Origin of the sequence: Microbulbifer sp. THAF38, from assembly GCF_009363535.1 — a bacterium.
Taxonomy (GTDB): Bacteria; Pseudomonadota; Gammaproteobacteria; order Pseudomonadales; family Cellvibrionaceae; genus Microbulbifer.
The window spans coordinates 2,873,490-2,930,904 of sequence record NZ_CP045369.1; the positions used below are offsets into that span (position 1 = coordinate 2,873,490).

Genomic DNA, 57,415 nt, shown 5'->3' on the forward strand with positions numbered 1-57,415 from the left:
TTGGTAGGCCATATCAATAAATGGTGTGAAGCCCTGTTTCTGCGCCATTTCTGCCAGCAGTTTCCACTGCTCACGAGACAGGTCTGCGCCGCATGGGTTGTGACAACAGGCGTGGAACAGGACCACATCGCCCTCGCCCACGTTTTTCAGAGTTTCGACCATTTTGTCGAACTGCAGACTGCTGGTGGCGCGGTCGTAATAAGGGTAACTCTTGATGTTCAGGCCGGCATTGCCGAGAAGGGGCACATGGTTTGCCCAAGTAGGATCGCTCACCCAAACGGTAGCGCCGGCTTTGGCGCGATTGATCAGTTCGGCCAGCACGCGCAGGGCGCCGCAGCCACCAGGAGTTTGCGCTGAGCGCACACGGCCGCCAACCAGTGCCGGATGACCTGCACCCAGTACCAGCTCCTGCATCACCGAATTAAAACCCGGGGTACCCGCGGGGCCGATATAGGCCTTGGTTTCCTCACTTTGCAGCAGGCGTGTTTCGGCTTCTTTAACTGCCTGCAAAACCGCCGTGTGGCCGGCTTCATCCTTGTAAACCCCTACCCCTAGGTCGATTTTGCTGGGGTTTTCATCCGCACGGTAGCTGGCCAGCAGGCCGAGAATTGGGTCTGGCGGTAAGCTGCTTAAATGCTCAAACATCTGAAAACTCCTTTATTTATCCTATTTATTGGTCAATCAAGCCGCGCTCGGACCACTCCTTAGCGCGAACCATCAGTTTTTCGATAATGCCATCCAGTTGCTCCCTCTCCTCCAGGGTGAGCGAAGCGATCAGGTCACTTTCATATTGATGCGCAAGCGGCACTATGCGGGCATACACCTCACGCCCCAGCTCAGACAGGTTCAAAACCTGGCGGCGACGGTCCGCGGGGTCTTCACTGCGGGTGATGTAATCGTTCTTCAGTAGGGAGGAAACCGCACGGCTAATGGCCACCTTGTCCATGGCCGTCTGCTCTACCAGCTCTGCCGCAGATAGGTCGGGAAAACGCCCGAGTATAGCCATTACCCGCCAAGCGGGAATGGTGAGATGAAAGCGCGCACCATACGCTTGTGAAATGGCGTTACTCACACGGTTAGAGAGTACCGACAGGCGATATGGTAAGAACTTCTCCAGGCGCAGTTCATCCTGCTTCACCGCCGTCTCCGGCGCATTGTGGTCATTGGTCATGGCTGCTCTCACAACTGCCTATCTTCGAACCCCGGTTGTACCAGATGCCCAATTTAACTAACATTAGTTTCAATTGTAACCACCGTGCATGCAAATGTTGCACGGAAAGGCCCAGGAAAACCGGACAAAATTGGTCGCACAGTATAGGGTTTTCAGCGCCATTTTTGTTAATACTATGCCGCTTAAACGCAAAAAACATGCGTAGCAGCACTACCGCCAAATTGATCAATCCTCCACCAGCCGCCCTGCCAGCATGAAGCGAGGCCGCCCATGAATAAGTGGATCCGCTTTCCCCGCGTTGAAGGTAAGACCAGCCGCCAGGCCCATGCAGATTTCCCGGCTAACACCTTTGAACGGGAGATGGGCAAAGAGGGCTTTTTTGGTCCCTGCACCCACTTCTACCATAGCCACCCGCCCACTGGCTGGAGCCAATTTACCGGCCCACTGCGCCCACACGCTTTCGATGGCACCAAGATCCTCCATACAGGTAACAGCCCTTGGGACCAAAAGCTCCTTTTACGCAATGAAAATAGCCAGGTAGGCCTGTGGATCTGCCGGGAACCCATGGATCATTTAGTGCGCAATGCCGATGGCGACCAACTACTGTTCGTTCACAACGGCAGTGGTGAGTTGTTCTGCGATTTTGGCCGGATGAGTATCCGCGATGGAGACTACATCCTCCTACCCAGAGGTACCATGTGGCGACTCTCTCCCACAGAGAATGAGCCGCTGGAATTGCTACTGATTGAAGCTAGCGGCGGCCACTTCCAGCTTCCAGAGAAAGGCATCCTAGGTCCCAACGCCATCTTTGATGAGGCAATCCTGGATGTACCGAAGATCGACGAACCCTTTCTTGCCCAACAGGGGGACTCCCAGTGGCAAGTGGTGGTCAAGGCCCGCCAGCAACTCTCCAAGATCATCTACCCCTTCAACCCACTAGATGCTATCGGCTGGACCGGCGACAACCTGGCAGTGCGAATCAACTGGAGAGATATTCGCCCGATCATGAGCCATCGCTATCACCTGCCCCCCTCAGCCCACACCACCTTTGTGGGTCCGGGATTTGTGGTGGCTACTTTTGTGCCGCGACCTATCGAGAGTGATCCAGGCGCTCTTAAAGTGCCGTTTTTTCACAGCAATGACGACTACGATGAACTGATCTTTTATCACCGCGGCAATTTTTTCAGCCGAGACAATATTCATCCCGGCATGCTCACACTGCACCCCATGGGGTTCACCCATGGACCCCACCCAAAGGCATTTGCCATCGGTGCAAAGCATGCCCGTGAGGCAACCGACGAAGTGGCGGTTATGATCGATAGCCGCACCCCGTGGGATATACTCCCCGATGCCCATGCAATAGAGTTTGAGGGTTATGTCAATTCCTGGAAAACGCCATCATAACCGGGGAAAAGAACTAATAAATTAATCGGCGGCTTTCCCTGCCGCCACCAAAGCGATTGATAAAAAAGGAAAGAGAATGGACCTTTACGGATATTTCCGCTCCTCCGCAAGTTACCGGGTGCGCATAGGGCTTAACTTAAAAGGCCTGAGCTATAACTATCTTCCAGTCAACTTGCTGAAAGGCGATCAACACGGCGAGCGCTATCGCAGCCTAAACCCTCAGGGGCTATTGCCAACGCTCAACGATGGGGATACCAGCCTGACCCAGTCCATGGCTATTTTGGAGTGGCTGGAAGAAACACACCCAGAACCTGCGCTGCTGCCCAAAGGTGCCGACGCTCGCGCCCATATTCGCGCCCTTGCACAAAGCATTGCCAGCGATATTCAGCCGCTGCAAAACCTTCGCGTGCTCAAATATCTAGTCTCTGAATTCAAAATTACGGAAGAACAGAAGATCCAATGGATTCAGCAGTGGATTCACTTAGGCTTTTCCGCTCTGGAGCAACAACTAAAACCCGCGCCTTTTGCGGCTGGTGACACCCCGGGACTTTTTGAATGCTGCCTACTGCCGCAGGTATATAATGCCGAACGCTTTGGTATGGATATGAATCAATACCCCAAAATACAAAAAATTGCTGAGGCCTGTAACGAACTGCCGGCCTTTATTGATGCCCACCCGGAAAGACAGCCGGACAGCACTGTATAACCTTTATATTCGGAGTTCGGGAGCCCTGGCAATCCGGGCTCCCAATAAGTTTGAATTGGTAGTCATGGATAGCACCACTGCCCTACCCCGCTAAAATCACTCCAGACCAACGGGATTATTAACGTCCTCTCTTTACAAAACTCAACTTTTTCCACCCCTTTTATCCTTGCCTGCCAGGGTTGGCTGTGGTTAATATCCCCAGTATAAACAACAAGATAAGATTACTTCGCTATCTACTCGGCACCAAATAGCCTGACTTCACCGAGATCTACATGATGCAGCCTGAGCAGCAAACTTCAGTAAAAGAGAAAGAAGCCATTGAGCATGTAAGAAGACTCAAGGGTTTCTATCAACACCTGATCACCTACCTGGTAATTATTGCTGGCCTTTTTATCGCTAATCTAATCCTCTCCCCCGACTACCTTTGGTCCCTGTGGGCTGCCCTGGGCTGGGGTATTGGAATCGCCTCCCACGCTATGCGAACCTTTAAGCCTTTTACATTTTTTGGACCTGAGTGGGAGAAAAAACAGGTAGAGAAACGGCTGAAAAAGAAACCTTAATTTCAGGTTGTCCCTGGCAAACATCCCTGAAATTACCCCACCCTAAAAGTACTTGTTCATTCAGGAAATCCCAACTTGCCAAGGTGAAACTGAAAGCTTCAATAGAAATTTATTGTCCACTAAGAAAAATAATAAAGTTTGCAGTTTAAGCCTGCAATCATAAAATCAACATTGATAATTACATTCATCAAAGTGCCATTAAAGATTTAGCCATTCACTAAAAAAAACCATGAATTGGCAAGTGTCATATCATTTTCATACAACCGTACTAGTATCCCTCCCCTTTCATTCATGGCAGCCTCTATCATTAAAACCCTAGATGGACACTCTTATGCCAAATAAAATCATTTTTTCGTGTTTATTCTCGTTAATATTATTTTTCTCTGCAAACACACATGCGAGCACATCCCCTAGCCTCCAAATAATCGCAGACGCCCCACAGGAACAGCATCGCATCGACCAACTCTACTACCTCCAACCTCACAACAGCTACGAGCGCCTGGAAGCCGGTGAAACGCTCACAGACTGGTTGGATAAAGGCTTTCGTTCACTGGAGCTGGATGTTGTCGACCACGGTCCATGGCAGGGCAGCTCATATGGTCCCTATGTCGCCCATGGCCAGAGCGATATTGGCAATCATATGTGTAGCAGCAATGGTAGTGATGACCGGCTAATTCACTGCCTGAACGACATCAAGGCCTGGCTTGCGAATAATGAACTCAATGCACCGCTAATGCTTTATATCGACATGAAGCCCGATAGCAACTGGTTTGCTGCCTGGTATGCCGATGAGATCTACTTGTTAGATCAATATATCAAACAACAGCTGGGTGAATTGCAATTCAGCTATCAGGACCTACTTGCGCACTTAGAGGCCAGCTCACCCTCCTCAGACTATCGCAGCACCCTGAAGAATATTGGCTGGCCTACCCTGGGCGAGCTTCTACCAAGGGGTAAAAAAGTCTTGGTTATGTTTACCGGTGGTCAAAGCGGAAACGTCAATAACCGCATGGAATCAGCACTAGACAACTACAATCTGCATGCATTCCTTTGTCCCGATATTGATACAGCAGATCCCGAAGAATTTTCTGGAAATATTGATTCGATAGATTCCAATAGCTCTAAGCGGATATTTTGCGGCAATGTGAAAGCTGGTGACCACTATCAAGTCACAGCCAATGAGGCCGCCAACACCAAACAGCTAATGCATCTATGGAATAGCTCGGGAGATTTCAGCAATACCGACTTCGGCTATGCCTATCTCGCCGTTGCCCACGGAGCTACCGCAATTGGCATGGACCCCAGCACTGCTGCTAATACGCCTAGCTATACAAGCCAAGCAATCCCTTTTGTTGGGGTACGAAGAAGTCTGCCAGGATATATGCGCCTTCGCTCAGCCTCAAATAGTAATCTTTGTATGACGGTATCCCAGGGATACAGCAATGGCTCAAACCTGACGCTATCCAACTGCAATACCAGCAACGAGCAGCAATTTGTCTATACCGCCGAAGGTCAGCTTCGCCCTAAGGGTAATAATAAATACTGCGTAGACTACAATACTGGCTCCGCAGACAATGGCGATAAGATGCACTTATGGGATTGTGATGGAGGCAATTCAGAAAAGTGGCAAATTCAACAGGATGGCACTATCCAAAACCGCGATAAGGATTGGAGCTACTGTATTGACACACCAGGCAGTTCCGCAGAAGAAGGCGAGCGCCTACAAATTTATAAATGCAGTAACAACGATATAAACCAGCAGTTTTTACTGGAAGTTGTTGCCGACTGGAAGCAAAACAGTTTTTAATTGCATAAAGGAAATGAATTGAAAGTGTAGGATTCAAATCTGAAGAAAATATAAATAAGTATTAAAAGCTGGCACTACCCTTCTCGCCACAACCTCGAAAGACTCACACACTTTTTTCTGAAAAAAGGGCATCTAACAGATGCCCTTTTAATACAACTTTCAAGCTACTCTGAAGTCGTAGAGGAAGTATGCTCAATTAATTGAACATACCTTTACTTTTAATTTAACTCTCCCGCCTCACAATATCTCCAGCCTTCGCTGAACATACCATCATCTACTGCCACCCAGGTTTCATAAGTAAAGGTCAACTCTGGGATCTCTTTTATATTGAAGGAGAAATGGAAACCTTCAGCCTTATCATCATTTCGGATACAGGGCACGGCTGGCACCCAGGTCTTAAAGTCTAGAGACTCACCAGCATTGATAACCTGCCCTTCAACAATACCTTCGAACCTTGGTGTAAGGCTGGTCAAACCACCATTGATATGCTTCACCTGCACATTCTCAATGGTGTAATCGGCATCAACTGCAGTCAGAGACCACTGCAGATATTCCTCTTCAGTAGGCGATGTATCCCACCGCAGATCTGATGGCGTACCGTAGCTTGGAATATTTTCGTACGGCATGGGCAGCCACAAACTCTCATTCCAAGAGTTGATGTTGCGTAAGCGCACACCCTTAGCAGCACTTAGCGGCTCAACTTTAACAACAAAATCGTATTCAGGTGCATCATCAATCAAATCGGTGGCGTAGTAGCGGAATACGTAGGTGCCCGCTTTCGAAAATACGGTACCAGTTGTATTTTCACAATCTTCACTATCGGGATAGCTGGTGAATTCACCACCTTCCGGAGCGCTGATCAACTCTTCATAAGTGAATACTTCGTCACCATCGGCATCAACCACCACAGGGCGATGCAATAGAGACATACAAGGCAGGATTTGGTAATGATCTTCGCCAGTGGACAATCTACCCCAGTTACGCGCCCAAACTACAGAGCGAATTTCTGGTGAGGTGTTGGAAATTTTTGCAAGACCATCATCTTCAGAGTAGGTCTTAGCATATAGGCCACGGTCATCACTTACGATCAAGCGAGCAGTGTAAGAGCCCGGTACATCGGTAACAACCTGAGCGCGGCGAAGCTCCCCACTCTCCGGCTCGGTGACCGGCTCAATTACCGCATTACTCCCATCAGGCTTATCAACCAGCTCCCAGTGGAAGGTCATTTCATCATTATTAGGGTCGCTGCTAGAGGCATCAAATACCAAAGCATCACCAACGAGCACAGACTTGGACTGAGCTTCGACACTACGGGTAGAAGGATAACCATTTACCTTGCCAATCTTGGCTTCCAGGGTTGCTTCCAGGTCTATCTGGTTGGTTCCGTCAGAAACGGTCATGCTTACGCGATAGGTACCAACCACATCCAACTCTTGGATTTTCTTACCCAGCGGTTTCCAAGAGCCAATATCAACCAGCTCGGCAATACTGCCTTCAGGTTTTTCAATCAGCTCCGCATCAATAATTTGTAGAGCATCACCCTCGGGGTCATAGCCAATAAAATTAAATTCAGCGCGAAGACCCAGTTCTTGCTCACCAATACTATAGGATGGGTAGTAACCGGTTGCTTCTATCTCACCAATTGGAGCTTCATTGACTTCCGCTTCGGAATCGGCTTCAACTACGATGGTAACTTCACGCTCCTCACTCTTTCTGGCACCATCAAAAACAAACAAAATCAAGTTGTAAGTATCTGCTGCAATAGGAGTAAATTTAACGGTAGAGGTTGTCTCTCCTTCCAACTCGGGAACCGGAACACCGTCAGTTTCAACTGGGGTATAAGCCCACTTCCACCGGTATTGAAGAGAGTTACCTTCCGGGTCATAACTTTCGCTTGCGTCCAGAACAACTTCCTCACCGAGAGTAATAGTCTGGTCTTCTGTTACTGCAACAGGAGGTGCATCACCGGCGGAAACGGTTACCAGCACTTCCGAAGGCTCACTATCAACTCCGTTGTAAGTAACAACTAATTCAAGCTTGTAATCACCTTCCACATCAAGATGTAAAGTTGCCTGACTCATGACGGCATTGGTTAGGTAAGCCGCACTTTCCATTGGCTTATCGACAATATTCCACTGAAATTCCAGACTGCCACTCTCTCCTGTCGGAACTGTACTCAGGCTGCCATCCAAGCCGAGGCTGTCGGTACCAAGGATTACGCTATGCACGGGTTCAGTAATTGCAACCGGGTAGGGGCTGGTTGCGGTAAAAGTCACTCGGGACGCCTCACTGCTAGCAGTGCCATCATCCACAATCAGACTTACCACGTAGTCACCAGGTAACTCGGCAGTAAATTCGGTATAAGCATCTTCAGTGCCATTAAGCTCTGCCAAGCTGAGCTTCGGCCACTCGATCAGTTCCCAACGATAGGTGAGGCTGGCATCCCTCGGACTACTACTATCGGTGCCATTGAGCTGGACTGTAACGGGACCATCTTTCAGTGAAAAAGTGCTATCGGCTGGGAATAACAAACCGATACTGGCAGTGGGCTTTTCCACCTCACTGCTTTCAGATCCCCCACTGCTACATGCGGCGAATAAGAGAGACATACACAGCGTGGCCCACAAGGCCATTGCTCTTTTCATCTGTGGAACTCCAAATGCTTAATCTTAATATTGATAAGTGAGACTGAGTCTTACCGTACGTCCCGGTGCAGGCACCAAACCGAGACTCAAGGCATCGACATAATATTTATCAGCTACGTTGTCGACGGTGAAATCCACCGAAAAACTATCGTTAAATTGAAAACTGGTATAAACATCTAACAGTTCGTAGCTCTGCCACAGCACCGGCTCAGTAAACCCAGGTTGATCGCCGTAATAAGGGACAGGGTTTCGCTCTCCCATAAAAGTACCGCGCAGTCCAAATTCCAGTTTTTCCTGAAATAAACGGAAGCCAATATGCGCGCTGGCATGCCAGTTAGGTGGGACCATATTGTTGATATAACTATTTTCTATACCCCAATCCGTGCAGTAGGTACGCACGTAGCTGGCAACATCACAGACTTCAATGTGGCTATATTTAGTACCACTCAGTTCAACTAACCACCAGTGGGCATCATATCCAAGGTTCAACTCAAAACCTTGAAGGTCGAGGCTATCGATATTACGTATACGGAATAAATCGGAGATACCGCTACCTTGCTTGTCTTCATAGGCGTTGACCCCGGTGCGAGTCAAATACTCGTCAACATGGTTTTCGAAATAGGCAACTTTCGCTCGAAGTTGATGATGAGCCTCAAATAGTTGGCCGTTAAGATAATTAATCCCAACCTCATTATTTTTTGCATGCTCAGGCTCTAGGGAAATATCCAGTGCGGGGCTCGATGAGAATCCAGTGGTACCTTCAAACAGGCTCGGCATACGCAAAGCCTGCGCATGGCGGGCATAGAATTGCAAACCCTTGATCGGCTCCCAAGTCAAAACCACAATTGGTGCAGTACCAGAGTGACTATTGCTGTAGTAAACATCCTCACAGCCACCTTCACCATCATCTACACAAGAATCAGAATCGATGCTCAATGGAAGGGGATTATTGTCTTTCGAAGAGAAGTGGGTATAACGAACCCCAGACTCAAGAGTCCACTCCGGCCACGGTTGCCATTCAATACCGGTGAACAAGCTGTACTCATCGCGCCCACCACTGCGGGAACCCGCATAAATACCTTCAACTGTCTGGGTATCGCTATCCAAGTCTTCCCACTGTGCAGAAACACCATAATCCCAGCGCAATTCACCCATGGGGTAGAAGCGCATACTGTTGGTGATATCAAGGCCAAAGCGCTGATAATCGTCATTTCGCGCAATATTATCCTCCAGCTCGATAGAGAATATATTCGGTGTGTTCAGATCAGTGACCGCATCGGTGTGCCAAAAATTGACACGCAAGTCGGCCCAATCATATTCCACCGGCTGCCAACGATAGCGTGCAGTGTAGGTTTGGTTGTGCACTTCACTATCGAGCCACTCGCGCGCCTGACCAAAAGTTGAAAGAACTTGCGAGGGCATCATCTCACCAAAGATGCTGTTATAGCGGATATAGCCCAGCTCAAGGCTTTGGTCTTTTGGCAAGTGGAGACTGCTTTTTAACAACCAGGAGTCGCTAGAAAAACTAGTATTCGGAATCCGCTCCCCAGCGCGGTAAGGGATACTCTTTCCCAGTTCACTCTCCAGCTCAACCTTAGTCTCGGTATACCAAGCCATTTCTTGAGGCTCACCAATAACCACTTCCGGCGCGGGGCCATCAGTACCCGCATAGTAATTTCCCTGTTCGCGCTGAGCGTGAGCCAATACCAGATCACCCCACTCAAAACGCTGGGCGCCCGCAAAGCTCGCCGCGTAACCCTCAAAATCCAACAGGCTGGGCCTGTCCATTCCATGGTCCGGCGCAAAGCTGTCCGGCATTGTATAGTCAGCTGTGCAATCACTTGCAAAACGACAATCGGAGCGATAAACAGGGCGCGGCAAGTGGTAACCAGCGTAGGTGCCCGGCTCTGGAGCCTCGCTATTGTTTCCAATACCACTGACACGAACACGGAAACCCGACAATTCGCCGGGTTTTACGACATCTTCCGCTCGTAGGGTATTTACACTGACAACGCCACCGGTAGCGCCAGTGCCCTCGACACCCATTACTGGGCCTTTATCAATACGCAAGGACCCAATCAGGTCTGGGTCAATATAACTGCGACTGGAAACCCCGGCATAACCGCGATAAATCGTTGTTTCCTGGCGACTGCCATCGATTAAGACAGGAACCCTGCCCTGCCCTTGCATACCGCGAATATTGACATCCAGACCACCGGAATTGCGGTTTTCACTGATAAGTACACCGGGGGTGCCCTGAAAAATATCGCCAACACTGGTACCGCGAAAGCGCTCAATATTTTCCTGGGTGAGAATATTTACTGAACCGGACTCGCGAAATGCCTGGTCTTTTTCACCGCCATCACGAGTCTCAACCTGAATGCTGTCCAGCACCATCAGATCCTGCTCGCCAGCGGACTGGATCAGCCAGGCACCACTACCAACGGGAACCGCTTGCAGGTTGGTACCGCGCAACAAGCTCAACAGAGCTTCTTCTGCACGATAGCTACCAAATAGTGCTGGAACAGAAATAGTTTCCACCAGGTTCTCGTCGAAAGAGAGCGTTACCCCGGCCTGACGCGAGTAGAGGTTGAGCACATCTCCCAGATTGCCCGCAGGCAAACTGAATTCGATCAACGCTGTATTGCCCTGCTGGGCTTGCGCAAAACTCGATACGGGAACTACGGCCAACAACAGTGCCAACAAGGTGGGCAAAATATGTTTTGGGGCGCGGGACTGCATTTAAGCGGCTTCCTATTCTCAGGTGTATAACTAGGAAGCCGAACGAAAATCAAAAACCCGTAATCTAAATGAGAATTATTTTGTTTTTTTGCTTTAGCCCAAACCCAATCACCCACAATGGCGCCAAAAGAAAAATTTCAAGGGCATTTTTACCGGCAAACAGAGGGACTAACGCTACTCACTTCCAAAAAATCCATCGACTGGGAGCAAGTTGAAGGGATCGAAAAGAGTCGATCCCCTATCATCTCGGCAGTTGGATGGTTGCCCACCAACGGGTGACATAACGCAGCTCAGCACCTGCTGAGCGCGCCAGGGTTTTAAGGATCATATCGGTATCGTGCAATTGAAACACACCTGACACCAAGTAATTATCCAGCTTGGGATCGCAACGCAAAAAGCCGGTGCGATAGCGGGACAACTCCTCAAGTAACCCCGCCAATGGCATACGGCGGGCGGATAGCACTCCATCTATCCATCCACTGTAATCAAACACTTTGCTATCCAGGGCGAGGGGCTCTCCTCCAGAAAGGCGATAGGCTTCACCCACTTTTGCGGCGAAAGGCTTACTGCCAGTTTTGGGAAGCACTTGCACCCCACCATCTACAACCTGCAGGATTGTATGGTTGCCGCCATTGCGCAGAAAAAAGCGTGCGCCACTGGAAACTATTCGACCTTGCGGTACGGATACCTGCATTGGCCGAGGATCAGCAGCGCTGGTCATCTGCATCTCTCCCCGGGTCAACATCAGGGAACGGCTTTCAACCCCCGATTCCCACTCAACTGCGCTGTCAGTGTTTAGCCAAACTTGGCTGCTGTCGTCCAGGGTGTAATGGGATGGCTCACCGCCAGAGGAGAAGTCTGCAGAAAGGCGCTCCATCAGCCCCTTGTCATACCCCACTAAGCCAACAGCAAAAAGGCCCAGGGCACCACCACCCATGGTTTTGAGGGCAGACCTGCGGTTCAGGCGGCGAATTTCTGCATCAGTTTGCCTCAAGGCCGAGTGGGCCAAATGTGGCGCCTGACGGGCCGCTTTATCCAGGGGGGACTCCATCTGTTCGAAGCGCTGCCAAGCCAATCCGTGCAAAGGGCTCTCGGAGAGCCATTGTTGGCATGCATCCCGATCGGAGTCCACCGCCTCACCAGATCCCAGGCGCACACGCCAGCTAACTGCCTGGAGCAAAACTTCTTCAGGAATCTTTTGCTTGGTTTTATCCGTGGAATTATTCATCAGCCGGCAAGTTCCATGTGCTCAGGAAGTTATTCATTTTCGTAAACAGCGGCGTAGCACTTGAGCATAGCCTTGGCGATATATTTTTCCACCGATGAAAGGCTCAACCCCTGTTGCTCAGCAATCTCGCGATAAGTCAGGCCATCCAGCCTCGCCATTAAAAATACGGTTTTTTCTATGGGGCGCAACCCAGCGAGCAACTGGTCAATCTGTTCCAGCAACCCTAGCAACTCCCACTTGTCTTCGGGAGATGGGCACTCTGGCTCCGGCAAGTTTTCCAGCAGTGCCAGATAATTTTTTTCTAGTACCTGTCGACGGGCCTGGTCAATCAACAGATTGCCTGCGACTTTAGTCAGCCAGGCCCTTGGGCTTCGAATACCCGCCGGCAGGCTCGGCCTATCCAACAATCGAATAAAAGTGTCTTGAGCCAGGTCCTGAGCGTTATCAAAACCCGAGGTACGGCGCGCTATCCAACGGACAAGCCACTCGTGGTGCTCCTGGTAAAACTGATCAAATCCTGGTGTTGAAGTGGGTTCAGGGGCCAAAACTCAGACCTTGCGCTACATTTTTTGAGGGCGGGCACTGTAAATGATATCCATTCTCATTTAAAGTAGAGCGGCCAGCGAATGTTATACCAATTTGGAATAACCGGATGAATTTTCCAAAAAAATTGGGTAGCGGATGGGTTAATTTGAATTTGGTCCGTCACCCAATACAAAGCCACCGGATTAACCGGACGGTTATTGTTTTATTTGTTTTGGAAAAAACCTGTGACCAATCCCGCTGAATGCCAAACCGTTGAACCGACAGAGCCCACCTTTTCCGCTTGGCTGAAGGAAGGCACAAATACGACCCACGAGAGTCTAGATAAACGCATTATGTCCCTGTCACCATTTTCCAATCGCGAGCGGTATGCACTGTTTGTTCGCACGCAGTCGCGACTGCATCAAGCCGTGTCTGATTGGTTTCAGAGTGACGAATTAAATAATTTTTTGCCCGGCCTGAAAGAGAGAGACCGCTCCGCAGCAGTCCTCCAGGACTGTGCTGATTTCGAAATGCCCGAGAGCGATTTGAAAGCTGATCAGCAAGCCGCAGCAGAAGTCACAATTAGTGATTTCCACTCTGCACTGGGCTGGCTCTACGTGGTTGAAGGCTCTAACTTAGGGGCGGCATTTCTACTCAAATACGCGCGCAAACATCTGGATTTATCGGAAACTTTTGGAGCGCGACACTTAGCGGGACACGAAGATGGTCGCGGGTTACACTGGCGCCAATTCAAAACTGCGTTAGATGCTCTTGAACTCAACGAAGAGCAAAAAGAAGTAGCCCTCGAAGGGGCCAAACAGGCCTTTGCTTTTGCACGACAAAATGTCGAACAATTATTAGCGCCCGCTACACCCTAATTTATTTTTCACCTGAAGTCAGGAGTCGGTAATGAGAATCTGGACTGTAATTATATTGTGTTTGCTAGGCAGCACACTCGGCCCATTACCGGCTCTAGCGCAGGAAAATAATTCCAACTCGGGCGAGCTCAGCAATTCAGAAATGGCTCTCGAGGAAAGTGCGGTGACCGCCGTCGGGCTGCAAGAAAATCAAGGCAACTCTTCCCCGCCTACAACCTCCAACATCGGAGATACCGCTTTTAGCGCACACGATTTATCTCCGATGGGCATGTATCACGCAGCGGATATCGTTGTTAAAAGCGTAATGATCGGCCTGCTGTTGGCCTCTGTTTTAACCTGGGCGATCTGGCTTTTTAAAACCGTGCAGCTGGTATTGACCCGCCGCAAGGCCAAACAATTATTGGCAACCCTGATCCAAAGCAAGACGTTCGCCAATGCCGAATCGAAGCTTTCAGGCCAAACCGGCGGTGCCCTGCTATTGGTAGAAGCGAGTCGCCACGAACTCGAGTTATCCTCTGGTGGCCCAGTGTCAGATGACGGCCTAAAAGAGCGTGTTCTGGCTCGCCTGGAACGAGTCCAGGCTTCTCTCGCTACCGACATGAATCGCGGCACCGGGATTCTGGCAACCATCGGTTCCGTCGCCCCCTTTGTCGGTCTATTCGGTACGGTATGGGGCATCATGAACAGCTTTATCGGCATCGCAAAAACCCAAACCACAAACCTGGCCGTGGTGGCTCCAGGTATTGCAGAAGCCCTGCTGGCAACTGCGATCGGCCTGGTTGCTGCAATTCCGGCGGTAGTGATCTACAACTACTTTTCCCGGGCTATCGGCAATTATCGCGCGGTATTGGCCGATAACGTCACCGCCTTAATGGTACTGATTAGTCGCGATCTGGATCGCCACCACCCGAATGCACGCCCCCTTGCCGAACTGGTTAGCGAGAGTAAAAAACGCCCGGTGTCTCTGGCCCAGGGGGCCAGCTAATGGCATTCAATCTCAACGGCGGCAGTAGCGAAGAGCTGCCAGAACAGCACGATATCAATGTCACACCTTTTATCGATGTGATGCTGGTATTGCTGATTATTTTTATGGTTGCGGCTCCGCTGGCCACCGTAAGTGTGCCCGTTAACCTACCCTCGGCGACAGCTCCACAACAACCCCAGGCAGAAGATCCGAAATATCTCACGCTGCAAAAGGACCTCACCCTGACTCTGAGTGAGGACAAGGTTATTGCGCGAGGGGACTTGGCTGCTGAACTCCAGGCAAATGAAATTGGCACAGAGCAACAGATCCTACTGCGCGCCGATAGCAAAGTGGAATATGGGGATTTGATGGACCTGATGAACCGCCTTGCCAGTGCCGGATACCAGAAAATTGCTCTGGTAGGTCTGGATAAGCCGGCGACCGAAAACCAATGAGTCTCTTGGCCGGCCCGAAGGTAGTATCTGCAAGGCGTCCGCGATTTTTTCTATCGCTCTGCGCCTTTTGCTGCGCCCTAGCCCTTCACGGACTTATTGCCGCCTATTTTTTATGGCAGCCCAAATCCGAACTGGCGCTACCCCCTGCTGCGGCACCTCAGGTATTTGAAGTCAGTATGGTCGCCGCTCCTGTGGCACCAGCCACATCGCTACCAGTGGGTCCTCAGCAGCAGGAATCCTCCCCAGCAAACCAGCAGCGCAGCGAGCCACAGAAAACCACTGCACAGCCAGAGCCCGTTATTCTGCCGGAGGCCCCTTCGGATATTGCTATCGAGAAGCCTGAAGAGGAGCCCCCCACAGAGGATAAGGAAGATAGTCCAGAGCTAGTTGAAGAGAGGGAAGTTGCACATCAACAGGACTCCAGTGGAGAGGCTACTGGAGAGACCGTTATTGAAGAGACCTCCGCCCCTCTCGCGGCGGAAGTCCCGGAGGCGGAGCAAGCTGCCGCACCGGAAGTGGGCACGCTTAACCAGAGAGAATCCCAAGCCAGGTTAACTTGGCAAAACCAGTTACAGGCACACCTCGAACGCAGGAAGCGCTACCCTCGCAGTGCGCAAATACGCCGTCAACAGGGTATACCCTGGGTGCGTTTCACAATAGACAGGCAAGGCAAGGTTCTCAATGTAGAACTACATAAACCCAGTGGTTTTGCCACTCTGGATCGCGAAGTGGTTGCGCTGGTTCGCCGTGCAGAACCCCTGCCCAAACCACCGCAAGATATACCCGGTGCCACGCTAACAATGGCTGTCCCGATTGAGTTTTTTATACGCTAATGGGTGCGTACCTTTCAATTAAATTTACTTCCATCAATTGCAGAAAAGCACCACACATGGCTAGTAAATTCTTGAATAACCGAGTTCAATGGGCAAAATCATCCACATATTCTGCTCACCTTTAATAGCAACAAAGCGCTTTCGAAATACTCAATTACCCCAGGAGGCGGGTTCTTATAAAACAGCTTGTAAGGAAGCCAATCAAATGGCCTTGCATTCATATTTTGTGATTTTGGAAATAAAAACTAGAGGTGCTGATGAAAGATTCCACTGAAGACAGCCTTTTAACCTACACACCACCACTGGCAAAAGGCTGGATTCGCTTACTGTGGGGTATCGCTGCTTGTTTTTTTATTGCGCTAGGCATTATTGGAGCTATTCTTCCAGGACTCCCCTCAGCCGTATTCATCGTCCTAGGGGCTTGGGCCGCCTCACATAGCTCTCAGCGCCTCCATCAATGGATAGAAAATCACCACTTGTTTGGAAATTTGCTTAGAACTTGGCGCAGCGGTTACGTGAGTCGCCGCACTAAATGGTTGGCAAGTCTAACTATGGCAATATCTCTGGCTTTTGCCTTATTTAATATGAATAATCTCTATTTACTATGCTTTACCGTCTTTGGTATAAGCTGCGGCGCCTACTGGGTCTGGTCACGTCCAGAGCCCAAGGAGTAAAGTTCATTCACTTCACTCCTTATGTAATAGCAGACACTTGGCAATTTTAGCGCTATAGTTCCCTGACAAGGATTTGTCTGGGGAACAGGATGTACAACGTAGTACTTTTTTTTCACTTACTGGGTGCGACAGTTTGGACTGGTGGGCACCTAATACTGGCCTGTACAATTCTCCCCAGAGTTTTGCGGGAAAAAGACATCGCCTTTCTCTCCCAGTTTGAGAGCAGCTATGAAAAAATTGGCATCCCTGCTCTGATAATCCAGATCTTATCTGGGCTATATCTCGCTTCCACTTTATTGCCGAACCTATCCCAATGGTTCAATTTCTCCGATCCTGTCTCACGCCTGATATCATTCAAACTTATTTTGCTTGTCTGTACATTTTTATTAGCTATAGATGCAAGACTAAGAATAATCCCCAACCTTTCGAAGGCAAACCTTAAGTCACTCGCTTATCATATCATTCCAGTTACTATTTTATCGATACTCTTTATTTTTGTAGGATTCTCATTTAAGAGTGGGTGGCTTTATTAAGTGAATCTTAACTATTTCGAGCCCCCAAACTAAAATCAAGATACTTACAAATCAAAAAAAATCCACCCGACACAAACTTCATTTTTTACAGGGGAACTATATTACTGATACGATCTAAAATAAGCATCCAACACAACTTCAAATATATGAAAATTTACTCATAACCCTTCAAGATAACTCATATAAAAATCATTTTAGAAACCCAACAATGATTAGACCTGCCGATAACAATGATGCCCAAGCAATAGCTGCGATATACAACTACTACATATTGAACAGCTCAGTAACTTTCGAAGAAAAAATTATTAGTGATACTGAAGTAAGTCGACGTATAAACAGTATCCAGGATGCTGGCTTTCCCTGGCTGGTAAAAGAGCTAAGCGGAGAGGCTATTGGTTACGCTTATGCCACACCGTGGAAGGAAAGAAGTGCTTATCGATTCTCTGTGGAAACAAGTGTATATATTGCCAACGACATGAAATCGAAGGGCATGGGTACAGCGCTATACCTGGCTCTATTTGCCGAGCTTAAAAAGAAGAATATTCGCACTGCTATTGGTGGAATAACTTTACCTAACTCTGCAAGCGTCACCCTACATGAAAAACTAGGCATGAAGAAAGTTGCACACTTTGAAAAGGTAGGATTCAAATTCGGCCAATGGCGCGATGTTGGGTATTGGCAGGCTCAGCTAGAGTCCTTCAATCATCCGGTATAACATGTTTTTGGTTTCAAACCCATGAAGCCCCATAAGATAACTTAAAGCTAATATACTCCAGGTGAATAATGCGGCGCCGCCCTGCGGTGAGCACCTTATCGGATGAGTGCAAAATATGAGGACGCATAATCAGTATATCCCCAGCTTTAGCCTCACAGTGAACAACCCTGCCCCTAGCAACATAGCGTTTAATCGCTTCAGCTCCCAAAATACCCTCACATCGACTGTAAGGTAGAACTTTCAAGCAGCCATTATCAGCACCAGTATCGTCAAGGTGCACACGCAATGTGACCATCTCCTTTAATACCTTTAGTGGAGGCTGCACGTGGTGGACTCCATCTTTGATACTCCAAGGGCCCCAACCATGCCTCTCAAACCGAGAGGAAACAACCACGGTCTTATCCTGGTGCCAAGCTACAGACCAATTATTGTCAATTTTTTTGTCAAAAAAAATGGCTCTCACCAACCGGACAGGTTTTATCAAGTAAGTCTCTACTAACTTTAAAATCTCTTCTGATTTTGCCAGAGAATCCACGGAAGGGAATCTTTTATTGGCATTGCGTACACCCCCTCTACCATTGGTAAGTGATATGGTTGCCAAATCGGTTTGAAGCGTCTTTATTTGATGTCCTGATAAAACATTACGAATCAAAGCGTGGCCACATTCCAGATCATTCACCTTCATAAGCCTCAAAAAATTAACCTTGGAAGGTTGAATAAAATAATCACAAGCATTCATCTAGCAAGTAAATTTTAAGCCGCTTCAGTACCTTAAGATACATTAAATTTTCGGAAAGCACTTTAGTGGGCAAAAACTTTCTGCCAGTCAGCATCATAAGCTACGCGTTTCTTCTTAGCCGCAATTATTTCGCAATCACCAGTAGCCTCATGCAAAAAACATAACTTTCTGCAAGTCTAAGTCGATAGAACAGAAACGGAACAATAGTGGTACTTAAAAGAAAAGAGTGCTCTTGATCACACTTTTTACGTGCAATCCGTGCTAACTTTAACTTATTCAAGTCGAGGTCAGCTTGATTAATGGCCAAGCCGTTTAGTGGTGGCAGGCACGCTGTAAGAAGGTACACACCAACTCATCGATTATGAGCTCTATTGGACTCAATACCCATCAGCAGGCAATTTAGCAGTATGTCCTCCTTATTTGAAAGTGAATATTTACTTACGCTATTTACACTGAGCTGAGCATAATGATGTTGAAAACTATCGTAAAGATAGCTTGATACTCTATTCAGGACTCAGATGATTTTTTCTCCAGCTTAGCAAAATGGGGAAACCTAGATGAGTAAATTCACAAGAGAATGTTTCAGAAGCGCTCGGCCAGTAAGATGGCTCATATAAAAGTGCTCAATTTTATCAGACAACTCATACCAGCCATCGCAAGGAAACTGTCAATGGCCAGAATGTTGGTGTTTTTTTAAGCTTAAAATATCACTTTTTGCACCAATACACTTTCAACTATGGGTATGAGAGCAAGAGATCTTATAGCTGACTTTTACCACAAAGAAGAGATTTATTTCGATGAGCACTGACAAAAGCAATGATTCCACACCATTTCTAGCGGGCATGAGCGCTGGTGAACAGCAATCATCTCTCTCGAATTCAGGCGCCAAATCAGTGCTGGGCCAAGGAATCAATTTCCGTGGCGAGCTGATTGGTACCGAGGACCTTCACGTAGAAGGCACTGTCGATGGCACTGTGATTATGGTTGGACACAATCTTTCAGTGGGTACTGGCGGCGCAGTTACAGCAAATATTCACGCAAAAAATATTGTTGTAGAAGGCACCCTGGACGGCGATGCACTTGCCGATGAACTCATCGAAATTCGCAATACGGCACAAGTGAATGGGAACCTGATCGCGCCCAGAATCAAGCTGGACGACGGTGGTAAATTCCGCGGCTCCATGGACATGGTAGATACCGACTCTGAAATGAAGGAACGTCACAAGGAGTTCTCTGATCGCCTGGTACACCCTGATCTGCCTGCGACAGAGGATAAGCCTGCAAATCGTGCACAGAGCAATTCTTCATACTCCTCCAGTAACGCCACTGTGAATAGCTCTTCTAGTATATCCGATAGTAGTGATTACTTATTCGGCACCAAGGAGATCGAAGAGGAGGCCGAGGAAAGCTGAGCTGAAAACTTCTAGTAATCCTCATTACCAGCCCCGGCTATTGCCGGGGCTTTAGCTTTTGGTATGGAAATATGTTGCAGCATCAATCTTTTGGCATTGCTGCCCTGGTCGAAGAAGTCATTCAACCAGGTGCAAAAGTGTTGGATTTGGGATGCCTCTCCTTCGGCACTACACAAACTTTCTTAGAACTTTCCTGCCAGACATTTATTGAAGATTTACGTAGCTTATTGCTTGAAATCAATGCGCTGGATGCACAAACCCGTGCTTCAAGGCTATCTGAACATCTGACCAAAAAACCACAGAGAATAAAAATTGATGTTGTTCTCTGCTGGGATTTATTTAACTTTATGGAGCCCGAGCTCATCACTCGGCTCATTGAGGAGATCCAACCTCATTTAAAGTCTGGTACTATTTTTCATACCATGCTCTATACCGGCACAATGCCCACAGCACCCGCCGACTTTAAGCGCCTATCCGGCTTCACCTTTAACTCTGAGCAGCTTGCTTTACAGGAACCGCTGTCCACCTATCGTTATTCATCCCTTAACTTGATGAAAACTATGGGGAACGTTTCTCTGCGCGCCTCTCTCCTACACAGAAAGGGCATGCGTAAGGACCTTATCGAAATGATGTTCGAGTATGGCAATGTAAAGTCACAAAATGCTTTACAGGCTGCGGGTACGTCGGGCGCAATTTCTGCATTTAGGCAAATAAGTCTAACGGAGCTGCCCTTAACCGCTTTCAACGCAGCAATGTCACATGTTAGCCGCTCCCCCATCAGTAAAGTACTCGATGTCGGGAAGAAAGTCGGCAGAAATATGCAATTTCTTCAGCGCGAAGCCGGTGAGCTTTTTATATCTGATCTCTACTCCGCAATACTTTGGCAGTGCAGCCGCAAGGAATCATTTAAAGGGGCCGTGCATGCCGCCTTGAAACAGGCAAGCCTGCCAGAAAATCTGGATTGCATCTTACTTTGGGATCTACTCAACTTCTTTTCCGTTGAAGAAATTCAAATAATCACCAGTGCTTTATATCAGTCTCTAAGCGATGCAGGAGTGATGCATTTTCTACTGTTCAAACAAGAGCGTCTTCCAGTCAACTGTGGTGTGTTCGAGATACAGCAGTCGGGCCTAGTAGGGACCTTTCTCCAGCCAGCTGGCAATAAGCCGGTCAAGTTTCGCACTATTACTGACGTAGTGAAGTCTCTGCCACAAATGAAAGTACTTAGTCAGGGCACTGGACGGATACCCAGCGGGCCCTCTTATCATGAAATAACAATGCAGAAAGTTGTAAAGGATCAATAATGACCCAGTTTTTCTATCACTGGTTGACTAAATTATCCGCCGAGCAAGTAACCGACACCTTTCTTATCGTTATGCTTGCCCTTGGTGCTATCGCTTTGGTCGTTTACCCCTTTGGTAAGTTTTCACGTTTTGTAAAAGAGGTGCCATCCCTTCTGACTGCTCTTGGCATCCTGGGAACGTTTATTGGCATAATTCTCGGTATCTATGGTTTTGACTTGGCTGATATCGATACTTCAATTTCAGAGCTGATGCAGGGCCTGGAAACGGCCTTTATGACGAGTATCCTGGGCTTGTTCCTGTCACTGGTTCTTCGCACTATCTTTCAATTGTTCAGTAAAGAGCAGCCAGCCAAAGCCACCTCAGATGACATCTTGATGGCAATTAATGGTCAGCGGCAGGATCTTGCCAAATTCCAGCAGAGTATAAGTGAAGAAGTTCTTCAATCGCTCACCGCTGTTGTTGAAAAATTTAATCAGGGTTTAAATTCACAAATGGGTGACAACCTGCAGCAGTTTATTCAACAGCTACAAGCAGTATCCCCCGTCCTACAAGCTTTAATCGACCAGCATGAGCAACATGCCGAGTTGGCTGCCATCTACCGTGAACAAACCACGTCCCTGCTGGTTGAAATTAATGGTGCCCAGGAAAATCTTCTACAACTACATCAACGTATTACTGAACTACCAGAAGTCTTTAATGCGATCCCTTCATTGGTGGAGCAGCAACGCGTTCACTCCGAACAAATTTCTGTAATGCTGAATGAACAGCAGGCATCCATTGAAATACTACAAAAATCGATCCCAGATATAGCGCCCAAATTCGAGTCTTTGACCAAAGGAATTGACAACGCCAACCAGCAACTGGGCACCCAAGTTAAACAATTGATATCCCTGAATGAAACCCAGACCAAAGTCTTTGAACAAAGAACCAACAGAGTTGTAGCTCTGGCCGATGTTCTCACCAACATCGACCCGAATCATTTCTCGAATATTATCCAAGAGACTGCCAACAATCATCGTGAGTCAATGGTTGAGCTCGCCCAGCTTATTGCCAAGACCCATCAGCAAATGATCACTGAATTATCCCAAGTGATCACTCGCGATTTATCCAATGCTGACGTGAGCATCAAAAGACAGTATGAATTGCTGGATCAACGCTTACATAGCGAAGTAGAGAGCGTAATGACAGCAATGGGCGAGGCACTGGGAACCTTGAGCGGTGAGTTCTCACGAGATTTTCGTCAGTTAATCCAACAAATGAAGAGAATCGACAACCAAGTGAAACAGGTCTCTGGAGAGGAGCATGTTTGAGGGCGCTCACTCCAGCAGCGAATCCAATGAAAGCCAATGGATCAGCCTATCTGACATGATGGCCGGCCTAATGATGGTCTTTCTCTGTATTGCCGTCTTCGTTATGCGCTCCCTAATAGACGAACGCGCCAAGATTCGAGAGCTTGCGGAGTCTTATCGAGATACACAGTTGGCTATCTATCAAACTTTACAGCAGGAGTTCTCTCAAGACTTGAATCGCTGGGGAGCCTCGCTGGATAAGCAAACCCTCGCTATCTCCTTTAATAATAGCGATGCGCTGTTCAAGACCGGGGATTTTGCCTTAAGTGACAATGCCCGTGAAATTATGTCCTCATTTGTACCCCGGTATATTGCGGCACTGACCCCCTATATGGACTCTATCGCAGCAATCCAAATTGAAGGGCACACAAGTTCTGAGTGGGGTGAGCAGTCGGCTCCTGAAGAGGGATACTTTCATAACTTGCGTCTATCCCAACAAAGATCAAGGGCGGTGATGCAGTATGCACACTCGCTGCTGCCATCAGATCAAGCAGTACTGGTGCGCGCAAAAGTTGCAGCCGTAGGCTACTCCTCTGCCCGCCCTGTACTCAATGACAATGGTATGGAGGATCCGGATCGCTCTCGTCGGGTTGCTTTCCGAGTTGTGCGGGATTCCGAAAGCCATATCCTGCAAATTCTTGAGGAGGCTTTGTGAAGCTAACCAATCTTCAGCCTATTCACAACCGCAAAACTCAAGAGCTGTCGTGTATCCTCAAACCCATCCCTCAGCCATCAAATACCAGTAGACCATGTCGAAACAGCTTGGCCAATGCTATTCGATCGGGGATTCAGCTGGACGCTTCAGACCTAGACAGGCTTACCTGTGGTTGGCGTTACCGAGGTATCCCGGTGTTTGCATTTGGCCTTGAGCCCACCCCTATCACACAGGTTGATTCTTTTGGGCTAATTCACGTTTCTCCCAAATGCCCCACAGTCAGCAACTATCAGGGACCTCTTTGGGTGAGTAGCGACTTCTCTGCTGCGCAAAAGGCCTTTCCGCAAGATGAACTAAAGCCCTGCCCTCACTGCTTGCGACACCTTTATAGCCTGGACATCGCAGACTTACTGCATAAAGACCGCTTCGGAAATGTTACCGATATCGACTGGTTAATTTATGCACGATACTTTGCCGGCCATTTTTTTGACACTCAGCCATTATTCTGGCGAAACGGTGAACGTCCGCAGAGGGTAGACTCACTGTTTAGCGCTGATATCCCAAAGTACGCTTGTTCAATATGCCAATGTCAGATAAAGGCTAGTAACTGGGCGCTGAATCCAGAATTAGCCGTACGGAGTGAACTTCCAAGAGAGATTTGCCTGCCCTGCGCTGAAAGGCGCGCCCGTGCCATAATAATGGCATCTCCACAAGAAGCGTTACGTGCAGCAACATTGCGCTATGAGTCCCTTATTAAACAGCTGGGTAGTGAACCCCAAGCATCCTGGGCAATCGCCGAGCAAGTAGTCCCCGCCGCTTGGCTGCCTCTGATCCAGAAACTGAAAACTCTGATGGGCCCACCCAAGGTATTTCAACTAATCGCCCCTCAGGTGCTTGCCGTTTTGTGCTGGCCCAGCATGAAACGCGCCATCATTGCTGATACCCCCAAAGAAGCAATGCTCCCCTCAAACTATTCGGTATGGAGGAAAATCCAAATTGAGCAAGAGCTTGGCCTCAGCTAACTAAAAAGCGTACCGTGCTGGGTATAGGCATATAGCTCGCGCCCCCCTGGGATTTATCTTTTTAGAAATCATTCATGCAGTGAACCTTAAGGGGGCTGGCTACGGACGGTAAGGAGGCAAGAAGTATTCTTAGAGCGGATGGGCCTAGCAAGCAAAAAATAAACACGGAACCTTATCACCCAAACGAACAAGCTCTGTTAAATATTTATTTTTAATACAAAAAATCAGGAAAACTTAAATTTCATACCTGCCAGTTATAAGCCAGCATAAAATCTCTAAAGAAATCCAAGCCGCATAGGACAGGCAAGTGCACAAGCAAACGGAACGATAGCCACCTTAATCACCCCTCTATTAAGTACACTCAATAGATCCCATTCGTACCCTATTGTTTCTAGAAAGACCAACCTCTAAAGCCCCCAGAAGATAAAGATCACGCCATTAGGTTTGGAGCAAAATTTACAAAAGGATTTTGACTTCACATTTTCAAACTGAGATATTAAGCAACATCACTTAAGAAACATCTTAAGTAACTGAATGACGCGCAATGAGCCTGACAAGCGCCCTTCAGCGGTTAAAAATATCGGTAACTTTTAGAAGCCCAGGGGCAAACTCCCTAAAAATAAACACTCATTATCGATAGAAATATTCTTACGGAAATGCCACTGCCGTGTGGCTTCATAAAACCCCCAACTCACCAAAATTACTTATGACAAGCGTCACACCACTGAATAGAGGTCAAGGATGAAGCTGGGAGTTTTACTTTTTGAAGAATTTGAACTGCTTGACGTGTTTGGCCCCTTAGAAATGCTGGGTCAAGTAGATAACCTTAGCATTGAGCTTATATCTAAAAATGCGGGGCCAGTATATTCAGCTCAAGGGCCCGCAACCATCACACAAAAAGATTTTCGTGACAGTACTGAATACCAAATCATTTTGATTCCTGGGGGCATTGGCACAAGAAAGGAAGTGCATAATTTTATTATGATTGACTGGATCGCAAGAAAGGCCAAAAGCGCCAACTATATTACTTCTGTTTGTACTGGTAGCGCCTTACTGGCCAAGGCAGGCATACTGAATGGCAAAAAGGCCACTACAAATAAATTAGCATTTTCTTGGGCGTGCTCACAAAGTGAACAAACGGACTGGGTTGCAAAAGCACGCTGGGTTCAAGATGCTAATATTTTTACATCATCTGGGGTATCCGCAGGCATTGATATGGCTCTAGCTCTCATCAAAGAAATTTGGGGCGAAATGAAAGCGAACGAAATAGCAGATAGAGCAGAATATAAATGGAACCAAAATCCTGACATTGATCCATTTGCAATTAAGTATGGGCTAACTTAGCGAGGTATCACGTTTACGCTAGCATCCATAGAAAGCAAATCGAAACCTAAGCCAAACATGCAAAATAGATCTACAGAGAAATATAAAGCTAGAAACTTCATAGGAACAACCAAACCCTTAAAAAGGCAAATAAAAAAGATAAATGGAATTTCTCTTAACCCAGCCATCATAACCCACCAGCAACTGCATGGATCTATCATGAAAAATCAAGAAATAAAAAAAATTGAAACTCTCCTGGAAGACTGGGTCGAGTCTACACGACACGATCGAAAGGACAACATTTTAAGCAATCACTTACCAGATGCAATTATCTTCGATGTGCTTGCACCGCTACAATATCAAGGTGCGAAAGCTTATAGAGAAAGCTTTGATGAATGGCAGCCTCCCTTTAAAATCCCCTCGCTATTTGAGTTGAGTGAATTAAAAATTACCGCAGGGGATAAAACAGGATTTGCTCACTGCCTTATTAACTGTGGCGGCACTCTTCCTGATGGCAAGGAAGTTCGTGATACTGTTCGAGCAACCTTCTGTTTTATTAAGACTGAGGATTCCTGGCAAGTTGCGCATCATCATATTTCTACGCCAGCCAAGCTTGAATAGTTAAGTTCACAACATAGGATTACTAAAAAACATCGAACCACTGACATGCTTTTATACTGAGTGCATTTTATACAGTATCATGCTATGGGAGTGATCTTTTTTCCACTTTGCTGCTCTCCCCCTGTGACCAAGGTTAGCAGCACTAAATCCCAGTACACCATATTACTAGCTAAAATAGACACTTCCATTTAGCTTTGTGGAAACAATAGTTTCTTTATATGAGCGGAGCTCAAAATTTAAAAACATATGAAATAGATATCAAGCATAACTTAAGCAGCGAGATTGATTAATCAATCTCGCTATAAAAAATTCAATTTCAACAGCTCGAGATTCTGCTCTCCTACCAATCAAAACTCAGTTACAGTCTCAACTAGATATAATTACAAAGCACGCTAAATTTCAGCCTTAAATACCCCAAAAGGCTATCTGCCATTCTCTTACTTTTCAGTCATATCGATTACACCGAACATATTACTAATATTTGCCACTCTATTAGCTGGCGACAAAGTCACATAGATTACCCTAGATTCTCACAATAACCGACACACTTGGCGATAGCGAAGGAGGCCAGCTGGTTGTAGGCTAGTAAGCTTCCACACAAACAAGCCAGGAACCTCATGGGAACCCGTACCAACCAGCTGACCTTGAAAGAACGATACCAGATTGAGGTCCTTAATGGGCAGAACTATTCAGCCCGAGCCATTGGACTACGCCTCAATAGATCCAATAAGACCATCTCTCGTGAGCTTGGTCGTTACAGCCCTTACTGTGCCGAGAGTGCCCACCGTCAGGCACTGCAACGACGGCACGGAGCTATTAAACATACCAAGCTCGACTTTGCCATGCAGGTACAAATCGACCACCAGCTGAAAAATGCAAGTCCTGAACAAATCGCTGGGCGAATGCAGCTTGAGAGGTGTGCGAAAACGGTTAGTTGTTCAACAATTTACCGCTGGGTCAGTCGACTTAACTGGAGGTCACGTCTGCCAAGGAAAGCCAAACCTTATCAGAAACGGGCAGGTTCCGAGGCAGGCGTAAAGCTTATTCCAGAGCGCATAGATATTGATCAAAGACCTGCGATTGTCGATGAAAACACTGAGATCGGTCACTGGGAAGGCGATACAGTTTATGGTCAAGATGGCTATCTGGTGACACTGGTTGAACGAGTTTCCAAATTATTGCTCACTCGCAGAGTCCCAAATAAGAGCAAGAAAACAGTGAGCCGGGCGATCAAGCAGATGTTGAAGCCATATCAGGCCATCTGTAAAACCATCACCTTCGATAATGGAGGAGAATTTGCAGGTCATCAATCGATTGCGCAGAAGCTAGGATGCAGAATATATTTTGCGAAACCTTACCACTCTTGGGAACGCGGGCTGAACGAAAACACTAATGGCCTTTTGAGGCGCTTCTTCCCAAAAGGAGTGGAAATTGGCAAGATACCAAAAAGCCGTATTGATGACGCAGTGTTTCGAATCAATACTCGACCTAGGAAAGTACTAAATTACTTGAGCCCGCTGGAATTTTTGGCGGGTAAACGTGTGTCACTTATGTTGGCAATCTAGGTACATTCGATCAATAAATTTATTCAGCAATACTATCAAACTAAGTAGGCTGTAAGACATCCAATAAAATTTATAAGCATGCAGACAGCCCTCACCCCTGGCTCATAAGCTCCTTGTAAAGCATAATTTATATATTAATGTTTAATCTTGCAGGCAAGAGCAACAGGGTTGCGTGGGAATTTCTGATGAACCTAAATCAAGTAACACTTCCAGTATCAAACATGGATGAGGCTACACATTTTTACCGTGAAATGGGCTTTGTTCAAATAGTCGATACACCTCATTATGCTAGATTCGAGTGCCCCGATGGAGATGCTACTTTCTCACTAACCCTTTCGAGCAATTCTACAGAGAATTCGGCTGTAGTTTATTTTGAACATGAGAAATTGGACTCCTGGGTCAGGGAGCTAAAGAGAAAAGGCTTCATCTTTTCTGAAGACCCAAAAGATCAACCTTATTTATGGCGTGAGGCGGTCCTTTTTGACCCAAGTGGCAATAAGCTGAAGCTGTATTGGGCTGGTGCAAACCGTAAGAATCCACCTTGGAGAGTAGAGCGCCGTCTATAGTCTTGGTGCTCTCAAACCAATGATGACAGTCGGTAAAGAATAGAAATAATGAAAAGGGACAGCGGGCTAAACGTTGATTGGCCCACCCCTAGTACACTGCTAGAGGCGGGCAAGAATTGGATTCTTTTTTGAGTATCGAAGTAATCAGCGGCGGGCAGCGAAAATACCACCGGCCATCACCGCCAATGAGGAGAGCATCCCCACGCCGACCAAACTATAAAGACTAATTGACTGACGAGCGGCTTCACTGAGCACCTCGCCGAATGGAAACTGCCAGGCAACGATGCCCGAGGCCGCCAGTACGGCGATATACTGAAACCGGCTGGCGCGACGCTCATTATGCTTGGTGGGAGCGGGCAGCTTGGCCATGACGCTTTCACAAAAACCGTCATCGTCCAGGTAGGGTTCATCGAACTGCAGCTGCTCTGCCAGCCATGCATCGAACTGTGGGTCTTTGCCCTCTATAGCTAAATCGCCCAAGGCATTACCTTTCGTATTGCGCTGCTCAAAGTTAACCATTGACCACCTCCTCGCGCCACGGCTGTAACAAGCTCTGAAGCTTTGCCCGCGCGCGGTTGACATGGGATTTTACCGTACCAAGCGGCAACTTCATAATACTCGCCGCTTCCTCATGGGAGAAGCCCCGCTGCATGCACAGATGTATCGCCTGGCGCTGGGCATCGCTAAGGGAGTCCATTGCGGAGTTCAGATCTCTAGCCATGCCCAAACGTTGGGACTCTTCCACTGTCTCTTCCGCCTGAGCCCTATCGACCGCTTCCTGGTCCACCTCTGGGGCGTTCTTGCGTTTGTGGCTCATGACGAGATTGTAGGCGATACGGTACAACCAGGTGCTAAACCGGGCATCTCCCCGAAATGCCGGCAGCGCCTTGTAGGCCTTAATAAAGGCTTCTTGCGCCATATCGTCTGCCAGGCCCTGGTCGCCATCACACAGCTGACGGAGCGAGAATCGCAGCTGAGATTGATAGCGACGAACCAGCTGGGCATAAGCCCGCTGGTCCCCGTCTTCGACGGTGCGCCTGATCAAATCCTCATCATTGAGGTCCATATTCCGGTCCTTACGCCTGCTTGTTATCGAGCTTCCAGTTGATAAAGCGGGCCAGGCCGATAAATAACGGAATCAAACCCAGGCTACCTACCCCTACCCCAGCCATCGCAGAAAGCCAGATAAACACCGCAGCTCCTACCGCAATCAGAGTAAAACCTTTATCTGCGGAATTGTTGGGAGTGTTGCCTTCCAGCATATCCAGCATTTCCGATGGCACATCGCGACCTTCTGCCACCATGCGATTGATGTTTTCCATCACCAGCTGCTTTTTGCGGTAGCTGTTGCGGGTTACCAGCCACACAATCAGTACCGGCATACCGAACACACACAGCAGAGCCAGTACTGGCAAAGTCACCACTTGGTGGAAACCAGAATCTGAGTGAGACTCCTCCCAGCTCTTATGAGAAGCGTCATATTTCTTGGATAAACCGATCTCTACATTGTCTGGCACACGGTCTAGGGCCTCTTCGGCCACCCGCCCACGCTCATCGAGAATGCCCTTGCGTTCGAGCTTCTCAATAATGCGTTGACTCAAGGGGCCACCAAACTCAGCCCCTAGGTCCACCTGAACCTCGCTGCGCTCACCGTCCTCTCCTTCAGTTTTGATCGTGAGCACCCCCTTTTCATCACGCATAATGCGTACACGTGAATCTGGTTTGGGTACCTCACTTTCCATAGCTGGCGGCTTCGGCGGCTCGGGGATAGTGTTGCTATCATCCTGTGCCCAGCTGCCCATAGCGGTAAAAGTTACTGCCAGCGCTGCCAGCCAGCAGGTAACTGCCCGCAAGGATTGTGAATTTCTCGCTCTCATTAGTTACTCTCTAATCGTTGTCTTTTTGTACTGTTAAACCGTCGGCTCGGGGAAACCGTGTAATGCTACATAACCGTAATGCGGCCTCGGCTATAGGGCCCAGGGGTAGCACCTTGGGGAGCTCTCTCCTCAGCAATTCGCACCGGATAGGGGAGTCCGCCACCCTCAACCTCACTGCGAACCTTGCACTCATTGAGCTTTTGCAAAAAGTGCTGGTCCGTCTTCTCGGTGAGCTGTCTATGGATATCATCCACAGAGAATCCCAGCTCGGCCGCCCTGGCCTGGCCGGCCTGCATGCCACCAAGCGCCAATATCAGTACGGCGCAAAATTGTACCTTCTTAAATGATCCCGCAGTAAACATTGTGACCTCCAGATCGCTTTTCCTTGTACACCTCTATGACGGGGCCAGAAACGATTTTGGATGCAAGCGCAAAAATATTTTTTTGACTCCTCCTTTAGAGAGTTCTCGTCCTTACTCAGCTGGACCATCAAGTACAAATGTCGTAATAATCGGCCCATCATCGCTGAGGAGCCCATTGATGCCTGATATCAAGGAAATACTGACCTTCTGGTTTGGTGATCCCTCTCTGGATCACCGCCCCACTGAGGAACTGCAAAAGCGCTGGTTTTCGGCTGATCAGAAGCTGGACCGGCAAATGGCAGAAGACTTCGCTGAGATCACCAATTTGGCCATAGAGGGTAAGTTGGATCATTGGCGCCAGAGCCTTATGGGTAAGCTGGCCCTTTTGCTGCTGTGCGATCAGTTCGCCCGCAATATTCACCGCGGCACCTACCTTGCCTTCAAAGGAGATACCCTGGCTCTCGAAATCAGTGAGACGATTCTGCAGCGGGGAGACGAGCAAAAGCTCGGGTTGTTTCAGCAGGTTTTTGTCGGCATGCCCCTGGAGCACAGCGAAAAACACTCAATCCAGCAGCGCTCCGTGGCATACTTCGCACAATTGCAGAAGCAGTACGGGGGTGATGAGGCCATCGCTCCTTATCTCGCCACCCACTACCGATATGCCCTGGCCCACCAGGAGATTATCGAGCAGTTTGGTCGCTTTCCGCATCGCAATGCGGCCTTAGGCCGCGATTCCACAGAAGATGAGAAGTATTGGCTGGCACAAGGGGGCGGCTTTAAATAATGGATTTACTCGGATGGTTATCACTTGCGGGCATCTGCGCCCTCGGCGCCATGTCCCCAGGCCCTAGCTTATTAATCGTAATGCGTTGCTCGGCCTCCGGCCTGCAACAGGGCCTCGCCAGTGCCATAGCCCACGGTGCTGGGGTTGCCGTTTACGCTGCTCTGACAGCCTTCGGGCTCGCGGTTCTGATCACCAGCTCCCCCCTACTGTTCAGCATCCTGCAATGGGGCGGCGCGGCTATGTTGGTATACCTGGGCTGGAAGGCCTTCAGGGCTCCGGCTCCCGGCTCGGGAACCACACAGCTGGAAGCCCCCCACCTAAGTGTTCGCCGCTCAATCCTTCAGGGTTTTGGGGTCGCCTTCTTTAACCCCAAGATTGCAGTATTCTTTACCGCCCTATTCAGCCAGTTCGTCTCAGAACAGCAGGCCCTCACCACCAAACTGGGGATGGCTGCCATGGTGTCTGGGGTAGACACTCTCTGGTATTGCATCGTTGCCCTGGCAGTCCATGCCAGCCGCAAACGCCAGTTGGTTAGCAAGCATCTCGGCCACCGTATCCAGCAACTGTTTGGCTTACTCCTGATCGGCCTAGCCGCGCGCCTGGTACTCACTATTTAATGGCTGGGCGCTGCGCGCCCATTCACCTCTCTTTCCGAGCCCACCAGGCTCGTCTCTTACTACTCGCAAGCAACGATCAACAGCGCCCGAGAAAAAAGCAGGCCCGAAAACGGGCCTGTATAGTGCGGAGTTTGCAGCCGGGATGCCTGGGGGGTTACATCCGGCTGCAGGTGTGCATTATGACAGTTGTGACATGTCCCTGCGGGCAAACCATCGCAATGGTGACTCTCTTGAACGCAATTAAATAGACGCCACTTCGATCTCGGTCACCATTGACACTGAATATTTATACAGTTACCGTATGGCCATACAAACAAACTGGAATGTCTGAAGGGCAATTGGGAGGCATATCATGGCCGTAGTAGCTGTTTGGAAATGCGATCGAGACGGAGCAATGTTCGACAACAAAAAAGATGCTGAAGAACACGATAAGATGCTGGAGCTTGCTGCCAACATTACCACGCTAATTGAGCGCAGTATTGAAGGCATTGACGAGCAGGTGAGCGAGGAAATTGGCCTGCTGCTGGCCAAGCGTCGCGATTCACTGGCCAAAGCTTGCAAAGGCAAACCAGAAGTTCTGCTGGAAGAAGAGGTTAACAGCGAAGAGTCCTCAGACGAAACTGTTACCCCCTTTGCCGCGAACCAGTGAAAACTACCTGAAGAATTTTCCGGTAGAAGTTTAAAGTTTCATCCCTGTACTCTGCCCGGTTAACCGGGCTTTTTTGTTAGGCTTCAGAAGCTTTCTGAAGCCTCTTATCAAATAATAATCATCAGTCGCCAGAGATATTCACCTGGAATTCTCACTAATGGCACTGCTGCTTTTACAGGGACTTTACCGATATCACGATATTGATCACCGCAAGGGCAAGTATCACCAGCCAACTGATCAATGTACCCAAAAAGCGCCCAGTATGGGTGCCGCCCTTGCCTGCAGTCAGGCCATACGCATGAAAAATTCGGGATAGCAAAAATGCTATTCCAAAAACATGCAGCCACAAACCGGGCAACCCTCCCAGCTCCGCAAGTAGCAGAAGCAGCAGTGCAATGGGGGTATATTCCACCGCATTCCCATGCACACGCACACGAATCTCATTAAAACGATCATCGCCAGTACCGATACCCACCCGCTTGGCACGACGAAACTGAACCACGCGGCCCGCCAGGTAGATAATCAGGATTGCACAGAGACTCGCATACAGCGCTGTAATATTCACCATGGCCCTTTCCTTTTTCTTATTAATACAGGAAGTAAATATATATCTAATTCCCTTCAACTCACCAAACCAATGCTAAGCAGGCGACTGGACCTTTTTGTTCATTTTTCATCAAGCAAAAAAAGAGCGGGCCTTGCCCGCTCTTTAATTTAATAGTCAGCCATTTGTAGCAAGCTAGTTGCGATAACCAAAGCCGTGGCCCTTGGCAGGCTTCAGGTGACGATCGCGCAAACGGGTAGAACGGGTAACCAAAGATTGTGGTTCACCCTCGATCAATACCTGCTCAGGGTAACTGGTCACTTCCAGTGGATCGCCGTTCCAAACCACGATATCAGCAGTGGCGCCTTTCTCCAGGGTACCACCGCTAAGACGGAAGATATCTGCCACATTAGTGCTGATAGACTTCAGCGCCTCCTCGTAGGGCAACCCGTGGGCAACAGCATTGCCAGCAGATTGACGTGAGAGGTACACGTTATGGGTAGAGGCATAGTCGGGGCCACTAATAGCCACTTTCACACCGGCCCTAGTTAACAAAGCGGCGTTATCCAGGCGCGCACCAAGGCTGGAGAAGGAAATGGGCAGGTTGTTGATTGCATCAATCACTACAGGCACCTGAGCCTGGGCCAGCTGGTCGGCTACCATCCAGCCCTCAGCCGCCCCGAGCAACACGAGCTTCACATCGAAGGCCTTGGCTAGTTCGATAACCGCAAGAATATCGCTGGCGCGATCAGCAGTGATCAGTAGAGGTTCAGTACCATTAATCACCGGCTGCAAGGCTTCCAGATCCGCGAGACTGTAATTCAACTCACGCCACTCTCCCCGGCGAATAGCCGCGCGGTTGTCCCGATACTCTTTAGCTTCGCTCAACGCATTTTCAACTTTAGCGTAGGCATTCGCACGGCTGCCACCTGCTAGCTGAGCTCCGGTCTCACCCAAATAGGCCTTTTGGGCAACGTCTTTGGCTTCGACGCTATTGAACTCGCCATTGAGCTTGATGGCAAAGCCACGCCCGGCGAATACTCTCTGGGCCGCTACCGCTGTTTCATCCCAAGTGCTGATAGCTGGAAAGACCACCGCACTGGTAACACCACCGGCCCGGTTGAAAGGAATCAGGGTAGATTTGGGGTTGTATGCGGGCACAGGATTAAACGCACTGCCGATACTTTCCCCAGTTACCGCATTGTCGTTAGTGCCACTGGCTGCACTGATCTCCACCAATCCCAGCTCGGAAATAGGTGCGATGACGCCAGGCGTTACCACCTTACCTTTTGCATCAATAACTCTATCAGCCGAAACATTGAGGACAGGAGCCACCTGCTCCACTTTACCATCGACAACCAGTACATCAGCAGATTCCAGGGAACCCATATCTGCCAGAGTATGCACCTTGCCACCCTTAATCAGGATGCTCTCCGCATAGGCACCAGCGGTCAACACCCCCAGGGCCAGCGCACAGAATACAGCTAATTTTTTCACAGTCGCTCTCCCTCTGCATCGAGAATACCCAATTCGAAATCACTACGTGGTTGACGCTTTTTATCGGAGCGGTCGTACATCAGCTCACCGTCGATAAAAACTTGATCCACATGGGTATAAACACTGAAAGGGTTACCGGACCAAACCACAACATCAGCCATTTTGCCCTTCTCAAGGCTGCCAGTCTGCGCGTCAATGCCCAACGCCTTAGCGGGGTTAGAGGTCATCCAGGCAACCGCATCTTTTGGCTGGATATCAAAACCAGCGCGCTGACCTGCGGTCATCGCTTTTGCGACTTCCTCATTCAAGTGCTGTACGCCAACACCGGAATCGGAGTGGATCATGGCACAGGCCTTGGCCTGATCGACGATAGCAATATTCGCCTCCGTCATATCGAAGGCTTCGTGCTTAAAGCCCCACCAATCGGCCCACATCGCCGCACAAACATTGTTCTCTGCTAACAGATCGGCCACTTTATAGGCCTCAACCGCGTGGTGGAAAGTGGAGATCTGGAAGTCAAATTCCTTGGCAATATCCATCATCACGGCCATTTCCTCACCGCGATAACAGTGATTGTGTACCAGGATATCGCCATTCAGAACGCCTGCCAGGGTCTCGAGGCCGAGATCACGCTCCGGCTCATCGCCTCCCTTCTTTGCATACTCTTCCCACTTTTTCTTGTAATTGCTGGCCTCAATCCAGGCGTTGCGGTAGCCGGCCACATTGCCCATACGGGTTGAGGGAGACGTGCCTTTACTTCCATAAACACGCTTGGGGTTTTCGCCACAAGCCATTTTCAGGCCATAGGGCGCACCGGGAAATTTCATATCCTGTACGCTGCGGCCCGGCACATTTTTAAGGGTCACACTGCGCCCGCCGAACAGATTGGCGGAGCCAGGTAATATCTGTAGCGTGGTTACACCACCGGCCAGGGCCAATGGAAACTGTGGGTCTTGAGTCCAAACCGAATGTTCCGCCCAAACCTGTGCGGTATTCGGGGATGTCATCTCATTGCCATCCTGGGAGGACTCGATGGAGGGCGCCGGGTAGTCTCCCAGGTGGGAGTGCACATCAATAATGCCCGGGGTCACCCACTTGCCTTTGCCATCGACCACCTGGGCATCCTTCGGAGCCTTGAGATCCTGACCGATCTGAGCAATTTTCCCACCTTTCAGCAACAAGTCGGTGTTCTCCAACTGCTCGCCGGTACCGGTGAGCAGAGTAGCGCCCTGTATCAGTACCGGTCGCGACTGAGTAACGGAGTAGGTAGATGGGAAAGCGTCCAGGCGAGCAAAATCCGCGGATCTCTGCTCGCTCCCGGCTTTCTTCTCACCGCAGGCAGACACCAACAGCGAGGCACAAAGCAAAGCCGCGATGCCGCGCCCGAAAAATCGAGAATGCAGCTGCATAGTAATTCATCCAATGGTCTTCAAGATGGCGGTGAATGCTATCAGGTTGCCTGGCCATAGCCACTATTTAGGGAAGAAAAGTTTAGGAAGTATTAATAAAAATACCAGCACCCTTCTTAGAGTCGCAGCCGGATACGCATCACATTTATATAAACACACAATTACAAAAGGGTTTATAAATCACGGCCTGTCAGCAAAGACTGCAAACCTGATCAAAAAACCTCTGGGTTCCCTATATACTTTTTTGTTTCCACATGATGCAATTTCTGGTGAAAAAATACTCAATAATAATTCCGGAGGAGAATAGGTGATCAAAGATAACCGCTTGCCGGTATTCCCCTCATCCCCCATTGTCACTAGTGGCCAAAACCGGGACTCCCTGCAGGTATACGAAGCCCTGCGCAAAAGCGAAGAACGCTATCGCGAACTGGTCGAGCATGCGAACTCCATCATAATGCGCTGCGACAGGCATGGGCGAGTCACTTCATTTAATGAGTATGCCCAGCAGCTTTTTGGCTACTCAGAGGCAGAAATTATTGGCCGGCATTTGGTAGGCACCATAGTGCCGGCCAGTGAATCCAGCGGCCGGGACCTACGGCAACTCATTCAGCACGTGTGCGACCACCCGCAGGAACACCGGTACAATATTAACGAGAATATTACCAAGTCAGGCAAAAGAGTTTGGATTGCCTGGACCAATAAAATCCTTTCGGACGAGAATGGTCGCCCTACCGGTATTCTCAGTATCGGAACAGATATCACCAAGCAGCGCCTGCTGGAAGAGGAGTTGCGGCAAGCCCAAAAAATGCAGGCTATTGGCGAATTGGCCGGCGGTATCGCCCACGACTTCAACAATATGATTCATGGCATCAGCGGCTATGCCGAGGTTATTCAACAGATTGCTGAAGACCCCCGTATCAGCGAGTACACCAACCATATCCTCACCACTGCACGCCATGCGGCCGAGTTGACCAAGCAATTGCTCACCTTCGCCCGTAAAGGCAACTACCAGCTAAAAGATTGTAATACCCATGAAATTACCCGCGATGTCTGCGCCATGCTCGAGCGCACCATTGACCGGCGTATTCGTGTTGAGCAGCAGCTAGAAGCCGGTCGGCCTCATGTAGTGGGCGACCCCGCCCAGCTAAAAAGCGCATTATTGAATATTGGTATCAATGCCAAGGATGCTATGCCAAGCGGAGGTATTCTGCGTTTTGCCAGCAGTAATGTCACTTTTGAAAGGGCCACCACTATTGCTGATTTTGAAGTACAGCCCGGGCATTACTTGCTCATCACCATTCGCGATAGCGGAACGGGTATGCCCCCCGAGGTGCGGCGCAGAATTTTTGAGCCTTTCTTCACCACCAAGGAATGTGGTCGGGGTGCCGGACTGGGCCTTGCAGCAGTGCATGGCACTATCCATTTACACAAGGGCGCTATCCAATGCCACAGCATTGAGGGAGAAGGTAGCACTTTTAATCTGTACCTGCCGATTGCAGAGGCAAAGACAAACAAGCAGCCAAGTCAGGCCGAGTCCTTAACTGCAAATCGCCAACTTCGCATTATGGTGGTGGATGATGAAGCTATTGTCCGCAGTTATTCAAAAACACTCTTCGAAATGAATGGCCACAGCGTGAGCACTTTCGCATCTGCGGAGCAAGCGATTACCTATTACCGGCAACATTACGAACAAGTGGACTTGGTAATCCTCGATATGATTATGCCGGGTATGGATGGCCAGGAGTTATTCGCCTTTTTGCGACGGATCAACCCGGAGGTAAAAGCATTGCTCTCCACCGGCTTTAGCGTCGACAGTAAAGTCCAGGAAGTTATTGCCGATGGCGTGCTCGACTGCATCCAGAAACCCTTTACGTATGACAGGCTCAGCAAAAAAATTGAAGCGTTAATTTTTAGTGGTCAGCTGACAACACCGGAAACTAGAAATTAAAGCGCGGTATTGCTTGCCAGAAAATTTCTGGCAAGCATTTCAAAGAATAATATGCGGAAGGTAGCGACTCATATCCTGCGTTATTAGATTGCTATCCTCACGAATTGAGATGCCCGCAGCCATGTCATCCACCAACCAGCTGCCTACAAGGGTGAAGTTTTTGCCAAACTTAGGCAATGGATGCATAGCTTGGTAAATAAAGCCCTCTTCGCCATAAGGCCCATCAGACAGTGAATGTACATCCCCTCCGCGCACTACCGAAATATTAGCGCCTTCACGGGAAAAAATAGGCTTTTTAACCAACTCCGAATAGCCACTAGCCTTACCCAGCTCATCCTCGAAAAATGATGGCAACAAGTTGGGATGGCCTGGAAATAATTTCCACAACATGGGCAAAAGTGCTTTATTGGATAATATCGCCTTCCAGGGTGGTTCCAGCCAACGCACATTATTGCTGCCCAATAAAGAACCAAATTCCTCGCGAAACATAAACTCCCAGGGATACAACTTAAACATCCAGGTAATGACCTGATCGTCTAAATCAGTAAAAGCTCCCTCAGCATCGCAGCCAATATCCTCAATAAATACAAAGTGATTGGTGATATCGGCTTCAGTGGCACAGTCTTGCAAATATTGCACCGTGCCGCGATCCTCTAACGTATCCTTACAGCAGGCAAAATGGAGTTCGCGGCCGGGCGTCAAAAATTGTAGATCGCGAAAGCGGTTAACCAGCTTTTCCTGCAGGCTGTTAAACTGGTCGGACTGAAGTGGCAAGGCTCGCCTGTCTACATTGTCCTGCAGCCAGAGCCATTGCCAAAATCCCGTTTCATATAAGCTCGTGGGAGTGTCTGCATTATTTTCATAGAGTTTGGCCGGCCCCTGCCCTGAATAGGCAAAGTCCAGCCGGGAATAAAGGCTGGGGTCACCGTTTTTCCAGGAGTTGCGGACAAAATCCCAGTGCTGCTCCGGAATGCGGAAGCGCCGTAACAGCGCCTCATCCTCAAGCACCTTAGCGACAACATCCAGGCACATTGCATGGATTTCTTCGGTGGGGTCTTCAATATCCTGCTCTATCTGTTCCAGGGAGAACTGGTAGTAAGCGCTTTCATCCCAGTAGGGTTGCCCGTACATGGTGTGGAATTGAAAACCAAATTCTTGCGCCCGCTCTTTCCAGCGCGGACGCTCACCGATTGGTAACCTCAGCACCAATCAGCCCCCCCAACTTCCTGAACGGCCGCTACTGGAACGTCCGCCACCCCAGTTGGACTTGGCCGAAGCCACTGCGCCAAAGCCCCCTCGGGAAACCGTCTTGGTCACCTTGGGCTTGGGGTCCATCGCGCTCTTATCCACGGTATAGGAGTTTTTACCGTAGCGACCGATCACTTGACCATCCGCGGTCATCAAACGATCGTAATAGCGGGAACCAGAAGCGGAATAGCGGTAAACCGGATTGTAATAACCGTAAGAGTGATAACGTCGGTCGTTATCATTCAGCAGGGAAGCAACCATAAAGCCGGTCATCAACGGCATCCAAAAGCCGCCACTGCTCTCACGGCAACTACCAAATTCTGACTCGCATTGAGATAAATTGGCATACTTGGGCCCGGTACGCTCGGCTTCAGCCAGAGCCTTCTGGTAGGCCGCTTGACATTGGGCCTCATCGAGCTGCGTGTTATTTACACAGTCCTCGACTGAGGAAACCACCTTAACCTCTTCATCAGAAGAGCAGCCCACCAAAGCCACGGTGATTCCCATAGCCAGAGGGCGCAGTACAAAACTTGCTCCCCTGCCCTTGCGCATCCGCGCAAGGTTAATATTTTTACTACGCTTCATCCTCACCTCCGCTTAGTAGCTCATGCAAGCCGCGTTGAGGACACCAACAGAAATGGTGGTAGCTGCCAGCATGATGCCCGCGCTAACTTCACCGTCTTCAATACGCTCAACAATACGCGGCATAAAGCCAAAACGAATAATCGCAAAGGCAATAAGCTGAGCGATTAGGGCAACAAATGCCCAGGTGGCAAAGTCAATAATGGAAACAGAGTTACTGGCGGCACCGCCAACAGCAATGGCAAAACCCAGCACCGCACCACCAAAGCCAATGGCAGCGGCTGCGTTTTTGTCTTCACGGATCAACTTCCATTCATCGTGAGGTGTCACCAGAGCGTAAAGAAATTTAAACGCGATTAAAAAAACCAGTGACAGGCCAAAGTAGGCCGCAAAGTGAAGGATACCAGTCATTAAATCGTAGGGCTGGTCCATTAATACATCTCCTTATTATCCGTGAATAGTCAGCTGTGATGGTGTCAATGTTATACCGGTACTGATCACCAAGCTGCGACTCAAGTAACCCGCGTCTTCCTCTTTCTCTTCCGCTGAAAGAAACAGGGATTCGGTACGCTGATCGGACAAGTCACGTTCAAAAAGCATGGTGAATTGATCGGTGAGGGAGTAATCCCCATCCCCGTCATAGGTCTTCTCGGCCATATGCACCGGGTTGTGATAGTCACCAGCAGCAGTCCAGACTCTGTTATAGCTGCGGTCCTGCAACTGATAATTGGCAGCACCAATTTCCTGTTTAAGGAGCCTGTCCCAAGCCTGCTGATTGGCGACATCGAGGGTATCGTAAAAGTGAAACAGCTTGACGTCCACTACATGCTCATCGCTTTGGCCCCCTTCTGTCACAACCTGTAGCCAAGCATCGTCATCGGTATAAAAACGATATACCCAGGCGCCATCGAGTTTTACTATGCCTGCGGCTTTGATAATCTGAGTGGGGGAGCAGGATTCAATAGTGAGTTCATCCAGAATCAGGCGGATTGCCAGTGGGTCCAGTTCAAAGCTTGCGCCAAGCCGCAACCCCATAATTTCAGGCGTATTCACCTTTGGAGCTTCTTTTCCTTTCAGTTTATCGATCAGCTTGGTAAACATGTACCTGCGCCCTCTCCTTCATTCATTTTTATATCGAAGCAGCTTTTTTCGGTCAGCCGCTTTGCTGAAATGTAATAGAGCATATCCCCCTTGTTAACTTCATCGGTCAAGGCGGGGTTTACATCAATTTTTATAATCCCCTGGCGGCGCACGGCAATCAAGGTTGCGGATAAGTTCATTTTAAAGTGATCAAATAATGCGGAAAATAGCAACGGCTGCTCACCATGATACTCAATACTGTATTGAGTCATTCCATAAGTGCTATCGAGAAGTTGTCGGTGCAGTCTGGCAGAACCAGGGTCCAGGGAGGATTTAGCCAACAATTCCACCGCAACGGATGGAATACATTCAATATTTGGGCAGTGTGAGCGCAACAACTCACCGACATTTTCATCCTGGAAATAGGCTGTTTTATGGCTATTAGGACTGTGCTTATCACAGAACAGGGCGGTGGTGAGTGTTACATCATCCAGGGGGTTATCGATAATAATTCTCGCGGCATCGGCAATTGCGGCGCGCTGCATACTCTCGATATGGGAAAAAGATTCAACCCGTACAAAATCAATTTTACCGGGCATCGGGTTCTCAATATCGGCCTCAACACAAAGCACTATCTCAGTTGCTGTGCCATTGGTTTTCGATAGCAATAATTCTATCAAGCGAAGGGTTCTGGTTCCGTTCCAGCCAATAATGACTGTGTGATCTACGCGATTTGTCATGCGCAACCCCCTCTTTCCTCTATGTACAAACTCCGAAATAACAAAGCCCACCTTGGTTAACACCATGGCGAACAAACTCAAACCAAAGGGGATTACCCAGGTTGCCACAACCACTTTGCCCGCGGGAGTCACTGGCGAGAAATCGCCGTAGCCTACAGTGGATGCAGTAACGACCAACCAATAAATAAAATTGGTCGGATCGACAATTTCGCTCTCTCCGGCGGCACTGAGCAGCAGGTAACTACCCACCACATAACCCAGCACACCGACAAGAATGGCTGCTGTGTTGGCCTTAACAAAAAGCGACGCCAGAAGGCGCCGCACTCGATAAAGTAGCACTGGATCAGGCCTTTTGGCGGCTCGCCAGTAACTGGGCCAGCTTGTCGCTACCGCTGACCTGGCCACCGGGCTTGACACCCGCCGCCTTCAGCTTGGCATCCAGGCTGGAGCCGCTTTCTTCCGTCGCCAGCTCTTCCGCAGCTTCCAGCTCCGCAGCGCGCTCCTGTTGCTTGTTCTTGATGCGGTCGAGGCTGTCCAGAGCGGTTTTGATTTTGCTGTTAGCACCCATATGGCGGGAAGAAACCGCTACCTGGGCCTTCTGAACTGACTCTGTGGCCTTGATCTGGTCGATCTGCTGCTCCATGCGGCGCACATTGATTTTCGCCTTGGAGATATTGCCCTTCAGAGAGCGCTCGGAGTTGATGAAGCCTTCCAGCAGGCTCTGCTCTGTTTCAAGCTGGGCTTCCAGCTCGGTAACGCGCTCCGCACACTCCAGGGCCAGGCTCTCATCGCCTTTCTCACTGGCGTTGATTGCGTGGGTGCTGTAAGTCTCAATATCGGCTTTCAGCGACTGCACTTTGTTTTCAGCCAGCTTGCGCTTAGCCATGATCTTAGTCAGGTTCTCATCACAAGCTTTCAATTCGGCCTTTGCCTCCCGCAGCTCTTGATCAAGAATACGAATAGACTGGCTATCCGCAACTGCTTCAGTTCCTTCGTTGACCGCACCTTTCAAGGCAGTCCAGATTTTTCTCAGGCTCATGCTACACCCTCCATTTCAAAATGATCCGCAAATAAATCCAGGAAGTCACCCACATTGGAAAATAGGGTTTCAACTTCTTCAATCACCACTTCGTCTTTACTGGACACAGACAGCGCGCCGAAGGCGACATAGTAACGCTCACCGCCAATCATCTTGATAGCGATCGCCGTCAGGGGAACCAGTTGATGAGTCTGGAGAATCATCTCGTTAAGAACGACCACATCGGCTACCTGGCTCACAGGGAACAAAATGCTCTCGACAACGATTTGCTTCTCACCGACATAAACGAATGCATCGACCCCCTCGTCGTTGGAAATGCTGAGGCACTCTCCCTCAGACTCCACCACCCATCCGGTGTGGTTTTCCGCCAACTGGCGTAGATTCTCATGGTTCCAGGTCATCTCGACTCCCTCGCTGTGGAATATTGGTCACAAATATAGCATCAAAAAAAAGGTGGTCAATAACTTATTTCAAACTTATGTTGCAAATAATACACACAAGGATAGTATTTGCCACATAAGTGACATCAACTGTAACGGAGTAGAGCCCATGGACCACAAGCAAAGCCTCAGCAATCAGCAAGCACTGGCTCCGTACAAGCAGGCCATCGCTCGCTATGTGCGCGCCTCAATGGCTTTGCGGGGTATGCGTTACGGGGACCTCGCCCAGGCCCTGGCCGAAAGAGGAATTTCAATGACCACAGAAAACCTGCGCAGCAAAGTGAGCAAGTGCATGTTTTCAGCGGATCTGCTAGCGGCCATCATCGATGCATTATCGGTGGAAGACAGCGCTATGCCTGAAATCCTCAAGCAAGCGCGGGAACTGCAAGATCAAGGACTCAATACCGAGCAAGAGAGAAGCTAACACGCCCTATCGTGGAGTACCAACTGGTGGATCACTGAACTGGAATACCGATGCTATCCACTTTAACGGCAAGGGCCTGCCAGATAGCTAGTAGTGATGGAGCTTATAGACTGGTTCACCGTTACCGCACTTACCGACAACCTCTGGCTCAGAGAGCTTTGCACCAGCCGGTATCACCTTATTGGTAGGCCACCAGACGAAGCAGGCATAGCGGAAATTGACTGCCCAATTGCAGTAAAGACGTCCGTCGTCCTCCTCATAGAAACGCGCCTGACAAAAACTCAGAGTCGGGCTCCGCACCCCGTGTTGCTGCTGAGCATCGACAAAAATCACATCGACAGCTGCTACGGCAGATACCCAAAAGCAAGGTATCAATAACCACAATTTCATAGGCGCTCTCGGCGAAACTGCAAACTGGACTCCTTTTAAGCCTAGCAGTCCCGGCGCAACTTTCATTGTTGCGTACTCTTACATTGGCCTTGATAGCAGTATTCAGTGCTCGCTCTGTTGTGACGCTTGTTTCAACACTTCAAGAATACGCCTTAGACAGTCATCTCGGTCACGCACCCAACTAACATAGGGCAATGGCAACACTCTTACCCCCGCTCGGTGCAACACCTTGTAAGTCTGGGTAGTAAAGTGCTGCCGATATTCCCCAGGGTAACCAATCAAATCCACCCCCAGTATTCGCCCGCGGTGCTCACAAACCACATCCACACGCTGGCCGGCAATAGGAAATGCGATCCAATGCTTGATCTGAGCCCGCTGCAAGCCTGCACTCACCTCTCCGGCAAACTCACACGGAAATACTTTTTGTTGGTTACTGGGACCTGCCCCATGGCTAAAATCGATATAGCGACGCAATAAATGCTCAGGTGGCAGGGACTCAGGACTAATAGAATAAGCCACCAACTGCCGCTCCTTAGCCCGGGTTACCGCCACATTAAACATATCGGCGCGATTGAGATAAGTCGCCGCATGCAGGGATTGATTATCTGCCGCAAAAGACAAGAGCATAAGATCCCGCTCTTCTCCCTGAAAACCATAAGGCGTTGCGACCAATACGGAAAAACCACGCAGCACATCTACTGGAAAAGCCCTGCTTACCTCAGAAGCGAGGTAGTCCGCCTGCTCCCTATAAGGAGACAGGACTCCAACCGTTGGCTTTACAGGAGATTCGGCAAAGCAGTTAATGTGTTCACGCAGCTGTTCAATGACCCAATCCTTTTCAACCCGATTCCTGCCGCTCTTTGCTCGTTTCCCCTCCAGATATTGCAGAACCAAAGCTCCTTCACCGGACGCTACCGGTCTCGCCTGCATCACTTTCAGCCTATCGGCATAAAAAGCGTGATTACTAAAAGCGATAAGCTCTGGCTGGCTGCGGTAATGCTCATCCAACAGGTTAACCGCCTCCTGACTTTTCAGTGAGTCAGAGACAATATCCAGTAGTGATTGGTCCCGGTAACTAAACGCCACAGGTAACTCTTCTGGACCGTTCAAGCCCTCCCACAAGCGTTGTTGCTGCTGTGCCGATAAAAAGGATACATGACGCAGCTGCTTGCCATCGCCCACCACAACCGCACGACTTGCCCGGTACAGTGCCGGCAGCGCACTGGCAATATCGCACTGGGTAGATTCATCAAAGATGACGAGATCAAACAAGCCCGGGGAAAGAGGTAATATTTCATTGAGCTCATCCAGGGTCGAAAGCCAAATAGGGTAGGCCTGCAAAACAACCTGCATATTCGTTTGGGCAAAACGCTCTGCCTGTGTTTTGGAGGTCCGCGCCCTGAGTGCCTGATTGAAAAGGGATAAGTGCCTTCTTTCCCGCTTTAAAAGACTCAAAAGAGTCTCTTTACGATAGGCATTAATGAATCGGGAAGCTTGCAGCTCGAAATTTTTTCGCAAATGCCCGATAGTCTCTTGAAACTCCCAAAGCGCTTCCGTATCCAATCGTCGGCCTAAAATGCGCACCCCAAAAGCCGTAAACCAGGTGCCAAAACCTCCTGGGCCTAACATCTGTGCAGTCTTTAAAGCCCTGATAAAGCGTCGCTCAGCTTTTCGCAGCGTCTTTAGAGTGGCTTTGAGGCGACGCTTTAATTTGGCAACACTCTCAGCGGGAGCTGCAACGCCCTCTTTAAGTAGTGAGTCCAAGTGGGATTTCAAACTGCGAACAAAACCTTGCTCGCCGGTGTGTACATAGCCTTCTTGTAAACCGTAAGTCTCGCGCAATTTTTGCCGAACAACATTTATTGCCTGAGAGGTCTTAGAGACAACCAGAACGGTATTGCCATGAAGCATTTGATCAATCGCCATTGCCGCGATAGTAAAACTCTTGCCTGTACCGGGGGGGCCAGAGATAAGACTCAAAGGTAAATTCGCAGCATTTCGCAACGCCCTCTCCTGAGTCTCACTCAATAGCCCTGGTAACATCTCGGGCTCACTGTTACTTCGAGGGAAATGGTCAGCACATTCCCGGAGAACGGCTTTTAAAGGTGCAGAAAGTCTTCGAGACTTACTAAGAAGTCGCAGTTCGTGAAGAACTCCTCGCGATCCCCGTGACCTGTCAGCCAATATGAGCGCACAAGCACTACTGACTGCCAGAGTGGAATTTTTGCTCAAGGCATCAGAGTCAGCCGGCTGCAGGTTTGGCCAGCGACTTATCTCTTCAATGCCACTCAACAGGCTGTTTTCCTCTAGCCAGCGTCCTATGGCCGCCACCTTAGCGCTATCCAGTGGAAAACTGGGTACTGGAAAGCTATCTGTCACACTGGAATCTGTGTCCGGCTTAAGGATCAAACGCAACAAAGGAAGGTTGATACGGATATCATCTGTGTTTATCTCGATGAAATACTCTTCATCGCAATATATTCGGGCGGGATAATAGAGGAGAGGGGCACATAGTTTACGCTTGGAATTAATACCTACCTGAGCAGGGAGCTCTCCAGAGATAAAAAAGAGCGAATAAATCAAGCTGCGCTCTTTCCGATAAGTATCTACCTGCTCTGCAAGCTGTGCCGCTGAGGCACCCACCAAAGGGATTCTGGGCAGCTCACCACCGGATAAATAGTCTCGCTCACTGAAAAATACTCGGCGATTATCCGCAAGGCGAGCAATATTACTCAGTGATAAGTCGTGACTATCCGCTTGATAGCAACACCTGAAATATTCGATCAAAATCCTAGAGGAGTCCCGCATATCCGCCTGCACTTCCAATTAGAGGCAAAATGCTACCCGAAATTGTCAGACTGCGACAGGTACTCCTCTTGATGGAGATTAGAGATCGAACCCTGACTAGCCCTCACTGGCCATGGTGCGCAGCCTCTGGGATTCGCTTGGACTCAGGCTCAGGCCATACTTATCGACAATAGAAATAAATCGCTGCACATAAATTTTTCCGACCGGTGCATAAGGCGGCATCCACTCATTAGGCCCCCTGTGCCCCTTGCTTTGGTTGCGGCCATCGTCCACTAGCCACAGGTTATCGATATCTTCGGCGAATTGCCTTTTCAGCTCTCGACTCCAGCTAGCCCCACCATGATCATGGGCCCACTTCAGAGGCACTATATGCTCTACATCAAGATCAGAAGCCTTGCTGTAAAAGTTGCCCGTGTAGGGGTCCAACCACAACCCAGTGGCAACCTTGCACTGGTTAGCGCGGGTATAGGTGACAGGGGAAAGGGAATAACGAATCAATAGCTCATGCCGGGTATCTTGACAGTCCCGGTCTGTATCAGACCACTGCGGTAACCACTCTGCCCTCTCATAAGTGGTCGCGAGTACTGGAAAACTTAAGGATGCTACTAAAGCAGACAATACAAAGCTTGAAAATGATCGAACACTCATACATCAACTACCAATCAAATCAGGGGCTAGACTACAAGAAAAACTACTGGAAGAGTATGAGCCGGTTCAAATTGGCAGCTGAAAATTAATAATGGCTTTCAGATGTCCATTGTAGGTAGGTAGAATCAAAAAAAATTCAAAGGATTATTTCATGCATCGCCCAGTGATCTTCATTCATTATGTATTCAACTTTAATAGTAAAAGTTCTTCTCTTGATATCCCCGAAACCATTATCAAATTCGACCCAGCCTTCGACATTATGGATGCAGTCGCCTCGATACGTAGATTTAGAGTCTTCTTCTCCAGAAACTGCGATGAGCTTAGCGATATGAGGAAGTGGAGCGTATCGCTTAACAAATTTCTGACTTACTTGGATTGCGTAACGGGAGTCAATGCAAGCTTCCTGAGCTAATTCTTCGGGTGTTTTAGAGCAACTGGCCAGTGCAACCGCAACACACAGTGCGATAAAAGAACGCATTTACAAACCTTTCTTTTATTTCTATTTCAAATTTCAAGGCTGCAGGTTATCTGTCTCTCCCTATCGAGCCGATAGAATTCTTCTTACAGGCAAATACTCCTTCATGGGAAATTGAAAAGGTCGAAGCATGGATACCTAAGAACCATTAGTTGTTTTTCATATTTTTCCTACACAGACCTCATCAGTGGAAGGTAGATAGTGATGAAGAAACAACAGGGTAGAAACTCTTGGTGACAGGCTTAATAAGTTTTCATTACAGGAATCAATAGACTTTTCAATCTGACAACAATACTAGAGCTAGCTAACAAAATGTAATTTAGACTCAAGAAAAATAATAGTGGTAAAGGTATCCACCTAGAGAGCTGGAAAAAATGGAGAGAGAGATAATTCCACACAACACCCTGGTAGCGTTGTGTGGAATATCTAAAGATCAAACTATATTAGAGTACACTTCAGTTGCTATGCAGAAACCGGCTCTCCTGAAGAAGCCTTTTTGGGCCTAGCTATTTCTTCGGGCGAACTACCTTCTACCTCGTTAGGTTTCACTTTGTGGAAAACTGCATAGAAAACCGGGATAGCAATCAGGGTTAGCACTGTAGCAAAGCCCAGTCCCCCCATAATAGTTACAGCCATATCCGCAAAGAATGCATCAAACAATAGCGGAGACATTCCCAAAATAGTGGTGACCGCTGCGAGGAATACCGGGCGTAAACGACTTACGCTGGCACGCTGAATTGCGGTTAGCCTGGGCAGTCCGGCATGAGTTTGCGCTTCAATCTCATCCACCAAAACCACAGCGTTTTTAATCAGCATTCCGGATAAGCTCAGTACGCCAAGCAGGGACATAAACCCAAACGGCAATCCGGTGGCCAACAAGCCTACGACCACCCCCACCAAACACATGGGAACCACCAGCCAGATAATCACAGGTTCGCGAACGGTACCGAACAACAAGATTGATACCAGAATCATGATCAGGAAGCCTAGCGGCAAGCCTTTACCAAGAGACTTCTGCGCATCGGTAGAGCTTTCATATTCACCACCAAACTCCACTTTAAAGCCAGGTGGTAACTGCATGCTCTCCACCCAAGGGCGAATTTGGCTAAAAGCGGTCATCGCTGTCACGCCTTCCGGTGCATCGGCACTCACTGTAATAGTGGGAACCCGATCGCGCCTTTGGATCAGACCCTCATCGGCGGTAACCTCAAAATCGGTGATCAATTGTCCCGCAGGAATATATCCCTGTTCATTGGGACTCCATACCAGGCGGTCTTCCAGAGAACCCACTTGGTTCCTATCCCCCGCTGGCATACGCGCAATAATGGGGATAATGCGATCGCCGCTCTCGAAATCACCTACCGTATAACCGGCAGTAGCAAATTGAATCATCCGACTAATATCGGTATTCGTGACACCGGCTACACGAGCGCGCTCATCATCAAGATGTGCATGAATTGTGGTCTCGCGACCGCGCCAATCGTGGCGGATATCTTCGAGCCCCTTTTCACGGAATTGCTGCTCAACATCCTGCGCAAGCGCACGCAACTTCTGAAAGTCCTGACCAGAAATTCGCACCTCCACATCGGCGCCCCCACCGGGGCCAAACACTAAACGCTTAAAGGTGATCAGCGCTTCCGGCTGCTCTTCACGTAATTGCGCCTTAGCTTTCTCTATTAGCTGAGGGATTTGCTCGCGCTTCTGGGCACGAACAATCAACTGGCCATAGGAGGCGTTGGGGGGCTCAGGAGCATAAGTCAGCATAAAGCGATCTGCTCCACGACCCGCAACAGCCGTAACAGAAACCACTTCCTCCTGCTCTTTAAAATATTCAGTTGCAAGTTGAAGTGCCTTATCTGTGCGATTGATATCACTACCCTGCGGCATGTAGTAATTCACATAGAACAGTGGAGCATTGGAGTTCGGGAAGAATCCCTGCTTCACAAACCCAAAGGCGAAGTAGCTCACCAGAGTAACTACAACCAGCAAACCGATCGTCAGACCGCGGCGCTTCAGCGCACCGGCCAGGGCGCCGGAATACATATTGTAAAAGCGACCGTTATAAGGATCTTCCGAATCCGAGTCCTTGCTGGGCTTGAACAAGTGGTAGCCTAAATAGGGAGTTACCGTGACAGCGAGAATCCAGCTGAGCAGCAGCGATATACCGATCACGGCAAACAGAGAGAAGAGGAATTCACCAGTGGCATCGTCAGATAGCCCGATACCGGAAAACGCCATAATACCAATAACGGTGGCACCCAGGAGTGGCCAGAATGTCTGACGCACCACCCTGCTGGCAGCACTCTTGGGCTCTTCATTTCTCTGAACCCCCATCAGCATGCCTTCAGCCACCACGATAGCATTGTCAACCAACATGCCCATGGCAATGATAAGGGCACCGAGGGAAATCCTCTGCAGGTTTAAACCGAACAGGTTCATGATCAGTACGGTTCCCAGAACCGTTAGGCCAAGCACAGTACCCACCACCACGCCGGAGCGCCAGCCCATAAAAACACAGAGCACTAGGGTAACGATGACAACTGAAGAGACGAGGTTAAACAAAAAGCCATCGACACTTTCTTCTACCACCTGGTGCTGCGCATAAACCGGGTGAATTTCCACCCCCAGTGGCAGTGCCTGCTTTATCTCTTCAAGTTTTGCCTCTACAGCCTTACCAACATTAACAATATTGGTATTTTCAGCACCTGCTACACCAAGTAATACGGCCTGCTTGCCATCATAACGGGCAATAAAACTCGGGCTTTCATCGTATCCCATCGAGATATCCGCGATATCCCTGATAGCCAACATTGCCGTAGAACCGGGCACTCCCACAAGAATATTGCGAATAGACTCCAAATCACTCGCAGGATTATCCACTAGGATGCGGGTACGTAAATCCTGGCCACCAATTTCCCCTACTTTTTGCGTAGAACTTTCCGATTGCAGGACCTGGGCCAAGTCGTCAAGAGAAAAACCAAACTGAGCGAGTCGGGATTCATCAATATCTAAATAGGCGACTTCATCAATAATCCCGGAGCGGGATACTTTTGCAACTCCCTCTACACCAAGCAATTCACGGCGAATCGCTTTGGTGATCTCACGCATTTCCGTCAGGGAAAAACCCTCACCGGTAATCGCGTAATAAATGCCAAAAACCTCACCGAAGTCATCATTGACCACCGAAGGATAAGCTCCACTTGGGAGGTCTCTTTGGGCATCGTTGACCTTACGCCGCAACTCATCCCATACCTGGGCCAATTCTGCTGAAGCATACTGGTCCTTGATCTTTACACGAACCTCCGACATGCCCGGACTGGATGTAGAGGTAACCAGATCCAGCTGTCCCATTTGCTGGATAGCGACTTCGAGCTTCTCTGTAACTTCCTCTTCCACTCGCTGGGCACTGGCACCGGGATAGAGGGTAAAGACTCGGGCTTCTTTGATGGTAAAGGCCGGGTCTTCCAGGCGACCAATATCCGATAGCCCCCAAAGTCCGCCGATTAGGCAAATCAACATAAAAAGCCAGCTGTAAACCGGCTTTTCAATAAATACGTCAGAAATCTTCACAATATTTCCCCCCTGTTCACAGGGCCAGAGCTCACAGACAAATCAGTGCTGTACATAATTGCGAACTTTTGCACCGTCATAGAGGTGCTGACCGCCCGCGGCCACCAGCTTCATTGCCGGTGACAAGCCCTGAATGATTTGTACTGCCTCACCATTTGTGCGGCCGAGGGCCACTTGAACTTTGGAAACAGATTGATCTTTATTAATTTGCCAGACATAGGGCTCACCTCCACTGCTGCTCTGCACAGCTGCCAGAGGAATCCAGAAATCTCCACTACCTTCCTTCATTTTGACGGTAACCCGGGCTGTCATGCCGGGAAGAATCTGAACATTCTGCGGTCGCGGCATTCCCAGCTCCACGGCGTAAGTCTGTGTCACGCTGTCGGCTTCCGCTTGGTGTTCACGGTATTTCAAAGCAAACTGCTTGCCCGGCAGGAATTCAAATTCTGCAAGTGCTGAGCTGATCTGCTCTTCGTTGACAGTGGCCAGTAGTTTTTCCGGAACGGAAATCTGGATACGCACCTCAGAAATATTCTGCAAACGCACAATCGGCTGACCAGGTTGAACATTGGTATAATTTTCAACGAGTTGCCGTGTGGCCAACGCATCAAAGGGGGCTGTCAACTTGGTATAAGCCAAATCCTGCTCTGCTCTTTCCAGTGTCACTTTGGCAAGATCAAAATTACTCTCGGTTTCATCCAGCTGCTGCTGGGAAATCACTTTCGAATTTGCCAGGGAACGCTGTCTATTCAGTGTTTTTTCCAAGAGCTCAACATTCACGCGAGCCTCCTTTACCCGGCGCCGATAATCCCTATCATCAAGCTCCGCAATTAAGGTACCTTTGGGGATGATCTCCCCTTCGCGTAGATTTAACTTATCGAGCTTACCGCCCACCTGAAAAGAAAGGTCCACGCTTTGCACCGCTTTCACCCTGCCGGCAAATTGGCGATCTGCAACTTTGTTTGTGCTCTGGACTGTAGCGACTTTTACAGGCCAGAGTCTTTCGGCCTGTTGCTCCTCTTTTTCCGAGCCGGAGCAGCCCGCAAGAATGACCACCGCCGCCATTAAAAGGGCCAGGGGGGCACGAGAACTTACCGACAATTTCATATTCGTCATCCAAAAGCGTGTTTAAGAAAAAAATCAGGCGAGATCTGCAGAAAGCATCAACAAACGTTCACGTAAGCGGTCGAGCATCGGATCTTCAGGCTCCACAACACCCAACACGCGCCCAAAGAACAAACCTTGGGCGGCAAGAATCAACAGTTGAGCCAGTTCGGGGTCTTTATAGGTTCGGGAGATTTCACTCCGAAGCTCCGCTTCCTTTGTTTTTACAGGCTCGAGAAGCGCCGGGTCTTCGGCTACTGCCGCAATTAGCGATCGTGGCAACCCCTCGTCATCTTCCATTAGTTCGAAAATGGAACTCAATCGACAGGTAAGCAGGTCACCGCCCGCCATAGCACAAGACTCAGCAGTGGCATCCTCCCTGGCAATCGCCGACTCCAACATCGCCTTAAGAAGTGACTGCTTGGTCCTAAAGTGGTGGATTAGACCACCTTTACTCAACCCGCACTGGGCAGCCACTGCATCCAGGGTGAGCTTACGCGCGCCCTTCTCTCGAACCACCTCTTCGGCAGCGCGAACAATGGCAGATTTATCGACTCTCGACACATGACCTCCCGGACACACCCAACAAACCAACCGGCTGGTCGGTATCTTAGCGTTCCCATGAAAAAGGTCAAGCTATGCTACCCTCTGTCACCGTCAAGCAAGGTTAATAAGTGTTTACGAAACCACGATGACCGAATGAACGAAAATTCCCGGTTCTGCTATGGAGTTATTTATGACGGATCATACCTGCCCCTGCGGCTCAGGTAAGAAGTTTCAAGGTTGCTGCAACCTCTACCTCTCGGGGCAAGCCTATCCCAATACTGCAGAGACTCTAATGCGCAGTCGTTACAGCGCTTATGCGATGGGGAACCTGGCCTATTTGCGTAAAACCTGGCACCCAGACACTTATCCCGATCTTTCCCAAGAGGATCTGGAAACCCAGTGGACCCGCTTGGAAGTCATCAAGACTAAACCTGGTTTGAAAAAGTCGGTGGTGGAATTTAAGGCTTGGTATTTAGAGAATGAGCAGGAACATGTAATTCATGAAGTATCCCTGTTCAAGCTTTACAAAAAGAGATGGGTTTACCTGGAGGCGCTCCCCGGTTGGCCAGAAGAAGGCAAAAATTAACAACCGGTAAGAATCGGCGGAAACATACAGCTAGCCACAGCTACAAGCGGGGAAATATCGCGGGAGCTTTTCCACTCCCGCGCCTCCCTCCTCATTTTTTGCTTACCAGCAAAACGCTCTCCTGACTTCGCCTTCACATGAGCGCCGCCCTTGCCCATTAATGGGTTACGAGCAACATAATTACGGATTTTCCCAGTCGTCTTAGGCGGGATTTTTTTCATTAACATTCTCCTATTTCGAAACATTTGGCAGCCAAGTACCAAAAGTGGAAATATTTTCCTGAAAGTTCGGCCAATTAACCGACCTATGCTTCATCAAATAACAACTCCTACAAATAGCGCCTCCTAATAGTTCCTACCAACAAAAATCCTAACCCTTAATACATATCACCTGACGCAGTGTATGCTCCACTTCAACAAGATCTGACTGATTATCCATAACTCGGTCTATATCTTTATAAGCCGCTGGAATCTCATCGATCACTCCCTTGTCTTTACGGCATTGAACGCCCCTAGTCTGCTCTTCAAGATCCTGCCGGGTAAATCTCTGGCGTGCCGCGGTACGACTCATTTTACGGCCAGCACCATGGGCGCATGAGTGGAACGATTCAGCATTCCCACGCCCACGCACAATATAGGACTTAGCACCCATTGAGCCCGGAATAATTCCCAACTGATCTTTTTTCGCACTGATCGCCCCTTTACGGGTTACAAATACATCCCGTTCAAAATGGCGCTCGCGCATCACATAATTGTGATGACAGTTAATTGCCTCACTGGTCAGGGTAAATTTTGGCAAGTGATTTTTCAGGCAATTCAAAACCAGCTTCATCATCTCCTGCCGATTGGTTCGAGCGTACTCCTGGGCCCAATTTACCGCCTGGATGTAATCCTCAAAATGGAGGTTACCTTCGGAAAAGTAAGCCAAGTCTTTATCTGGCAGATTATGCATATGCCCCGTCATATCCTTTCGAGCCAACTGAATAAAGTGCTGCCCAATGGCATTGCCAATTCCTCGGCTGCCTGAATGCAGCATCACCCAAACTGCATTGTTTTCATCCAAACAAATTTCAATAAAATGATTGCCGCCACCCAGAGTCCCCATCTGGGTAACCCAGGTTTTTTGGGGCTGATGCAGCTTTTTCAAAAGCCCAGGATGCTTTTCAAACAACCTATCCACACCGGGAGCTAAAAGTTTGCAGGCAGATTCCCTGGCACTGATCATCTTGTGACGACCCTGTCCAATGGGTACTTTCACCTCAATGGCCTCCCGCAATGCTTTCAGGTTGTCTGGCAACTGATGGGCATGTAACGAAGTTCGCACTGCATTCATTCCGCAGCCTATATCCACTCCTACCGCCGATGGGATTACCGCGCTCACTGTTGGAATGACCGAGCCAACGGTTGCTCCCTTACCCAAATGCACATCAGGCATTGCTGCCACGTGCGAGTGAATGATGGGTAACTGAGCGATATTTTTTAGCTGCTGTAAGGCCTGTGGCTCGATTTCGTCAGTATATATTTTTACCGGCACACTACCTTGCGGTGCATTTTTATTTAGCACAATTTTTACAGGCATATAGGGTCCTTGGATTGATCCAATAAATCAGTAAAAGCTCTCCAAAGCCCTAAACGAAAAAGCCCCGGCAAATGCCAGGGCTCTAGAGGATTCTGGCTTGAAAAGCTCAATTGCTTTTCAAGCTGAAGCACATGAAAAGCGATTAAAAAAACAGGTTGTTAGTATCCACATTTCGCATTTCATGACCCCTTCGTGGCTGCGTTCCACGTTTAAAAGAAGAATATTTACTAAAAAAATATGCCAGCACCAAATACTTTCTAGCCAGCAATGAAATCTACTGCAAAGTTTATTGCCTAGCCCTAGGATGTCAACCTAAATTTCGATTTCTTGTTGGTAATTTTTTCTTGAAGGCATCCACCGATACATGAATCACCAGTGCCGACCAAAATTTTTAAATGCACTCAACGCTCCACAGCAATACACTAGGCGTTCAGCCAAAGCGCTCTTATCAGATCGAACAATGAGTTGTGAACCAGAAATAATCTTTGAAGACGAACATTTACTTGCTGCTTACAAGCCCGAAGGTTGGCTCGTTCACCGCTCAGAGATAGACCGCCATGAGACGCGTATTCTCCTGCAATACTTACGCGATCTTAGTGGTTATCATTTATATCCGGTACATAGGCTAGACAAGCCTACATCCGGAATCATCATCTTTGGCAAGAGCAGTGAAGTCGCCGCCCGGTTACAGCAACAGCTGGAAAGTGAATATTCTCTTAAACAATATCTTGCCGTGTGTCGTGGCTATTGCCCCGAGCAAGAGACCATCGATTACCCACTCCCTCCAGTAGCAGACTTTAAGCATCAGAGAAAACGCCCCAAATCCGAACTCCCCCGCCAAGAGGCCATTACCCTTTTTCGCAGACTTGCCACCGTGGAGTTACCCTATGCAGTGGACCGGTATCCTACCAGCCGTTATTCACTGGTAGAGGTACAATTAAAAACCGGCCGCCGGCATCAGATCCGAAGACATTTCAAGCATATCCAACATCCACTGATTGGCTGCCCCAAATACGGGAAGTCTTCCCACAACCGATTCTTTTCCCTTCAATTTGATTGCAAGAGACTACTTTTACACGCCGTAAAATTAGAGATAAGACACCCCGTGAGCGATACATTACTAGCATTACGAGCCGAGCCACGTGGAGAATTTAAGAAGCTGATGGAATTACTGGGTTGGAGTGAAGCAATAAATCATTAAATCAAGAGTGTTGAATTTTAAAAGAGACGAGCAACACAATCACAACGAATTTCCGTTAGATTAGAAAAAATGAGCACCTTTGAAGCCCCTTTACGAAACCAAAAGATGTTAGGAAATATCTCCTTGCCCGATCTGATCCTCTGCTCCTTTCTTTCGGACCCCGAAGAGACCTTTTCGCTCAACCTCAAGCCTGGGTTGCGGCCTCAAAAAATAACGTAATTTATCTTTCTCCCACATTGCGTCCTGGTAGCCGAGCTCAATCAACTCCTCAATATAGGGCCTCTCAAAAAGCAAATAACTCGCCGCAGAGACCCCACCTCCGGAACGGGTCGCCCCGGTGGAGCGAAACAACCAGCGCAACGCCGGCGGTAGGTACTTTAATTTTCTCCCACCCAGCCTGGCGAGGCTCTGTGAGGGCTCAATAACGACCGATTCCACCGGTCGCAGAGGGGACAGATCCGCAAACTTATCTTCATCGACAGAATCCAGCAAAGTATTGACCCGATCCATATGCTCAAGGTCACCCTCCAAGCTGTCAATGAAAGCCGCATTGAACCACTGAGCGGCAATTTGGGCCATTGAAGGAGAGTGAACCTGGTTATCGCTACGCCGACTGCCCCAGTGAACTGGCGAACGGTTATCGGAAACACCAACAATAAAAACCCGTTTGGCACCAAGATGGAGCGCTGGGCTAATAGGTGCCATCTGGCGAATTGCGCCATCACAGTAATAAATATCATTGATTTTTACTGCGGGAAATATTGCAGGAATTGCTGCAGAGGCCAATAAATGATCTACGGTCAACTGCGTGGAAATTCCGAAACGGCGAAAGCGCTGCCAGCTTCTTACGCCATCGGCAGCCTGATAAAAGCT

59 protein-coding genes (2 of these 59 only partly in view) are annotated in these 57,415 nt (G+C 48.9%); 28 read left to right on the plus strand and 31 right to left on the minus strand.

Features of this window, described 5'->3' with window-relative positions; translation table 11 throughout:
• Together FIU95_RS12105 and FIU95_RS12110 are read right to left on the minus strand one after the other, a co-directional pair.
• A protein-coding gene (locus FIU95_RS12105) for an amino acid aminotransferase (protein WP_152454021.1) crosses the window boundary here: on the minus strand, positions 1-645 show its 5' portion. Its footprint begins 546 nt before the window's first position; the window shows 645 of its 1,191 coding nt (coding positions 1-645); the start codon lies at positions 643-645; its stop codon lies off the left edge, out of view.
• A gap of 25 nt (positions 646-670) precedes the next feature.
• A complete protein-coding gene (locus FIU95_RS12110) occupies positions 671-1,171 on the minus strand; it encodes a MarR family winged helix-turn-helix transcriptional regulator (RefSeq protein WP_152454022.1) in 501 nt (166 codons plus the stop codon).
• A 270-nt stretch (positions 1,172-1,441) separates the two neighbouring features.
• Here FIU95_RS12110 and FIU95_RS12115 point away from each other — a divergent pair, with 270 nt between their 5' ends.
• From FIU95_RS12115 to FIU95_RS12130, 4 genes are all read left to right on the plus strand, one after another.
• Positions 1,442-2,575 carry a homogentisate 1,2-dioxygenase gene (locus FIU95_RS12115; protein ID WP_152454023.1) on the plus strand — a complete coding sequence of 378 codons (1,134 nt, stop codon included), beginning with the start codon at positions 1,442-1,444 and terminating at the stop codon, positions 2,573-2,575.
• Between the two features lie 76 nt (positions 2,576-2,651).
• Positions 2,652-3,281: a maleylacetoacetate isomerase gene (gene maiA / locus FIU95_RS12120; protein WP_152454024.1), complete on the plus strand. Its 630-nt coding sequence runs from the start codon at positions 2,652-2,654 to the stop codon at positions 3,279-3,281.
• Between the two features lie 272 nt (positions 3,282-3,553).
• A complete protein-coding gene (locus FIU95_RS12125; protein WP_152454025.1) occupies positions 3,554-3,841 on the plus strand; it encodes a 2TM domain-containing protein in 288 nt (95 codons plus the stop codon).
• A gap of 331 nt (positions 3,842-4,172) precedes the next feature.
• The gene (locus tag FIU95_RS12130) at positions 4,173-5,648 is read left to right on the plus strand and encodes a ricin-type beta-trefoil lectin domain protein (protein ID WP_152454026.1); all 1,476 of its coding nucleotides are present in this window, start codon (positions 4,173-4,175) and stop codon (positions 5,646-5,648) included.
• 218 nt (positions 5,649-5,866) lie between these two features.
• On the opposite strand, the gene FIU95_RS12135 is transcribed toward FIU95_RS12130, so the two are convergent.
• From FIU95_RS12135 to FIU95_RS12150, 4 genes are all read right to left on the minus strand, one after another.
• Positions 5,867-8,293, minus strand: coding sequence for an REJ domain-containing protein (locus FIU95_RS12135; protein WP_152454027.1), 2,427 nt, complete (start codon positions 8,291-8,293; stop codon positions 5,867-5,869).
• 24 nt (positions 8,294-8,317) lie between these two features.
• The gene (locus tag FIU95_RS12140; RefSeq protein ID WP_152454028.1) at positions 8,318-11,035 is read right to left on the minus strand and encodes a TonB-dependent receptor; all 2,718 of its coding nucleotides are present in this window, start codon (positions 11,033-11,035) and stop codon (positions 8,318-8,320) included.
• Positions 11,036-11,276: 241 nt separating this feature from the next.
• On the minus strand, positions 11,277-12,263 hold the full coding sequence (locus FIU95_RS12145; protein WP_152454029.1) for a DUF4880 domain-containing protein: 987 nt from the start codon (positions 12,261-12,263) through the stop codon (positions 11,277-11,279).
• Positions 12,264-12,292: 29 nt separating this feature from the next.
• Positions 12,293-12,808 (minus strand): sigma-70 family RNA polymerase sigma factor, encoded by a 516-nt coding sequence (locus FIU95_RS12150; protein ID WP_152454030.1) that lies wholly within the window; start codon positions 12,806-12,808, stop codon positions 12,293-12,295.
• 225 nt (positions 12,809-13,033) lie between these two features.
• Between FIU95_RS12150 and FIU95_RS12155 the strand changes: the two genes are divergently transcribed.
• The 7 genes from FIU95_RS12155 to FIU95_RS12185 all read left to right on the plus strand — a co-directional run bounded on the left by FIU95_RS12155 (position 13,034) and on the right by FIU95_RS12185 (position 17,840).
• Positions 13,034-13,666: a biliverdin-producing heme oxygenase gene (locus FIU95_RS12155; RefSeq protein WP_152454031.1), complete on the plus strand. Its 633-nt coding sequence runs from the start codon at positions 13,034-13,036 to the stop codon at positions 13,664-13,666.
• A gap of 31 nt (positions 13,667-13,697) precedes the next feature.
• Complete coding sequence (exbB, locus tag FIU95_RS12160; RefSeq protein ID WP_216646239.1) at positions 13,698-14,651, plus strand: tonB-system energizer ExbB; 954 nt, start codon at positions 13,698-13,700, stop codon at positions 14,649-14,651.
• Positions 14,651-15,085 (plus strand): biopolymer transporter ExbD, encoded by a 435-nt coding sequence (locus FIU95_RS12165; RefSeq protein WP_152454032.1) that lies wholly within the window; start codon positions 14,651-14,653, stop codon positions 15,083-15,085. Before exbB ends, FIU95_RS12165 begins: the two co-directional genes overlap by 1 nt.
• Positions 15,082-15,918, plus strand: a complete 837-nt coding sequence (locus tag FIU95_RS12170; protein WP_152454033.1) for an energy transducer TonB — start codon at positions 15,082-15,084, stop codon at positions 15,916-15,918. Before FIU95_RS12165 ends, FIU95_RS12170 begins: the two co-directional genes overlap by 4 nt.
• Positions 15,919-16,175: 257 nt before the next feature.
• Positions 16,176-16,592 (plus strand): YbaN family protein, encoded by a 417-nt coding sequence (locus tag FIU95_RS12175; protein WP_152454034.1) that lies wholly within the window; start codon positions 16,176-16,178, stop codon positions 16,590-16,592.
• A gap of 89 nt (positions 16,593-16,681) precedes the next feature.
• The gene (locus FIU95_RS12180; RefSeq protein WP_152454035.1) at positions 16,682-17,125 is read left to right on the plus strand and encodes a CopD family protein; all 444 of its coding nucleotides are present in this window, start codon (positions 16,682-16,684) and stop codon (positions 17,123-17,125) included.
• A 208-nt stretch (positions 17,126-17,333) separates the two neighbouring features.
• The gene (locus FIU95_RS12185) at positions 17,334-17,840 is read left to right on the plus strand and encodes a GNAT family N-acetyltransferase (protein WP_152454036.1); all 507 of its coding nucleotides are present in this window, start codon (positions 17,334-17,336) and stop codon (positions 17,838-17,840) included.
• A 13-nt stretch (positions 17,841-17,853) separates the two neighbouring features.
• Here FIU95_RS12185 and FIU95_RS12190 read toward each other — a convergent pair whose 3' ends face one another.
• A complete protein-coding gene (locus FIU95_RS12190; protein ID WP_172975389.1) occupies positions 17,854-18,519 on the minus strand; it encodes a phytanoyl-CoA dioxygenase family protein in 666 nt (221 codons plus the stop codon).
• Between the two features lie 857 nt (positions 18,520-19,376).
• Between FIU95_RS12190 and FIU95_RS12195 the strand changes: the two genes are divergently transcribed.
• The 9 genes from FIU95_RS12195 (at position 19,377) to FIU95_RS12235 (ending at position 28,396) form a co-directional block, all read left to right on the plus strand.
• Entirely contained in the window at positions 19,377-19,991 is a 615-nt protein-coding gene (locus FIU95_RS12195) for a polymer-forming cytoskeletal protein (protein ID WP_152454038.1), read from the plus strand.
• Between the two features lie 71 nt (positions 19,992-20,062).
• Complete coding sequence (locus FIU95_RS12200) at positions 20,063-21,295, plus strand: hypothetical protein (protein ID WP_152454039.1); 1,233 nt, start codon at positions 20,063-20,065, stop codon at positions 21,293-21,295.
• Positions 21,295-22,605 carry a MotA/TolQ/ExbB proton channel family protein gene (locus FIU95_RS12205; RefSeq protein ID WP_152454040.1) on the plus strand — a complete coding sequence of 437 codons (1,311 nt, stop codon included), beginning with the start codon at positions 21,295-21,297 and terminating at the stop codon, positions 22,603-22,605. The genes FIU95_RS12200 and FIU95_RS12205 overlap by 1 nt, the downstream gene beginning before the upstream one ends.
• Positions 22,598-23,299, plus strand: a complete 702-nt coding sequence (locus FIU95_RS12210) for an OmpA family protein (RefSeq protein ID WP_152454041.1) — start codon at positions 22,598-22,600, stop codon at positions 23,297-23,299. Before FIU95_RS12205 ends, FIU95_RS12210 begins: the two co-directional genes overlap by 8 nt.
• Positions 23,296-24,321, plus strand: coding sequence for a hypothetical protein (locus FIU95_RS12215; protein WP_152454042.1), 1,026 nt, complete (start codon positions 23,296-23,298; stop codon positions 24,319-24,321). The genes FIU95_RS12210 and FIU95_RS12215 overlap by 4 nt, the downstream gene beginning before the upstream one ends.
• Positions 24,322-25,062: 741 nt before the next feature.
• A complete protein-coding gene (locus FIU95_RS12220) occupies positions 25,063-25,665 on the plus strand; it encodes a DJ-1/PfpI family protein (RefSeq protein WP_152454043.1) in 603 nt (200 codons plus the stop codon).
• Between the two features lie 198 nt (positions 25,666-25,863).
• Positions 25,864-26,265, plus strand: a complete 402-nt coding sequence (locus FIU95_RS12225) for a nuclear transport factor 2 family protein (protein ID WP_152454044.1) — start codon at positions 25,864-25,866, stop codon at positions 26,263-26,265.
• Positions 26,266-26,882: 617 nt separating this feature from the next.
• Positions 26,883-27,830: an IS30 family transposase gene (locus tag FIU95_RS12230; RefSeq protein ID WP_152450975.1), complete on the plus strand. Its 948-nt coding sequence runs from the start codon at positions 26,883-26,885 to the stop codon at positions 27,828-27,830.
• Positions 27,831-28,015: 185 nt separating this feature from the next.
• Positions 28,016-28,396 (plus strand): VOC family protein, encoded by a 381-nt coding sequence (locus tag FIU95_RS12235; RefSeq protein WP_152454045.1) that lies wholly within the window; start codon positions 28,016-28,018, stop codon positions 28,394-28,396.
• A 144-nt stretch (positions 28,397-28,540) separates the two neighbouring features.
• On the opposite strand, the gene FIU95_RS12240 is transcribed toward FIU95_RS12235, so the two are convergent.
• The 4 genes from FIU95_RS12240 to FIU95_RS12255 all read right to left on the minus strand — a co-directional run bounded on the left by FIU95_RS12240 (position 28,541) and on the right by FIU95_RS12255 (position 30,635).
• On the minus strand, positions 28,541-28,915 hold the full coding sequence (locus FIU95_RS12240) for a hypothetical protein (protein WP_152454046.1): 375 nt from the start codon (positions 28,913-28,915) through the stop codon (positions 28,541-28,543).
• Entirely contained in the window at positions 28,908-29,462 is a 555-nt protein-coding gene (locus FIU95_RS12245) for a sigma-70 family RNA polymerase sigma factor (RefSeq protein ID WP_152454047.1), read from the minus strand. The genes FIU95_RS12240 and FIU95_RS12245 overlap by 8 nt, the downstream gene beginning before the upstream one ends.
• 10 nt (positions 29,463-29,472) lie before the next feature.
• Positions 29,473-30,273 carry a DUF6249 domain-containing protein gene (locus FIU95_RS12250; protein WP_253868606.1) on the minus strand — a complete coding sequence of 267 codons (801 nt, stop codon included), beginning with the start codon at positions 30,271-30,273 and terminating at the stop codon, positions 29,473-29,475.
• 65 nt (positions 30,274-30,338) lie between these two features.
• Positions 30,339-30,635, minus strand: coding sequence for a hypothetical protein (locus tag FIU95_RS12255; protein WP_152454048.1), 297 nt, complete (start codon positions 30,633-30,635; stop codon positions 30,339-30,341).
• Positions 30,636-30,813: 178 nt separating this feature from the next.
• Between FIU95_RS12255 and FIU95_RS12260 the strand changes: the two genes are divergently transcribed.
• The 3 genes from FIU95_RS12260 to FIU95_RS12270 all read left to right on the plus strand — a co-directional run bounded on the left by FIU95_RS12260 (position 30,814) and on the right by FIU95_RS12270 (position 32,685).
• Entirely contained in the window at positions 30,814-31,419 is a 606-nt protein-coding gene (locus FIU95_RS12260) for a DUF924 family protein (protein WP_152454049.1), read from the plus strand.
• Positions 31,419-32,036: a LysE family translocator gene (locus FIU95_RS12265; protein ID WP_152454050.1), complete on the plus strand. Its 618-nt coding sequence runs from the start codon at positions 31,419-31,421 to the stop codon at positions 32,034-32,036. Before FIU95_RS12260 ends, FIU95_RS12265 begins: the two co-directional genes overlap by 1 nt.
• 352 nt (positions 32,037-32,388) lie before the next feature.
• Entirely contained in the window at positions 32,389-32,685 is a 297-nt protein-coding gene (locus FIU95_RS12270) for a YebG family protein (protein WP_152454051.1), read from the plus strand.
• Positions 32,686-32,857: 172 nt separating this feature from the next.
• Here FIU95_RS12270 and FIU95_RS12275 read toward each other — a convergent pair whose 3' ends face one another.
• The 3 genes from FIU95_RS12275 to FIU95_RS12285 all read right to left on the minus strand — a co-directional run bounded on the left by FIU95_RS12275 (position 32,858) and on the right by FIU95_RS12285 (position 36,135).
• Positions 32,858-33,253, minus strand: coding sequence for an MAPEG family protein (locus tag FIU95_RS12275; RefSeq protein WP_152454052.1), 396 nt, complete (start codon positions 33,251-33,253; stop codon positions 32,858-32,860).
• 171 nt (positions 33,254-33,424) lie between these two features.
• On the minus strand, positions 33,425-34,726 hold the full coding sequence (locus tag FIU95_RS12280) for an amidohydrolase family protein (RefSeq protein ID WP_152454053.1): 1,302 nt from the start codon (positions 34,724-34,726) through the stop codon (positions 33,425-33,427).
• Positions 34,723-36,135 carry an amidohydrolase gene (locus tag FIU95_RS12285; RefSeq protein ID WP_152454054.1) on the minus strand — a complete coding sequence of 471 codons (1,413 nt, stop codon included), beginning with the start codon at positions 36,133-36,135 and terminating at the stop codon, positions 34,723-34,725. The genes FIU95_RS12280 and FIU95_RS12285 overlap by 4 nt, the downstream gene beginning before the upstream one ends.
• A 25-nt stretch (positions 36,136-36,160) precedes the next feature.
• Between FIU95_RS12285 and FIU95_RS12290 the strand changes: the two genes are divergently transcribed.
• Positions 36,161-36,442: a hypothetical protein gene (locus tag FIU95_RS12290; protein WP_152454055.1), complete on the plus strand. Its 282-nt coding sequence runs from the start codon at positions 36,161-36,163 to the stop codon at positions 36,440-36,442.
• Positions 36,443-38,083: a PAS domain-containing sensor histidine kinase gene (locus FIU95_RS12295; RefSeq protein WP_152454056.1), complete on the plus strand. Its 1,641-nt coding sequence runs from the start codon at positions 36,443-36,445 to the stop codon at positions 38,081-38,083. It begins immediately after the preceding gene.
• Positions 38,084-38,122: 39 nt separating this feature from the next.
• On the opposite strand, the gene FIU95_RS12300 is transcribed toward FIU95_RS12295, so the two are convergent.
• The 7 genes from FIU95_RS12300 to FIU95_RS12330 are packed head-to-tail and all read right to left on the minus strand — an operon-like array spanning position 38,123 to position 43,173.
• On the minus strand, positions 38,123-39,289 hold the full coding sequence (locus FIU95_RS12300) for a glutathionylspermidine synthase family protein (RefSeq protein ID WP_152454057.1): 1,167 nt from the start codon (positions 39,287-39,289) through the stop codon (positions 38,123-38,125).
• A gap of 3 nt (positions 39,290-39,292) precedes the next feature.
• Positions 39,293-39,916: a DUF1190 domain-containing protein gene (locus FIU95_RS12305; RefSeq protein ID WP_152454058.1), complete on the minus strand. Its 624-nt coding sequence runs from the start codon at positions 39,914-39,916 to the stop codon at positions 39,293-39,295.
• 12 nt (positions 39,917-39,928) lie between these two features.
• Complete coding sequence (locus FIU95_RS12310; RefSeq protein ID WP_152454059.1) at positions 39,929-40,345, minus strand: DUF350 domain-containing protein; 417 nt, start codon at positions 40,343-40,345, stop codon at positions 39,929-39,931.
• 15 nt (positions 40,346-40,360) lie between these two features.
• Entirely contained in the window at positions 40,361-41,014 is a 654-nt protein-coding gene (locus FIU95_RS12315; RefSeq protein ID WP_152454060.1) for a YjfK family protein, read from the minus strand.
• The gene (locus tag FIU95_RS12320) at positions 40,999-42,072 is read right to left on the minus strand and encodes a potassium channel family protein (protein ID WP_152454061.1); all 1,074 of its coding nucleotides are present in this window, start codon (positions 42,070-42,072) and stop codon (positions 40,999-41,001) included. The genes FIU95_RS12315 and FIU95_RS12320 overlap by 16 nt, the downstream gene beginning before the upstream one ends.
• A gap of 4 nt (positions 42,073-42,076) precedes the next feature.
• On the minus strand, positions 42,077-42,772 hold the full coding sequence (locus tag FIU95_RS12325; RefSeq protein WP_152454062.1) for a PspA/IM30 family protein: 696 nt from the start codon (positions 42,770-42,772) through the stop codon (positions 42,077-42,079).
• Entirely contained in the window at positions 42,769-43,173 is a 405-nt protein-coding gene (locus FIU95_RS12330; RefSeq protein WP_152454063.1) for a DUF2170 family protein, read from the minus strand. The genes FIU95_RS12325 and FIU95_RS12330 overlap by 4 nt, the downstream gene beginning before the upstream one ends.
• Positions 43,174-43,321: 148 nt before the next feature.
• On the opposite strand from FIU95_RS12330, the gene FIU95_RS12335 reads away from it, so the two are divergent.
• On the plus strand, positions 43,322-43,636 hold the full coding sequence (locus FIU95_RS12335; RefSeq protein ID WP_152454064.1) for a DUF6471 domain-containing protein: 315 nt from the start codon (positions 43,322-43,324) through the stop codon (positions 43,634-43,636).
• An 87-nt stretch (positions 43,637-43,723) separates the two neighbouring features.
• Here the strand turns inward: FIU95_RS12335 and FIU95_RS12340 are convergent, their stop codons facing one another.
• From FIU95_RS12340 to FIU95_RS12370, 7 genes are all read right to left on the minus strand, one after another.
• Positions 43,724-44,026 (minus strand): hypothetical protein, encoded by a 303-nt coding sequence (locus FIU95_RS12340; protein ID WP_152454065.1) that lies wholly within the window; start codon positions 44,024-44,026, stop codon positions 43,724-43,726.
• Positions 44,027-44,128: 102 nt separating this feature from the next.
• Complete coding sequence (locus FIU95_RS12345) at positions 44,129-46,834, minus strand: DEAD/DEAH box helicase (protein WP_152454066.1); 2,706 nt, start codon at positions 46,832-46,834, stop codon at positions 44,129-44,131.
• A gap of 96 nt (positions 46,835-46,930) precedes the next feature.
• Positions 46,931-47,482: a DUF1524 domain-containing protein gene (locus FIU95_RS21485; RefSeq protein ID WP_152454067.1), complete on the minus strand. Its 552-nt coding sequence runs from the start codon at positions 47,480-47,482 to the stop codon at positions 46,931-46,933.
• Between the two features lie 136 nt (positions 47,483-47,618).
• Entirely contained in the window at positions 47,619-47,960 is a 342-nt protein-coding gene (locus FIU95_RS12355; protein WP_152454068.1) for a hypothetical protein, read from the minus strand.
• Positions 47,961-48,419: 459 nt separating this feature from the next.
• Positions 48,420-51,527: an efflux RND transporter permease subunit gene (locus FIU95_RS12360; protein WP_152454069.1), complete on the minus strand. Its 3,108-nt coding sequence runs from the start codon at positions 51,525-51,527 to the stop codon at positions 48,420-48,422.
• A gap of 42 nt (positions 51,528-51,569) precedes the next feature.
• A complete protein-coding gene (locus FIU95_RS12365; protein WP_172975390.1) occupies positions 51,570-52,634 on the minus strand; it encodes an efflux RND transporter periplasmic adaptor subunit in 1,065 nt (354 codons plus the stop codon).
• A 33-nt stretch (positions 52,635-52,667) separates the two neighbouring features.
• Positions 52,668-53,195 carry a TetR/AcrR family transcriptional regulator gene (locus tag FIU95_RS12370; protein ID WP_172975391.1) on the minus strand — a complete coding sequence of 176 codons (528 nt, stop codon included), beginning with the start codon at positions 53,193-53,195 and terminating at the stop codon, positions 52,668-52,670.
• Between the two features lie 172 nt (positions 53,196-53,367).
• Here FIU95_RS12370 and FIU95_RS12375 point away from each other — a divergent pair, with 172 nt between their 5' ends.
• Entirely contained in the window at positions 53,368-53,763 is a 396-nt protein-coding gene (locus tag FIU95_RS12375) for a YchJ family protein (protein ID WP_152454072.1), read from the plus strand.
• Here the strand turns inward: FIU95_RS12375 and FIU95_RS12380 are convergent.
• Both FIU95_RS12380 and FIU95_RS12385 read right to left on the minus strand, forming a co-directional pair.
• Entirely contained in the window at positions 53,760-53,984 is a 225-nt protein-coding gene (locus tag FIU95_RS12380; protein WP_152454073.1) for a hypothetical protein, read from the minus strand. The genes FIU95_RS12375 and FIU95_RS12380 overlap by 4 nt on opposite strands.
• Positions 53,985-54,132: 148 nt before the next feature.
• On the minus strand, positions 54,133-55,341 hold the full coding sequence (locus tag FIU95_RS12385; protein ID WP_152454074.1) for an RtcB family protein: 1,209 nt from the start codon (positions 55,339-55,341) through the stop codon (positions 54,133-54,135).
• A 460-nt stretch (positions 55,342-55,801) separates the two neighbouring features.
• Between FIU95_RS12385 and FIU95_RS12390 the strand changes: the two genes are divergently transcribed.
• Positions 55,802-56,542 (plus strand): pseudouridine synthase, encoded by a 741-nt coding sequence (locus tag FIU95_RS12390; protein WP_152454075.1) that lies wholly within the window; start codon positions 55,802-55,804, stop codon positions 56,540-56,542.
• Positions 56,543-56,650: 108 nt separating this feature from the next.
• On the opposite strand, the gene FIU95_RS12395 is transcribed toward FIU95_RS12390, so the two are convergent.
• A protein-coding gene (locus FIU95_RS12395) for a patatin-like phospholipase family protein (RefSeq protein ID WP_152454076.1) crosses the window boundary here: on the minus strand, positions 56,651-57,415 show its 3' portion. Its footprint extends 498 nt past the window's final position; the window shows 765 of its 1,263 coding nt (coding positions 499-1,263); its start codon lies beyond the right edge, outside the window; the stop codon is at positions 56,651-56,653.

Excerpts from the sequence above, each read along its gene's own strand:
- FIU95_RS12110 (WP_152454022.1), bottom strand. The coding sequence starts at position 1,171 with ATGACCAATGACCACAATGCGCCGGAGACGGCGGTGAAGCAGGATGAA.
- FIU95_RS12115 (WP_152454023.1), top strand. The coding sequence starts at position 1,442 with ATGAATAAGTGGATCCGCTTTCCCCGCGTTGAAGGTAAGACCAGCCGC.
- maiA (WP_152454024.1), top strand. The coding sequence starts at position 2,652 with ATGGACCTTTACGGATATTTCCGCTCCTCCGCAAGTTACCGGGTGCGC.
- FIU95_RS12125 (WP_152454025.1), top strand. The coding sequence starts at position 3,554 with ATGATGCAGCCTGAGCAGCAAACTTCAGTAAAAGAGAAAGAAGCCATT.
- FIU95_RS12130 (WP_152454026.1), top strand. The coding sequence starts at position 4,173 with ATGCCAAATAAAATCATTTTTTCGTGTTTATTCTCGTTAATATTATTT.
- FIU95_RS12135 (WP_152454027.1), bottom strand. The coding sequence starts at position 8,293 with ATGAAAAGAGCAATGGCCTTGTGGGCCACGCTGTGTATGTCTCTCTTA.
- FIU95_RS12140 (WP_152454028.1), bottom strand. The coding sequence starts at position 11,035 with ATGCAGTCCCGCGCCCCAAAACATATTTTGCCCACCTTGTTGGCACTG.
- FIU95_RS12145 (WP_152454029.1), bottom strand. The coding sequence starts at position 12,263 with ATGAATAATTCCACGGATAAAACCAAGCAAAAGATTCCTGAAGAAGTT.
- exbB (WP_216646239.1), top strand. The coding sequence starts at position 13,698 with ATGAGAATCTGGACTGTAATTATATTGTGTTTGCTAGGCAGCACACTC.
- FIU95_RS12165 (WP_152454032.1), top strand. The coding sequence starts at position 14,651 with ATGGCATTCAATCTCAACGGCGGCAGTAGCGAAGAGCTGCCAGAACAG.
- FIU95_RS12170 (WP_152454033.1), top strand. The coding sequence starts at position 15,082 with ATGAGTCTCTTGGCCGGCCCGAAGGTAGTATCTGCAAGGCGTCCGCGA.
- FIU95_RS12175 (WP_152454034.1), top strand. The coding sequence starts at position 16,176 with ATGAAAGATTCCACTGAAGACAGCCTTTTAACCTACACACCACCACTG.
- FIU95_RS12180 (WP_152454035.1), top strand. The coding sequence starts at position 16,682 with ATGTACAACGTAGTACTTTTTTTTCACTTACTGGGTGCGACAGTTTGG.
- FIU95_RS12185 (WP_152454036.1), top strand. The coding sequence starts at position 17,334 with ATGATTAGACCTGCCGATAACAATGATGCCCAAGCAATAGCTGCGATA.
- FIU95_RS12195 (WP_152454038.1), top strand. The coding sequence starts at position 19,377 with ATGAGCACTGACAAAAGCAATGATTCCACACCATTTCTAGCGGGCATG.
- FIU95_RS12200 (WP_152454039.1), top strand. The coding sequence starts at position 20,063 with ATGTTGCAGCATCAATCTTTTGGCATTGCTGCCCTGGTCGAAGAAGTC.
- FIU95_RS12205 (WP_152454040.1), top strand. The coding sequence starts at position 21,295 with ATGACCCAGTTTTTCTATCACTGGTTGACTAAATTATCCGCCGAGCAA.
- FIU95_RS12210 (WP_152454041.1), top strand. The coding sequence starts at position 22,598 with ATGTTTGAGGGCGCTCACTCCAGCAGCGAATCCAATGAAAGCCAATGG.
- FIU95_RS12220 (WP_152454043.1), top strand. The coding sequence starts at position 25,063 with ATGAAGCTGGGAGTTTTACTTTTTGAAGAATTTGAACTGCTTGACGTG.
- FIU95_RS12225 (WP_152454044.1), top strand. The coding sequence starts at position 25,864 with ATGAAAAATCAAGAAATAAAAAAAATTGAAACTCTCCTGGAAGACTGG.
- FIU95_RS12230 (WP_152450975.1), top strand. The coding sequence starts at position 26,883 with ATGGGAACCCGTACCAACCAGCTGACCTTGAAAGAACGATACCAGATT.
- FIU95_RS12235 (WP_152454045.1), top strand. The coding sequence starts at position 28,016 with ATGAACCTAAATCAAGTAACACTTCCAGTATCAAACATGGATGAGGCT.
- FIU95_RS12240 (WP_152454046.1), bottom strand. The coding sequence starts at position 28,915 with ATGGTTAACTTTGAGCAGCGCAATACGAAAGGTAATGCCTTGGGCGAT.
- FIU95_RS12245 (WP_152454047.1), bottom strand. The coding sequence starts at position 29,462 with ATGGACCTCAATGATGAGGATTTGATCAGGCGCACCGTCGAAGACGGG.
- FIU95_RS12250 (WP_253868606.1), bottom strand. The coding sequence starts at position 30,273 with ATGAGAGCGAGAAATTCACAATCCTTGCGGGCAGTTACCTGCTGGCTG.
- FIU95_RS12255 (WP_152454048.1), bottom strand. The coding sequence starts at position 30,635 with ATGTTTACTGCGGGATCATTTAAGAAGGTACAATTTTGCGCCGTACTG.
- FIU95_RS12260 (WP_152454049.1), top strand. The coding sequence starts at position 30,814 with ATGCCTGATATCAAGGAAATACTGACCTTCTGGTTTGGTGATCCCTCT.
- FIU95_RS12265 (WP_152454050.1), top strand. The coding sequence starts at position 31,419 with ATGGATTTACTCGGATGGTTATCACTTGCGGGCATCTGCGCCCTCGGC.
- FIU95_RS12270 (WP_152454051.1), top strand. The coding sequence starts at position 32,389 with ATGGCCGTAGTAGCTGTTTGGAAATGCGATCGAGACGGAGCAATGTTC.
- FIU95_RS12275 (WP_152454052.1), bottom strand. The coding sequence starts at position 33,253 with ATGGTGAATATTACAGCGCTGTATGCGAGTCTCTGTGCAATCCTGATT.
- FIU95_RS12285 (WP_152454054.1), bottom strand. The coding sequence starts at position 36,135 with ATGCAGCTGCATTCTCGATTTTTCGGGCGCGGCATCGCGGCTTTGCTT.
- FIU95_RS12290 (WP_152454055.1), top strand. The coding sequence starts at position 36,161 with ATGGCGGTGAATGCTATCAGGTTGCCTGGCCATAGCCACTATTTAGGG.
- FIU95_RS12305 (WP_152454058.1), bottom strand. The coding sequence starts at position 39,916 with ATGAAGCGTAGTAAAAATATTAACCTTGCGCGGATGCGCAAGGGCAGG.
- FIU95_RS12310 (WP_152454059.1), bottom strand. The coding sequence starts at position 40,345 with ATGGACCAGCCCTACGATTTAATGACTGGTATCCTTCACTTTGCGGCC.
- FIU95_RS12315 (WP_152454060.1), bottom strand. The coding sequence starts at position 41,014 with ATGTTTACCAAGCTGATCGATAAACTGAAAGGAAAAGAAGCTCCAAAG.
- FIU95_RS12325 (WP_152454062.1), bottom strand. The coding sequence starts at position 42,772 with ATGAGCCTGAGAAAAATCTGGACTGCCTTGAAAGGTGCGGTCAACGAA.
- FIU95_RS12330 (WP_152454063.1), bottom strand. The coding sequence starts at position 43,173 with ATGACCTGGAACCATGAGAATCTACGCCAGTTGGCGGAAAACCACACC.
- FIU95_RS12335 (WP_152454064.1), top strand. The coding sequence starts at position 43,322 with ATGGACCACAAGCAAAGCCTCAGCAATCAGCAAGCACTGGCTCCGTAC.
- FIU95_RS12340 (WP_152454065.1), bottom strand. The coding sequence starts at position 44,026 with ATGAAATTGTGGTTATTGATACCTTGCTTTTGGGTATCTGCCGTAGCA.
- FIU95_RS12345 (WP_152454066.1), bottom strand. The coding sequence starts at position 46,834 with ATGCGGGACTCCTCTAGGATTTTGATCGAATATTTCAGGTGTTGCTAT.
- FIU95_RS21485 (WP_152454067.1), bottom strand. The coding sequence starts at position 47,482 with ATGAGTGTTCGATCATTTTCAAGCTTTGTATTGTCTGCTTTAGTAGCA.
- FIU95_RS12355 (WP_152454068.1), bottom strand. The coding sequence starts at position 47,960 with ATGCGTTCTTTTATCGCACTGTGTGTTGCGGTTGCACTGGCCAGTTGC.
- FIU95_RS12365 (WP_172975390.1), bottom strand. The coding sequence starts at position 52,634 with ATGAAATTGTCGGTAAGTTCTCGTGCCCCCCTGGCCCTTTTAATGGCG.
- FIU95_RS12375 (WP_152454072.1), top strand. The coding sequence starts at position 53,368 with ATGACGGATCATACCTGCCCCTGCGGCTCAGGTAAGAAGTTTCAAGGT.
- FIU95_RS12380 (WP_152454073.1), bottom strand. The coding sequence starts at position 53,984 with ATGAAAAAAATCCCGCCTAAGACGACTGGGAAAATCCGTAATTATGTT.
- FIU95_RS12385 (WP_152454074.1), bottom strand. The coding sequence starts at position 55,341 with ATGCCTGTAAAAATTGTGCTAAATAAAAATGCACCGCAAGGTAGTGTG.
- FIU95_RS12390 (WP_152454075.1), top strand. The coding sequence starts at position 55,802 with ATGAGTTGTGAACCAGAAATAATCTTTGAAGACGAACATTTACTTGCT.